Source organism: Variovorax sp. M-6 (genome assembly GCF_052114385.1).
Lineage (GTDB): Bacteria > Pseudomonadota > Gammaproteobacteria > Burkholderiales > Burkholderiaceae_C > Variovorax.
In genome coordinates this window covers 54847-110623 of record NZ_JBFREQ010000023.1, presented here as the reverse complement: position 1 = coordinate 110623, position 55777 = coordinate 54847, and the positions used below count along the sequence as shown (strand labels likewise).

Below are 55777 nucleotides of genomic sequence, written 5' to 3'. Positions count from 1 at the left end.
ATCGGCGCAAGGCCAGCGAACCGTCGGCTGCGGCGAGCACTTGCAAGGGGCCGCTGTAGTTGGCGTAGACGCCCACCAGCGCCGTGCGGTCCGGCGCCGGCGACGCCGGCGCCGGCACGACGGAGGCGATGGCCGCAGGCATCGTGCGGATCGCGCCGCGTTCGGCCGCCGAGCGCAGCAAAAGCCCTTCGGCCAACTCCAGCGGCCCGTAGTCGAGCCCGCTTCCGGTGATCATCATGGCCAGCCGGATCTCGGGCAGAACGAAGAACTGGGTCCCGAAGAACTCGAACGCGCCGCTCTTGTTCCAGGCCCGCAGACCGGCCGCATCCAGGCCCGGCTGTTGAACCGTGTCCCACCCCAATCCCCAGCGCCACAACGAAGAAGCGGGGTCGGCAATGATGCGTGTGCGGGCTCTCTGGTCCCTGCCCATTTCGCGCACCGCCTCGGCCGAGACGATGCGCCGGCCTTCGTAGACCCCTTCGTCGAGGAACAGGCGCGCCAGTTTCAGCAGGTCGGTGGGTGTGGAGACCATGCCCCCGGTCGCATAGTTCGCGGGCAACTCCTGCGGCATTCGCTGCCCCTTGTAGTAGGGGTGCACGATCGAGCCCTCGGCCGCGGGCGCGAGCGCATAGCCCGAGAGGTTCATGCCCAGAGGGGTGAAGATCTCGCGCTGGACGAACTCCGGATACGTCAGCCCGGTGAGTTGCTTCACCAGCGGCTCCACCAGCGTGAAGCCGTCGTTGCAGTACATCGCCATCTCGCCCGGCTCGTGCTTCAGGCGTGACTGCGTCACTGCCTGCAGGGTGTCCTGCGCGTAGTCCGGATAGGGGACGAAGTTGATGCCGTTGCGGTAGTTGTTCCCCGGCACGCCCGACGCATGCGAGAGCAGCTGGCGCACGGTGATGCGGGTGTAGCCCTCCGATCGCATGTGAAAGGCGGGCAGCAACTCGGCGAGGGGTTGGTCGAGCGCCAGCTGCCCACGGTCGCGCAGGATCATCACGGCCAGTGCCGCGACCACCTTGGAGACCGAGGCGATGTTGAAGCGTGTGTCCGGGGTGGCCAGCACACCGTTGTCGCGATCGGCATAGCCAAAGGCTTCGCGCCAGACCACGCGGTCGTCGGCCAGCAGCGCGACGGACACGGCGGTGGTGGCGATGTCGCTCCGCCTCAGCGTCGCTTGAATGGTCTCGCGGCACCAGCGCACCGATTCGGGATCTGGCACGACCGTGGCAAAGGCGGAAGTACCGGAGCTGCCTCCGCCGCAGGCCTGCAGCAGCGGTGCGGCCAGCCCCGCCGCGGCCAAGCTGAGGCAATGGCGACGCGAAAGAGGTGGTGAAGAGGGGGCGGGACGCGCGAGCGAGGTGTGCCTGGTGGTCATGGTGCTGGGTTTTCTGTGCGTTGGTGCATCGAGGTCGCTCGCCAGCCCATCCGACACGCCGGCGATCCGGATCGCGTTGCACCGCGCATGAAATCGACGTGCGGATTCGAGCCGCTGCACGCAGGGGCCGCTTGAGGCCCGATCACGAGCGTCTTGGCGTCAGAATGCTGTCTGGATTTGTTGCGCCCGTTGACATATTGTCGCAATATAATACGTATTATTAGCCCAATCAAGCCTGCAAGAACCCGCACTTCAACAGCGCTCGCGGGTCCCGCCGTCACGCCATGAACAAAATTGACCAGCGATCGAACTTCCGCACGAGCGGCCCGTGGGAATCCATGTCATCCGCCCTGACACGCCGGCGCCTTCTGGGTGCAGGCGCTGGTGCCGGATTGGGTTGGATGCTGCCCGCTTGCGGCGGAGGCGGAGGCAGCAGCGGCATCGGGAGTCCGCTGAATGGCGGCACCGGCTGCAGCCTGGCGGCCCGAGCGCCTGTCGCGTCCACCGACCCCGTGAAGGCCGAGGCGGTGCGTGCCATTGCACGCGCCACGATCCAGACCCGCTTTGCGCGCGCGGTGCTGGTACGCGTCACCGTGGATGGCAAGGAAATCATCACCGAGGCCTTCGGTGAGTCCGCCACCGGGGTGCCGGCGACCACGGACATGCATTTCCGCAATGGCGCGGTAGCCATCGCGCTGGTCGCCATGCTGCTGCTGCGGCTGGTGGACGAAGGGCAGGTGCGCCTGGACGACAAGATTGCCACCTGGCTGCCGAAGCTCCCGCATGGAGACCGCGTGACCCTCAGGCACCTGGCTCAGATGACCGCCGGCTATGCGGACTACGTGCAGGACCCGGATTTCGTGAACGCATTCCTGGCAGACCCGTTCCGACGCTGGACACCCGACGAACTTCTGGCCTACGCGATCCACAAGCCGCTCTTCTTCGAGCCAGGCACCAACTGGTCCTATGCCCACACGAACTACGTCCTCCTCGGCCTCGTCCTCGAGAAGATCACGGGCCGTCCGGTGAGAGACCTGATGCAGGACAAGGTGCTCGGGCCCCTGTGCATGACGCAGACCTCCGACCCGGATGGCGCCTCGATCCCCGAACCCGTGCTGCGCGCCTTCTCCTCCGAGCGCCGCGAATTTCTCGGCGTTGCTGCCGGGACGCCCTTCTACGAGGAATCCACGTTCTGGGACCCGTCGTGGACCATCACGCACGGTGCGGTGCAGGTGACCGATCTGTATGACCTGCACACCAGTGCGATCGCCTTCGGCAGCGGCGCCTTCCTGTCCCCCGAATCTCACGCAGCGCAAGTGTCCACCGCACTCCGCGGCAAGACCACCGCGCTCGCCGCGTGTCCGAACACCTGCTTTCCCCATTCGGAGCGCTACGCCTTCGGGCTCGGGGTGATCACGAGCGGCAACTGGGTGTTCCAGCCCCCCCAGTTCGGCGGGTACTCGGCGGTCGCGGCCTATCACGAAGGCAGCCGGGTGGCCATCGCCGTGGCGGTAACCTACGCACCCGAGGCTTTCAACGACGCGGGCGACTACAAGAACGGCAACGAAGCGGAGAAGCTGTTCGGCAGGATCGGCGCGGCGCTGTTGCCTGAAGACCCGCCGCCCATTGCGCGGACGCTGAAGGAAAGCGCCTAGCCAGTCCCGGTCGACGCCGCGTCCCGGCTTGCCGAGGACCGAGTGCCCGGTGAACTGCACGGCGAAATGAACGCCTTCACCAGAGCACCTTCATTCCCACGCTGGCGTTCAGTCCGCCCCGGGTGCGGGTGCTGCCGCCGCTGGCGCGCAGCTGCCCGATTTCTCCATACACGCTGGTGCGCTCGTTCAGCGCCAGCGTGGCGCCCGCGGCCACTTCGGTGCCCGTGCCCCCGGTGGGCGTGGCGATCACGGTGAGGGCAGCCGGCGTGCGGTAGCTGGCGCTGTCCTCGCCGCTCTGGCTCTCGTAGACGGGCAGGGCGATTTGTCATCGCATGGAAGCGCGTGCGCACTGACCGTCGGCAACCAACAATGGCGGCCAGCCGCTTCCGGCCACAAGGGACTTCGTCACGGCCGCTCACGTGGGATGGCCTCTGGTTCTCGGGCCTTTTCACACAGACCGGTGGAGGGGCGGCGCGAGCGACGCCGTCAGCCCGGGGCGACCCGATACCGAACAGCTTCACCCGCCCTGCGATGCCGGGCAGGTTCGCGCTCGAACGCGGCCATATGGCACGAAAGCGCCATCGGGCGCGGGTAAGCTTGCACCCCATGAAGCGCAACAGCACTCCCAGATCGGCCGGCGGCAAGGCTTCTTCGGCAGGCGGAAAGACCACCCCAGCGCCCGCAGTCGAGACACCCGGCGTCCGGGTTTTCGCCGTGCTGGCGCGCATCGAGACCCTGTGGTCGTCGCTGGGCCCCGTGGGCCAGCGCATCGCGGACTTCATCGTGAAGAACCCGCGCGAGGTGGTCCACATGTCGGTCAGCGAAGTCGCGGAACGCACCGGTTCGAGCGAAGGCAGCATCGTGGGCCTGTGCAAGAGCCTCGGCGCCACCGGCTTCCAGCAGATCAAGATCGCGCTGGCGCAGGAGATCGTGCGGCCGGTGCAGTTCATCCACGAAGACCTCGACCCGCAGGACAAAGCCGACGCGGTGATCCGCAAGATTTTCCAGAGCAACGTGCAGACGCTGCACGACACGCAGTCGATGCTCGACGCGAAGGCGATGGAGCGCGCGGTGCAGCTGTTTCGCAAGGCCGAGCGCATCGAGATCTACGGCATCGGCAGCTCGGCCACCATCGCCGAAGACGCGCACTACCGCATGCTGCGCATCGGCCTCAATGCCAAGGTGGTGGTCGATTCGCACGTGCAGGCCATCAGCGCCTCGCTCACCAATGCGAAGACGGCGGTGCTCACCATTTCGCACTCGGGCAGCACGCACGAGACGGTGACGGCCACGCGGCTGGCCAAGGAGGCCGGCGCGGCCACGGTGTGCATCACCAACTTCGGCAAGTCGCCGATCCAGGCCTTTGCCGACGTGCTGCTGTTCACCATGGCGCGCGAAACCAGCTTCCGCACCGAGGCGATGACGAGCCGGCTCGCGCAGTTGGCGATCATCGACGTGCTGATCGCCTGCCTCGCGCTGTCGGACTACGACACCTCGGTGCGCACGCTGCGCCAGACCTTCGACGTGCTCTCGCTCAAGCGGTACTGAGGCACGGCTTCTGCCGTTTCTGCGGCAGGCTGCGCGAGCAGCCCCGCCACCGTGGGCGCCACCGCGCCCGGCGATTCACCCACCAGCACACAGGCCAGGCCGAGCCGCGCGGCGCCTTCGCCGTCGGTCAGCGGGTTGTCGCCGATCACCACCGTGCCCTCGGCAGGCGCGCCCAGGCAGCGCAGGCCCTCCTCGAACAGCAGCGGCGCGGGCTTGCCGACCACGTGCCACGGCTGCACGCCGCTGGCCGCGACCACCGCCGCGAGCAGTGCGCCGGTCTCGGGCACCACGCGGCCCTGCGGGCCAGGGTGCGTGGCGTCGGCATTGGTCACCACCAACAGGGCGCCGCGCCGTAGTTCGTTCACGATGACCGACAGGCGTGCGTGGCTGAAGCGCATGTCGAGCGCGAGCAGCACGAAATCGGCCTCGGCTTGCACCAGCTGGCAACCCTGCGCGCGCGCATAGCGCTGCAGCGCGGGACTCGCGGCCAGCAGCACGCGGGCCTGCGGGTGCTTCTGCGCCAGTTGCCGCACCGCGAGCTCGCCGGCCAGCACGATGCGCCCGGGCGGCACGCGCAAGCCGAGCTTGCGCAGCCGCACCGACAGCCCTTGCGCCGTGTGCGTGGAGTTGTTGGAAACGATGGCGTAGCGGTCGTGGAAGTGGGCGAGCAACTGGGCCGCGCCGTCGATCGCCTCCTGCTGGCGCACCAGCGTGCCGTCGAGGTCGACCAGCAGGTGGCGGGCCTGGGCGAGCGCGTCGTCGCTCCTGGATGTCTTGTGGTTCGTCCGCATGGATCTCCGGTGGGGCCGTCGGGGGATCGGCCATGGCGGTGAATTCTATTGAATATTGTTCAGTTGTTTTTCACTTTCAGAATGAGCCAATTTCATTCTCCTGTCATCTGCGGCTCCTAAAGTCACTCGCATCCGAGGGCTGCACCCGCACGCCACATCGCTGACCCAACGAAGGAACCGATCATGAAAAAGCTCCTGGCCATCGCGGCCGCCGTCCTCTCGCTGTCCGCGGCGCTGCCGCTGGCAGCCCATGCGCAATCGGTGGGCGATGGCTCGCGCGAGCGGCCGCTTCGCGTGCTGCTGATTCCGGCCGACGGCGGCACCGAGTCGGGCACCAAGGCCGACTACGCGCCGGTGTTCAACGCCATCACGCGCAGCACCGGCCTGAACTTCGACCTCAAGGTCGGGCAGTCGTACGGCGCGGTGGTCGAAGGCATGTGCAACCAACTGGCCGACATCGCCTTCTTCGGCCCCGTGTCCTATGTGCAGGCGCACAAGCGCGGCTGCGCCCAGTTGCTGGCCGTGGGTGTCGAGAAGGGCGCCTCGGTGTACTACGCCGGCATGTTCGCCAAGGCCGCCGCGCCCATCGCGTCGGTCAAGGATCTCAAGGGCAAGCGCGTGGCCTTCGGCGACGTCAACTCGGCCTCGAGCTTCACCTTCCAGGTCGCGATGCTGCTGGACGCCGGCATCGACCCGGCCAAGGACCTCGGCGCCATCCGCATGACCGGCAGCCACGCGAGCAGCCTGGCCGCGCTGGTTCAGGACCAGGTCGACGTGGCCTCGCTGTCCTTCGATTCCTACGAGAAGGCCGTGAAGCAGGGCGTGGTCGACCCCAAGACGGTGAAGGTGGTGGCGCGCAGCATGGCCATTCCGTACCCGCCGCTGGCGCTGAACTCGAAGCTGCCCGAGCCGCTGAAGGCGAAGCTGAAAGACGCGTTTGGCACGGTGAACAAGGCGCCCGGCGTCACGCCCGACATGATTCGCGGCTACGGCGGCGGCAAGATCGACGGCTACGACACCAAGTTCTCGGAAGACGAGTTCAACGTGGCGGCCGAGAAGCTCGGCCTGCTGACCGACGAGCTCAAGGGCCGCATCCTGGCCAAGGCCGCCGAGCGTTGAGCGTCGCCATGCTGAATTTCGCATCGGTCGCCATGCACTACGCGGACGGCACGCGCGCCCTGGACGGCGTGTCGCTGCGGGTGCCGGCAGGGCAGTTCTGCGTGGTGCTGGGCGCCTCGGGCGCGGGCAAGTCGACGCTGCTGCGCATGGCCAACGGGCTGGTCAAGCCCACGCAGGGTACGGTGCAGGTCGAGGGCGTCCAGATTGCCGCGAATTCGCTGGCCCGCATCCGCCCGCGCATCGGCATGATCCACCAGCAGTTCAACCTGGTGCTGCGCTCCACCGTGGCGGACAACGTGCTGGCCGGCGCGTTGCCCGCGCTGGCGACGTGGCGCGCGCTGCTCGGCCTGTTCTCCGACGCGCAGCGCGCCAAGGCCTGCGCGCTGATCGAATCGGTCGGCCTGCAGGAGGCGCACCTGCTGCGCCGCGTGAGCGAGCTTTCGGGCGGACAGCAGCAGCGCGTGGGCATCGCGCGCGCCTTCATGCTCGATCCGCCGCTGGTGCTGGCCGACGAGCCGGTGGCCAGCCTCGATCCGCAGACCAGCCACGACGTGCTGTCGCTGCTGCGCACGCAGGCGCGCGAGCGCGCCACCACGGTGCTGTGCAGCCTGCACCAGATCGAGCTGGCCTGCGAGTTCGCCGACCGCATCGTCGCGCTGCGCCACGGCGCGGTGGTGTTCGACGGCGCGCCCGCGGCCTTCGATCCGAAGGTGTTCGATGCGATCTACGGGCGTGCCCCGGTGGCCGTGCGACCGGCGCCTGAAGCACGGCTGCCGCTGCACGTCGGCGCGCTGGAGCTCGTGCCATGAGCCGGCCCGCATCCGCCTGGGAACTGCCGCGCCCCTTCGGCGCCCGCACCCTCGCCCTTCTGTTGCTCGTGGTTGTCGTCGGCTGTTTTGCCGGCCAGCGCGTGGAGATGGGCCGCATGCTCTCGCTCACCGGCGAGGGTGTGCTGGCCGCCGTCGGGCTGCGTGACCAGTCGCAGGTGCTATCGGGTCTGGGCACCATCGCGCGCTCGCTGTTTCCGCCGCAGATCTCCGAGCGCACCGAGGTGGCGCGCATCGAAGGCTTCGACCGCGACCGACTGCCCTGGTTCTCCCATGTCGAGACGGTCGAGACGCGTGAGCCAAAGCTCAACCCGCAGACGCTCGCGATGGAAGAGGTGGTCGACCAGCGCGAAGTCCTGGTGGAGCCGCTGGGCTACCTGTGGCATGTGGCCGTGAAGATGCTCGAGACCTTCGAGATCGCCATCTGGGCCACGCTGCTGGCGATCGTGCTGAGCGCGCCGCTGGCCTGGTGCAGCGCGAAGAACTACACGCCGAACCGCGCCGTGTACACGCTGGCGCGCACCGTGGTCGGCATGTTCCGCGCGCTGCCCGAGCTGGTGAGCGCGCTGTTCCTCGTGCTGGCCTATGGCTTCGGCCCGATCGCCGGGGTGCTCGCGCTGGCGCTGCATTCGGCGGGTTTTCTCGGCAAGTTCTACGCGGAAGACATCGAAACCGCCGACGACAAGCCGCAGGAGGCGCTGCGCGCCATCGGCGCGAACAAGTTGAAGGTGATGCGCTTCGCGGTGCTGCCGCAGGTGATGCCGCAGTTCATTGCCTACACGCTGTACATCCTCGACCGCAACGTGCGCATGGCCACCGTGGTGGGCTTGGTGGGCGCGGGCGGCATCGGCCAGGAACTGAAGGGTCGATACGACATGTACAACTACGCGCACGTCGGCACGATCCTGATCGCGATCCTGCTCACCGTGCTGGTGCTCGACCGCCTCGCAGCGCACCTGCGCGGCCGCTTCGCCTGAGGCGGGATCGACCGCCCCGGACCTCTGCCCCCTCCCCTGGACATCTCTCAACCAAGGAATTCCGCAATGAAACCTGTCTTCTTGACCCGTGGCCTCTGCGCCGCCGCTCTTCTGCTCAGCCTCGCCGCGTGCGGCGGCGGTGGCTCGGGCACCGATGCCGGTGCAATGGGCGTGACGAAGGCCGACACCCCGGCGCCGACCGCACACAAGCCCGATGGCTCTCCGGTCGCTCCGTCGACGGCCGATACATCAGCAGACACGGCCTCTTCGCCATCCCTGAGCTGGGCCCCCTGACCTTTCGCCTCCCCCCTCGTCCTTCTCTTTTTTTTCGAGTTGCCATCATGACCATGAACAATTCCCAACGACGCGACTTCCTTCGCAAATCTGCCGGCTCTCTGGGCGCCGCGACCGCTCTCACGATGCTGCCGCCCTCCATCCGCCGCGCGCTGGCTGTCGAAGCGCACGTCAAGACCCGCACCATCGAGGACGTCCAGCACATCGTCATCCTGATGCAGGAGAACCGCAGCTTCGACCACTACTTCGGCACCATGAAGGGTGTGCGGGGCTTCGGCGACCGCTTCCCGATTCCGCTGGCGAGCGGCAAGTCGGTGTACTTCCAACCCAACCCCACCGGCGGCGCGGAGATCCCGCCCTTTCGCCGCGATTCCACGATCGGCAGGGCGCTGATCGGATCTGGCACGCCGCATAATTTTCCCGATCAGCAGGCGGCGTGGAACCAGGGGAAGATGGATCGCTGGATCCAGTTCAAGAACCAGGCGACGATGGGCTACTTCCTGCGCGAGGACATTCCGTTCCAGTTCGCGCTGGCCGATGCCTTCACGATCTGCGATGGCTATCACTGTTCCATCCTCACCGGCACCGACCCGAACCGCATCGTGTTCTGGTCGGGCTCCAACTACAACCCGGAACTGCGCAAGAAGGGCATCAACAGCACGGACGCTGATTCAGAGCCCGTCAACTCGCGCTGCTGGCCCAGCCCGTCCAACTGGGTCGCGGGCAGGGCGCAGCAAGCAGACGGGTCGGGTCAGGTCGACCCCGGAACGGGTGCCTACAACTACAAGTACAAGAACACCGCCTTCAAATGGGACACGTTGCCGGATGTCCTGCAACAGGCGGGCATCAGCTGGCACATCTACCAGAACATGAACAACAACTGGACGGGCGCCATGCACGGGGGCCTGGCTTTCCAGAGTTTCCGCACTGCGCAGCCGGGGTCGCCGCTCTATGAGCACGGCCTGACGGGCGGCCCCGCGTCGGCTGACGGCGCGGTCAATTTCCTTGCCCAGCTCAAGCAGGACGTGATCAACGACCGCCTGCCGCAGGTCTCGTGGGTGCTGCCCACGCAGGCCCTGGCCGAGCATCCTGGCAGCAGTGAAGGCACGGCCGGCGCCGCCAACTTCATCTCGGACGTGCTGGAGGCGCTGACGTCCAACCCGAAAGTCTGGAGCAAGACGGTCCTTTTCGTGACCTTCGACGAGAACGACGGCTTCTTCGACCATCTGCCGATGCCAGCGGTGCCGTCGTATGACGTCAATGGCAACCTGATGGGCAAGTCCACCGTGTCGCTGGACGGCGAGTATTTCGATGCCTCCGTGGGCAACTACCTGAACGTCAACGACACCACCAGCGGCAAGCTTCGCCCGTGGGGCCTGAGTTCGCGCGTGCCGATGTACGTGGTGTCACCGTGGAGCAAGGGCGGCTGGGTCGATTCGCAGGTGTTCGACCACACCTCCGTGGGCAGATTCCTCGAGAAGCGCTTCGGCATCACGGTGGACGCCATCAGCCCGTGGCACCGCGCAGTCTGCGGCGACCTCACCTCCTGCTTCGACTTCGTCAACCCGAACGACCCGGTCTTCCCCAGGCTGCCCGACACGAGCAACTTCGCCGCGATCAATGCGGCGCAGAGGCTTCTGCCCACGGCCCCCATCACCACTGCGCCCGCCACGCCGCAGCCGCTGTTCCAGGAGACCGGCGTGCGCCTGTCGCGTGCACTCCCCTACGAGTTGCACACCAGCGCACGGGTGGAGTCGCGCGGCATGTTGTCGCTGGTGTTCGCCAACAGCGGCAAGCAGGGCGCCGTCTTCCACGTCTACGACAAGCTGCACCTGGACCGCATTCCGCGCCGCTACACCGTAGAGGCCGGCAAGACGCTGAGCGACACCTGGAACACGGGCCTCTCCGACAGCGGCAAGTACGAGCTCTGGGTCTACGGGCCCAACGGCTTCGTGCGCAGCTTCAAGGGCGACGCGCTGTTCCACGACACCGCGTCGTTCCAGCCCGAGATCCAGGTCGGCTACCAAGCCCACAGTGGCGACCTCCATCTGAGGGTGCGCAACAGCGGCAAGGAAACCGGCAGCGTGACGATCACGTCCAATGCTTATCGCGACGATGGTCCGTGGACGATGAAAAAGATCAAACCCGGCGAGACCGAGAAGCAGCACTGGAACCTCAAGAAGAGCGGCGACTGGTATGACTTCACGGTCACGTCGGACAACTTCGAGCGCCGCTTCGCCGGCCGTGTCGAAACCGGCAAGCCGGGCGTCAGCGATCCCGCCATGGCGCTCCATCTGCAAGGCTGAAGCCAGGGGTGCCCCGCGCCCTTGTCGCACAGGCTCACCGGGTCATCGAACAGAGCGTCCCGGTGTAGCTCATGCCGACGCCGCGGATTCGGCCCCACTTGCTGTCTGGCAGAGGGAGCGTGTTGCACTTGTGACGGCTCTGGTGAAAATTTCTCGCGGGCCGATCGACCTCGTGCGCACGTTGCCGGCTGTCAGGCCGAAAGCACGGCGTTCCAAATTGCAGGCGCGGCTTGGCCTGCCATGCGCAGCCTGCCCAGATTGAGCTGGCCTTTGCGGAAGCGATGCTGCTCTGAGCAGGCAGTTCGCGCACCGCGCGATGCGAAGCGGCGTAGCCGCCCAGCGTGATACTCACCGGAGGTCGCCCCTGTGTCTGCGGCGCCTTGCGAAAGAATGCCTTGGCCGCCTTCACATCGCGGCTGGCGCTCAGGCGGAAGTCGACGGTCTGACCTTCTCTATCGACGGCCCGGTAGATGTAGCTCCATTTGCCGCGAATTTGCTGGGCGTCGGTCGGACTGGTCGTCTTGGCCGGTGCAGTGTTCGATGCTGTGGACACTGCAGAGCATGCCTGGAACTCGCCGATTAGCGCCAGCAGACCGACAGCGTTGGGCTTGCCAGTACCCCGTCGATTCCAACGCGTCTCCAACCTTGAATCTGGATGCGTCCGAGGCATCCGGCCTACCACTGACTGGTAGGCCTGTCCTCCTCATTCTTAGTGATATGACCATGTAGAGCATTTCTCTTGCAATGCATAGGATGTGGCCTTCCAACAAGCCTGGAGAGAAGTGATGAATCGCCTCGTGTCAATGACCACAGTCGCTTCCATCCTCACTATCGGATGTGCGAGCGGGCCGTCAACTGCGCCTTTGCCAGCTGACCTGGCAATCGTTGCCCCAGACTCGGCGGTGCCTGCTGACGTTCGAGCTCTTTCAGGCAAGTGGTCTGGGAAATGGCGGGGGCTTGCGGGGGGACAGCAGCAGGAAACATTGCTAGTCGTCGAGCGGATTGGCGGCAAGGAAGCCACAGTCGTGTACTCGCAAGGCGACCACAGTCGCTTCAGGTCGCTTTACCACCGCGCGACGGCGAAAGTGGAACCCGGCATGCTGACGTTCTCGATTGCACTGAGGGACGGCCCGGCTGTTTACACCTACCGCCTCCAACCGGACGGTTCTCTGGACGCCAAAATGGAGTACCGTGGGTTCAACGCCGTCTCGACATTGAAGCGGGCGACGTAGGTATTCATGGCCGATAGCGGCGTGAATGAGCATATGAGCATGCTCCGTTCAGGCACTGATGACAAGCGCGATCATTGCCAACGACACACTTCTCACAGCAGCTCCGCGTAGGCCTCGCGGTCGACGGCATAGCAGCCGCACGCCATCGACTCGAGTCCGCTGCGGTCAAGCACCGTCAGATCACCGCGGTGGTATTCGATCAGCCCGCTGCGCTGCAAGGCACTGGCGGCCGTCGTGATGCCGACCCGGCGCACACCGAGCATGAGGGCAAGAAACTCGTGCGTCACGCGGAAGCTGTCGGAGTGCGCACGGTCCTGGCTCATGAGTAGCCACCGCGCCAGGCGCGGACCGATCAGATGAAAGCGCAGGCACGCGGCCGAAGCGGCCAGTTGGGACATCAGGACATAGATGTAGCGGTTCAGGCTTTGCCGCAGCGCCGAACTGCGCGCAAGTTCGAGCCGGAAGTCAGCGGTGGCCATGCGCCATGCGGCTCCGGGGCCTTGCACCAGCGCGTGCAAGGGCGCAGTGACCACGTCCAGGGCCAGGTGTGCGCCCAGCATCCCTTCACGGCCCACCATGCCCACCTCGAGCCCCGGATGGCTGGCAGTCCGCGCCACCAGCGAGATGAAGCCTTCGATCGGGAAGTAGACATGCCGGGTCGGCTCGCCGGGCTCGCAGAGGACTTCGGCCAGCACCAGCTGGATCGGCTCGCAGAGTGCCAGCAGGCGCAGGCGATCATCACGCGGAAGCAGTTCGATGAGGTGGTTCTCGACGGTGGCCATTGGGATCTCCAATATTGCCGCCACCCTGGGGGACGGAAGATCGGGATGACCGCATTGCGGTTGCACGCAGGTGTTCGCGCTTTTCTAAAGTGCTTGCGAGGAGCATAGGCGACTGATATCGCCTTGTATGTGCGCCAGCGGACAGACGGCGGCCCTGGCCTGACTAGGATTGCGGACAGGGACTTTGTGACCATGTCCGAAATCATCGGACGTCGGCGCGCCGTTCTGCCGTGGACCTTGTGATGCAACTTAGCCTGCTCGATCTGCCCTGGTGGGGTCTTGTGCTGGTCACGCTGGGCTTGACCCACGTCACCATCGCCGCGGTCACCATCTTTCTTCATCGACATCAGGCCCATCGGGCACTGGAACTGCATCCCATCGCGAGCCACTGCTTCCGTTTCTGGCTGTGGCTCACCACCGGGATGGTGACGAGGGAGTGGGCGGCGATTCATCGCAAGCACCACGCCCACTGCGAAACGTCCAAAGACCCCCACAGCCCGCAGATCCATGGCATCAGGAAGGTGCTGTTCGAGGGCACCGAGCTCTATCGGCTGGAATCCAGGAACGCCGAAACGCTCGAAAGGTACGGCCGTGGTACCCCCGACGACTGGATTGAGCGCAACCTGTACGCGAGACACACCCGGCTCGGGATTGGCGTCATGCTGGTGATCGACGTCACCCTGTTCGGCCCGATCGGGCTCAGCATGTGGGCGGTGCAGATGCTTTGGATTCCGTTTTTCGCCGCCGGTGTCATCAACGGCGTCGGTCACTACTGGGGGTATCGCAATTTCGCGCCGAATGACAGCTCCAGCAATGTCGTGCCGTGGGGCATCCTGATCGGCGGCGAAGAACTTCACAACAACCACCATGCCTATGTCACCTCCGCCAGGCTGGCCAGCAAGTGGTGGGAGTTCGACATCGGCTGGATGTACATCCGCATTCTTGAAATGATCCACCTGGCCAAGGTGCGCAATGTGGCACCCAGGATTCGCTACAACGCATCCAAGACTCGTTGCGATGCGGGGACCCTGCAGGCCGTCATCACCCACCGGTACGAGGTGCTGGCCAAGTTCGCCAGATTCCTGCGCGCGACAGCCGTGGAGGAACTCCTCAGCCTGCGTTTCAACACGACCCCGAGCTCGGCCGACGCCAGAGCGCTGGATCCGGTCAAGTACTTGCTGCAAAGGGACGCGAAGGGATTGCCGGAAAAGGAACGTGCCGTCCTGGACCAGGCGCTGCATTCCAGCACGGTGCTGAGCACCATCTACTCGATGCGGCAAGAACTCATTGGCCTGTGGGGTCGATCCCCCGCCTCGAAGGAGCAGTTGGTGAAGCAGTTGGAGGACTGGTGCCGGCGCGCTGAGCAAAGCGGCGTCGGCGCACTGCGCGAATTTGCTCGAACGCTGCGCCGCTATGACTCACCGACGGGAGAAATGAGCGAATCTGCTTGCCTTCGTGGGCGTATCCCTGCGCTGCCTCAAGCGCGTCGCGCCTAGCTTGTTTCGCTTCTTCGGCAAGCTTATCCGTGGTTTTCCGGCGCATTCGTTTTCATCGGGCGAGGAAAGTAGCTAGCGGAGGTGTCCGGCGCGTGGGTTCGCATTTCCGATGCGGCCCTTCCTCTTTCCGTTACGCACATTACCGTGGCTTGCCCTGAGTACGTGATGCGCCCATGATGATGGATGACGGGAGGGATATCTGCCTCTATCAGCTTGGCAGCGCGTAGCACCTCGCATTTCTTTATCTCGTTGGCGTCATCGATGGTCTTTGGAAGTTGAGTGCAACAGAGCCGCATTAGTAGTTGCATGGGCATCGCTGATCTCCTTGGCTAAAACGGGTTCTAAAAAGGTTTGCGCCACCGGCGCAGGCTGACCTTGCGTCGACGGCGCCGGTCGAACCCGGTCGCGACAATCGTCAATGGAAAAAGAAGTAGGCGATGACCAAAACGAACACTGGAATACCGAGAACCCAGCCGATTACGTACTTGCCCATGATGATCTCCTGTTGACTGTACGTTGAAACATTAGGCCGGGTGCGCTTGCCCTTCGCTAGGACTACGACTCCGACAGGCGTAGGACACGTGCACTCTGCGTTGCACGCGCACCAGGCGGCGACGCGTGTGCTGTCGCCCGATAGCGGTGGGAAGCCCCCCGATGCAGATCTCAAGGCGAGGTGACGTATGCCCACACGGAAGCCATTGCCGATGCACGAGATCAACAAGTTCTGGGACTGTCGCGTCTGATCTCCAGCGCAGTGGACATCGAGTACCGAAGAACTCTTTGAGATCGCTGGACTCATCGAAGAGCGCGTCCATGGCGTGTTGATGCAAGCGCGTTCACCCAGAATGTCCTGCCTTTTTCCCGAGTAGAAGGAGTCTTCACGTTCTCGTGGTCGATCCTTCGCTCCCTGGTGCGCCAGTTTCGTCGAGCACTGGTCTCCTGCCATTGGTGAAGTCGCGCCGTGGCCACCCACACGACGGCGCCGTGCAGGGCGGGCGGAAGAGAGAGCGGCCGTTCAGGTAGGCGCGCGCAAGGGCTTCGGCAGCACGCTCGGACGGGTGATGCAACTGGCCATGGTTCCTCCCTGCGTTGAGGGCCGGAATCGACACCGTCGCACCGAAGATCCGCCTGCGGCGTGTGGGGCCGCATACAGGCGGCCACGAAAGACCATGGCTCGGTTGGTGCGATGGCGCACCGTGCCTTTTCGCAACAAAATGACGTGTGTTTCGAAGGCTGGCTCATGTCATCGACCGCTACGTCGCCGAGTTCTGCTGCGGCGCACAACGACCTCTTGGAGATGATGCCCACAGAGGTGCGGGCAAGTTTGACGCCGTTTCTCGAACTCGTCACGCTCATGCTGGGCGATGTACTGTACGAATCGGGCGCGGCCCAGCACCACGTGTACTTCCCGACCGATTCCATCGTCTCGCTGTTGTATGTGCTAGAGAACGGGCAGTCCGCCGAGATCGCGGTGGTGGGCTTCGAGGGCATGGTTGGCGTGTCGCTGCTCATGGGGGGTGGCAGTACGCCGAATCGCGCCGTCGTGCAAAGCGCAGGCCATGCGTTTCGCCTGAGCGCGGGCCACATCAAACAGTTGGTCGAGAACGGGGGCCCCTTGCTCCATCTTTTGCTGCGCTACACGCAGGCGCTTATCACGCAAATGTCGCAGACGGCGGTCTGCAACCGCCACCATTCGCTGGAGCAGCAGTTGTGTCGCTGGCTCTTGTTGAGTCTCGACAGGCTGCCGGGCAATGAGCTGACGATGACACAGGAACTCATTGCCAACATGCTCGGCGTGCGGCGAGAAGGCGTGACCGAGGCGGCCGGCAAGCTGCAGAAGCTGAACCTCATCAAATACTCCCGCGGGCACATCACTGTGGTGGACCGCCCGGGCCTCGAACGGCACGTGTGCGAATGCTACGCGGTGGTGAAGCGTGAGACCGATCGCCTGTTGCCGCACGAGATCGCGGTCTGATTGATCGGCCAAATGCGATTGGGTGTTCGCGATGCCAGGCGCCCCCTGGGTTTGGCCTGGCAAGTGGGACGGGAATCAGGCTGGAAGCTAGCGGTCGCGGACGCGGTCTCGTCTGACAGATTCGTTCTTCGGAGCGTGTCAAATATCTCCTCGGGCTGCCGCCGCCTCTTGTAGGGAGTTGCCTGTGTGGCCAATCCTCCATTGGCGGCAGCCCGCCAGGTATCCACGCCGGGCCGCTTGGTTCCGGCCGTTCGTTGCGCTGCCTCCTCCTCCACGCGCAACGAAATCTTGGCCCAGCGTGCGCAAACGCGCTGGGCCTTCTTTTGAGTGCAGCGGTCCCAGGGCGTCAGGACACGCTGGGCCAAGGCTTCGCCCTACAGCAGCCGCTTCAAGCGGACGACATTGGGCGTCGATTGCAATCGGGAGCATGAGGTTCACGACCCTGGGATGCAGTCCGTCTTCCCAGATTTACCTTCCGCCTCCCTTTTCAAGGGCAACTTCAAGGAGTCCACCATGGACAAGAATAGTTTGAACCTGGAAGAATCGAATCGCGATCCCATCAGCGGCACTCCTGGTGCACATCCGGTGGGGACCGGGCTGGGCGCCGCCGGCGGCGCTGTCGCAGGCGCTGCTGCCGGTGCGATGGCAGGACCCGTGGGGGCGGCGGTTGGCTTGGTCGCCGGCGCCGTGGCGGGCGGGCTCGGTGGCAAAGCGGTTGCGGAAAGGGTGAATCCGACGGCCGAGGACGCCTACTGGCGCAAGACCTACGAGCGCGAGTCATATTTCGAGCCGGGGCGGAGTTACGACGACTATCGCCCGGCGTACGAATTGGGGTGGTCCAGCCGGGCCACCCGCGAGGCGGATTTCAATTCAGTCGAGCCCGCGCTGGCCTCGGAGTGGGAGACACGCCGCGGCAACTCGAGCCTTGATTGGATGCAGGCTCGCAACGCAACACGTGCGGCCTGGGACCACGCTGACCAGACCTACTACGGTGTCGAGAGCGCGCCAGCCAACGTTGAAGCGGTCTCCGGCGAAGCTATGTCCAACGATGAAGTGGTCGATGTCTTGAACGACTTGCTCGAAACGTCGCGAGATGGAGAGTATGGCTTTCGCGACTGTGCCGAAAAAGTTGAGGCCTCCGCTGTCAAGCAGGTGTTCAACAGTCGGGCTGTGGACTGCCGCCGGGCCGCCGACGAATTGGTGCAACTGATTTCACGCTACGGCGGAACGCCCGTCAAGGGCGGCACAACCAGCGCGACGATGCACCGCGGATGGGTCAGCATCAAAGCGGCCATCGGCGTCAACAGCGAGCTGTCGATGCTCGAGGAATGCGAACGTGGCGAAGACACTGCCTTGGCACACTATCGCAAAGCGCTCAAGAAAAACTTGCCAGCAGATGTTCGCAGCTTGATCGAACGTCAGTCGCAAGGCGCGCAGCGCAATCACGATCAGATCCGCGATCTGCGCAACTCGGCCCGCGAGCGGGCCTGAAGTTTCCGTCTTCTGTCAGAGCCGCACTAGAGCGGCTCTTTTTGGTTCACCCAGGCCAGCAAACCAGCGCGGGTTGGCAACTCCGAGAGCGCCGCATCCGGATCTTCTACAAAAAACTTGAGAAGCGCTCGATTGGCGACGCGTCGGCCTGGTCTACTCGAGCAGGTCCGCGTAGCTTTTGCGGTCAGTCGCGCTGTTGCAATGTGGATTCACCGCGCCGCCGGGTTCCACGACATCTTGACGGCAATCCGGCCCCTTGTCAGAAGAAGTCCTACGCAGGGACAGATTGCGTGCCTACGGATTCATCACGAGTGTTTGCCTAGTTTGAGTTCCGGAGCGTCTTTGCTCCGAATACTCACGAGGTAATCACATGGCCAACCAACCAGGACAGAACACGCCGAATCAACCGGGTAATCAGCCAAGCAGCCCAGGGCAGCAACAGCAAACCAACCCCGGAAAGCAACAGCCCGGCCAAGGCAATCCGAGCACTCCACAGCAGCCTGGCCAAAAGCCGTGACGCTGCGTTTCCGCCCAGTCGGGCCAACATCAGACGGATGATCTGTGGCGCGACGAGCGCGCGCGAGAGGCAGCGCGGGCGCGGGCGCCATGGAGTGACTCATGGACAGCAGGCGCGAGGTCGCCATTTCATCGGGGGTCATCTTTTTCGCAGGTACTCGCGCACCTTCTCCGCTGAGTAGCCCACCGCAGCAACCGCCGCCCGGAGTTGCGTTTCGCTGATGCCGAAAGCTTCGGCCCAGCCTCGGGCCTCGTGCGGCCCGCATAGAGAGATCAGTTTCCGGTCCAAGCCGGACTTCCTTGGGTAGCCTGACATGTCAGCCTCCTTGTGTGAAGGGTTCCCTCCATTTCGACGACGCGAACCGGACCCTCGCGACGGCAGAGGCAAAGCGGCTCCAGTTAGAACAAATCCGATTCAGAGATTGCGATGCCGACTGAGGCAGTACTCGAAGAATTCCTCGAGTTCAGTGGACTTGTCGAACACGCGGTCCGCACCTGCATCCTTGAAAGCGATGCGTGTAGCTTCCGTCGCATAGTTGGTGAGCCCGACCACGCGCTGGTCGTCTTTCCGTCCGTTGCACCACTGGACAACGCCGAGGCCGGTGCCTTGCTTCAGGAAGAAATCGACTACAGCGAGGTCCCATTGCCCCTTGTGCTTTGCCAGCCAGTCGATGGCTTCGTCTTCAGATTCTGCCGTAGCCATGACGCTCGCCGAGCCAAGATCCGCGAGGGCAGGGATCAAATTCTCGCGAACCTCCCGGTTGTCCTCAACGAGGAAAACGGAGATGGACATGTCAGATTCCGATTGCATGGTTTCAGCCTAGCGGGCAGAGGAAAAAGGCCAGTGAGCGCCCAGGCTGCTTCGAAGTAGGAGGGGAGCGACGGTTACGCGAGCTCGAACAGGCCCTTCTTCAAGGATCGCTACGAACACGCGGCGCAGACGGTCCTCGACGCGGGGTGCGCCGACGCGGCTGGCGGCAACGCTCGATTCGACGCTCAGGGCGCTCCGGCGCGGTTCACGACACGGTCACCGCAGTCAGATGATCCGCTGGCGCGCGACGAGCTAGTGGGGCGAGTAGGCGGCCCGGCTATCGATAGGAGAAGTTGAGCCTTCAGCTAGGCGACTGGGATTTCCCAAACGTCGGGATAGTGATCGGGTGATCCTTTTCATAGAAGCAGTTGATCGCGCCCACGATCTCGCCTCGTGTACCTCGAAGCGGCCGTATGTTGACGATCACCGTCACTCGAGAACCATCGGCGCTCTCGATCACTACCGGGGCGTCGGTTACCGATGCGACTGCACCGCTCACCACTTGTGCCATCGGGCATTCGGCGTGCGGCAGCGGCGTGCCATCAAGGAGAAACATCTGATGGGAACCGCAGAATTTCTCGTCGGTGTCACCTAGCACCGGTTCTCTGCCCCATAGCCTTGCCGCGAGGTCATTGAACTTGACGATGACTCCGTCAGCGTCAATCAAGTATGTCGCGATCGGGCAAAGGTCGAACAGAACGCGAAATTCTTCAGCGCTCCGGTAGATCTCGTCTATGTTGCTCGAGCCCTGAAACTTGATAGGAGCGGGAGAGATCCTGACTCCGGGTGCCTTGGCGTCATTCATGGTCAGCCTCCTCTGTAAACATGGGCGTGGTAGCTGGGGGGCATCGTCGAGATCTGCGTCGACCACGACATTCGTGCGCCATTCGAATGATGCAAGGAGAGGGGCTGCCTCACCATCATCCTCGGCTTGTCGACGATACTCCAAGGAAAAACCCTATTGCAATAGTCCGCGGGCCCGAAATGGCGCAGGCGCTATCGCGTCCGACAGCCGGGGATAGCACTGTCCTACGTGACACGCACTTCCAAGCCCGCGCGACCCCTACGCTCACCGCCGGCGGGGATGGAATGAGTAGTACCGCCGACAGTTCGGCGTCATGAAAGCCCCTGCTTCGATCGGCATGGCTGCCAGCGTTGGCTGGTTCTTGCTGTGTGGAAGGCCAAAAGGCTCCGTTGGGCGGTCACGCAGCTCGAAGAGTTCGTCGAGGTCTGCCTGTACGCCCATCGCTTCCGAATTCATCACTGTGGGGGCCTGGCGTCACTGGATGAAGGCGGGTTGCCAACTCGATTCATCGCGCAATCTGCAATTGATCAAGGTCCAGCAGCAGATAACTGGAAGAGCGCTTCGCCTTGCGGTTTCCGTCATCGCTGACGATGATGATTCCCGCCCTTCCTTCGATGTCGGCTGGGCTCACTCCTTCGGCGCGTGCGAGCGACTCCAATCCTGGAACCGTTACGCTGCGGACCAGGCTTTGCTGCTGACCGTTCCAGAGCCAGAGCGCGAATTCGCAGGCCTCGCGTGACACTGGCCCACTGATGACCAGATACTCACCGATGGAGGGGAGGAAAGACATCCCACGAATTCCATGCCCGCCGAGATCCAGCTCGGACAGTTCAGCCGACACCCGAGGTGCCTCGCTCGCCTCGAAGATGCCAGCCGGATTGTCGACGCTCGCAATGATTGCGCGGCCATCATGCAGTGGGCTACGAAAGCCTACCAGCAGTCGTTGCTGATCCGGAGTGATTTCCAATGCTTCGATGTTGAGGCCGCCAGCGTCCTTGACATCCAGGATCTCGGCTGCCGAAGCCAATAGAGGATGCTGCGACGTCAGGGCGCGCTTCAATCCATCGACGACCTTGGGCTCCACAACCCGATCCCCCTCAACCCGGAACCGAACCAGGCGCTCCCGCGACCGTTTTTCGTGGCCCCCTTCATCTCGAGAATGCGAGGTGATGGCGTAGACGAATCCTGCCTGGTCCATAGCCAGCCCCTCGAGATCATCGAGCTTCCCGAAGTCACTGAAGATCTGCAGCAGCAATCCCAGCTTGAGTTCGGTGCTCTCGACCGTCCCGTCGGCGCCGATCGTGATCGAACTGAATGGGTGGCTCTTTTCATCCTCGACTACCAGGAAGCGCCCGTCCGGCAGTTGCTGGATCGCCGAAGGCTCGTAGATACCGGTGAGAGCTTGGAAAGAGGGGGGTGTTCTCAGTGCCACCCACAGATTGTGTGCCCATGCACATGGTTCATCAACATAGCCGTCGAACCGAAGTTGCGATGGCTTCGGATCACAATGTCACGATTGCGTCTAATTGGCACGAGGCGTCGTTAGCACCACAGCCCGAGGACAACTTGATGGAACGCCCGGGCCGGCCGGGGTCGAGCGCCTCGAAATTGGCGACTGTCCGTTTGACTTGCAGCGTGCTTCCTTTCGCAGTTGTGGATGGTGCCGCTGCGCTCGAACTGGCAGTAGCCTCCGTGCCGCCCTTACCGAGGCGGCGGCTTGCCTGGACATGCATCGCCGCCGCATCCTGACTAGGACCCGCTGTGTTTGGCCTCTCGCATTTGGAGGCGTTGTCCTATAGGCGCGCAGTGCTCGCCGCACGACGCTGCGTCCACCTCAACCAAGGAGCGCACCATGAATCTCATCATCTGGCTCGTCGTGGGCGGACTGATCGGCTGGGTCGCCAGCATGATCATGAGAACCGATGCTCAGCAAGGCATGGTCCTCAACGTGATCGTCGGCATTGTCGGATCGCTGCTCGGCGGCTGRCTCGTGGCGCCGCTGCTCGGGGCCGCGACGGTCAACCAGAACGACTTCAGCATCCGGGGCTTGCTGGCCTCGCTCATCGGCGCGGTGATCCTGCTGGCGATAGTCAACCTGGTGCGCCGCGGGCGCGTCCGCTGAGGGGAGATCGTCATGGGACTGCTTACCCAGATCCTCGGCGGCCTGGCCGGCAACGCGCTCGGCGACCGTGACGCCCAGCGGCGCGGCGGCGGCATGAGCCCGGTGCTGATGGCGCTGCTGCCAGTGCACAAGCCATCGACGAGGTCTTCGGCCACGCCCAGTTGCACCGCATCGCGCAGCAGGCGGGGATCGGCGACGACGAGGCGCGCAGGGGGCTGTCGGAACTGTTGCCGGATGTGGTCGACCATTTCACGCCCGGCGGCAGCATGTTCGAAGGCGACCAGCTCTCGGCGAGCGAGGACGACTATCTGCGCCGGCTCACGTAGCGGCGGTTGCGGGGCGGCGGATCGGTACATGGCGAGGATGTTCGACTGGCGGCGCGACGGCTTGTGCCGTAGCATTCGAATTCCACTGCCGGAGCCGGCCGCGGCCGTCATAGGCCCAATTTAGGAGCGAAGAATGGACGAAGCCACACAGCCTGAAACAGCATCTTCAACGATCGTGGAAGCGCTAGGCAAGAACAGAGATGCCACCGCGGAAGTCAAGAAGGTGGCCGACAATCTTTTGGTCGTGCAGGCGGTCCTCAAGGAGGAGATCGTTCAAGACACCCAAACGGAGCAAACGGAGCTCGTGGACCGCGCGGTCGAGCACGCGGGCGAACTTGAGAAGCGGCTGACGAAGTCGGCAGAACTGCTCGATGAGGTGAATGAATCCCTTGAGCAAGCTGCCCAAGACAGCGACGGGTCAGACGGGGGTTCGGACCGAAGTCCTCCGCCGAAAAATGGGCTGCCGCATTTGTCCAAGTCAGGGGCCTCGTAGCTCCCACTGGCAGTTGACGTAGATGGCGGCTCGCGGCGATCTGCGTAGTCGCTGGCGTAGGGTCGCCAGGGCGCAGTGCGCCACGGATCAGACCAGGAACAGCAATCGATGCTGAGTCTTCATCGGAGAGATCGGAGGTCTACTCTCTCTTGAGCCCCGTATTGGCCTGAACCGAGGCCAGCATGCGCTCATGATCCGCGGCGATTTGCTCATCCTTCTGTGCCTTGCTAGCCACCGCAGTTTCAAGCGCTTCATTCACCGCGCGGACGGTATCTTCGTTGACCACATGCTCCCCGTCGGATTGGACGCGAAGACACTGTCCATCCGCCTTCACACTGAAGCCGTCAACATTCACCGAAAGCAATGCATCGCGATCAATAGGGCCATCAACATTGAACGACACATCGTGCACGTTGTTCGTGCCCTTTTTGTTAACGGAAGTAATCTTCATATCGAGTCCTCCAGTCACGCGGTTTCGAGGTCACCATCCCGCCCCAATAGTACGGCGCCGGCACCGTGATCGTCTGGGACAACGGCACCTGGGAACCCGTCGGCGATCGTCATGATGGGCTGAAAAAGGGAAAGCTGGTCTTCCACATGCACGGCCAAAATCGGCACTCTAGACTGCACTGCCGCCGCTCGCGAGCGATTGGCCGGTGCTTGGATGCCTCTCGGAGATGAATTGGGGAAAGGCTCCTCGCGCGCCAGCGCTTGGATATGTTCGACCCATTCCTGATTCGTGGACACGAGTCCTCCTTCCTGAATGTCTGACAGACAACGCCTTGCCGCCTCGTCCACGGGTCTTCCCCCGCAGCGAAAATCCCCGCCGAGGCGGCCGGTGCGGCAGAACAGAACCTTCAAGTCGGAGCGATGGGTCCGCTGCCCGCCGGCACAGGCGTCAGGTTCTTTCGGCATGGTTGTCGCTGAGTCGTCAAGCAACCGGGCAAGTCCTTCGCATGCGCATAGGGCAAATATCCCAACACGATGCTGGAGAGTCGGAGCTTGTCATGCCAGACGGTGTTGATGGAAGGCGCATCCGCGATTCCGAACGCCCAGTATCCGGTCTGGGAGGGCGTATCGATGGTGACTCGGATGCTCGATCCCGCACGAAAGACGTGGGCGAACTTCTGCAGTGCCAGGCGAACCTGCGTGGGCTCGCCAGGTTTCATCGGCTTCACCGCTGCCTCCGTGAAGTCGCCCCAGGGCCGCAGCGCCGTGGACCTGCCGAGGTCCAGTTGTCGTTTTGAGGCCCGTAGCCAGCCGCGCTGCACATACATCTCCATGCCGTCGGATCGCACCTCCGACACTGTGACTTGCAGATCGGTATCGGCAGCCGTCGCGCTCAGCCACAGATCGGCCGAGCCTTCGCCATAGAAGCTCAGGTCTTGCGGCAAGGCACCTGTCGTGAAGCTCAGGTGTCCCTCCGGGGCATTCACGTCTTCCCATCCCTCGGATTGAGGGTTGTTGACGGCCGGGCTGCGCACGGGGTATTCATAGCTGGACGAAGCCGAGACGGCCGTCGGTGCCGCGTCGCTCAGGCCGCCACCTGCCTGCAGCCACAAGCGCATGGGCGTGACATGGACCGGCAGGCGATCGAACTCGGCGACGCTGGTCGGAACCAGTGCCAGCTTGTCGCCGGGCCCCTTGTTGATCTGCAGTTCCTGCAGAAGGCGCACGTGCGGCTCGCGCTCAAAGCCGTTGTCTTCGCCCTTGACGAAGCGGGCGTAGAAGCGCTTCATCACGTCAAACATGTAGTCCGAGTTGGCGCTCGTGTGGTGGTCGCCGTTGGAACTCATGAACCAGAGCTTCTCCGGGTCGACGGTGTCCTCGTAGTGGCCCATGCGCGTACCGACTTCCTCGTCCTGCCAGGCCTGCGTGCCCAGCGTGGGGATGTTGATCCGGTTCGTGACGAACATCGCGCTGCGCTTGGCATACAACGCGTCATAGTGCGGGTTCTCGTTGAGCCATTTGTTCCAGTCGAGCTGGGGCTGCCGGACCTTCGCGATGCTGTCGGCGACGGTTCTCTCGCACTCGGTGTCGCCGTCCACTTCCTTCGCTTTCTGGCCCACAAGGTTCCAGAGGATCGGGAAGTTGCCCCACCAGAGCGACGGAAAGCCGACGTTCTGGATGCCGCCCGGATAGCCGACGTCGCGGTAGATATCAGCGACGCTCTTGCCGGGCGATATGGCCAGCAATCCGGCGGGTTGCCGCGCGGCGACCCACAGCTGGGTGAAGCCCGCGTAGGAGTAGCCGACCATGCCGATCCTGCCGTTCGACCAGGGCTGCTTGCCCGCCCACTCGACCGCATATGCGCCCGCGGCACCGACCGAGGCATCGATCACTTGGTCGTCGCCAGTGGAACAGCCGGTCCCCGGAACGTTCAGTCCCATCACCGCGTAGCCTTCGGCAACCCATGGTTTTCCGATGTCGGGAGAAAAGCCCGAGCCATAGCCGTCGTATTCGATCAGCACCGGGAAGCTTCCCGTCGACCGGGGCAGCAACACCGAATAGCGCATCTTGTTTCCGTCGGGCAGTTCGATGTACCCCCATTTCTTGACGGGTCCGTCGTCGACGGGGACGTCGCTGGGCGGCTGAATGTCCGGTGGAACGGACGTGCCTCCACCCGTGACAGGGCCGTTCGCTGGCGGCGGCAGGTTCAGTGGAAGGGAGGAACTGCCGCCACCGCAGGCGGTCAAGGTCGCGGCAATGGTCACGAGGCACGCCGCAAGTTGCCAGCGCGGTCTTTGGCCAGGTTTCATCATTCGATTTGTCTCCATGGGAAGGTCAGCGGGGGAGCCGTCTCGCGGAGACGGCGGGACAGCGCATTCAAGTCCGTCACATGCGCTGGAATCGGTACACGAATGCCGGGGGGAGGTTGGCGACGGCGACGCCGATACGCACGGCATGCAGCCCCGCGCGTTCCAGCAGCGCGTGCGGTACCGGGCAACGCGGGAGGTAGGTGAATTGATAGAGCGCGCCATCCGCACGCAGATGGCGCAGGAACGCCCCTCTCAGAATCGCCAGCGCCTTCTCGACCGGCATGGCCAGCAGCGGAATGCCACTGACGACGGCGCTAGCCCTTTCGCCACCGAAGAAGACGCCGGTCTGCCCCAGGTGCGCAGCATCCATGTGCAGCACCCGGACGCCCGGGAAGCGCCTCCCCAGCGAATAGGCGAAGGCGCGGTCGGCTTCGACCAGCACCAGGCGTTTCCTGGGGACGCCGCGCGCGAGCAGGGCCTCGGTGAAGACGCCTGTTCCCGGCCCGAGTTCGATGATGGGGTCGTCCGCCGACTGGATGTCCGACGTGATCAGCGCTGCCAGCGAGCGGCCGGACGGTGCCACCGCGCCGACCAGGCGGGGATCGCGCAGCCACGAGCGCAGGAACATGGCCTTCTCGGCGACCGACGTGCGGATGCTTCCTCTTGCGGACATGATCGGATCAGTCATGACCTGCGGGGTGTTGTGGCCGGGCCAGGCGACGCCACGCCGCGAACCCAGCCATCTCCACGAGCAGCAGTCCAACCAGGGTGCCGAATGCAATCCATGAGGCATTGCCGGTGCCGCTCCACTGCGCTGCGATCCGACCGGCGCTGATGAACAGCGCATTCCAGAGCAGGATGCCCGCCGCGGAGCCGGCGACAAAGGCCAGCGGCTCGGCGCGCAGCATCCCTGCCACGGCGGGCGCGAGTTCACGTGCCACCGGCAGCAGTTGAGACGAGAGCGCGAACGCCATCTCGTGAGCGCGGCAGTGGGCCTTCAACCGMTCCAGTCGCACGGCAGGGACGGGCAGCAGCATCGAAAGGCGCCGCAGCCCTCCCAGCGAACGCCGCCCGCCGACGACGGTTCCGACCGCATAGATGAGGATGCAACCCGTCAAGCTGGCCATGGCGGTCGTGGCCACCGCCTCCGGCATCGACCAGTGTCCCTGCGCGCAGGCGATGCCGATCGCGACCGACAGTCCGTGAGCCGGGATGATCGGGACGAGACGCTCGAACAGCGTCAAGCCGACCAGGCCCAGCAAACCGTGCGAGGCGACCTGCGCCATCATCGTTCCAATAGGATCCATGGTCGATCGCCCTATCGGAGGCGGTTGCGGCTGGGAGAGGCGTGCCGGGTCGATGCAGGTGGGGAGTTCGGTGTCATGGTGTTCTCTGGCTGGCAAGTGGATGGGCGCCGTGAGCGCTTCTGCGCCCACGGCGCGATCCTGCGTTGCAGCCTTTAAGAACTTTTTAATTCCCTCGAGGCATCCTCGCGGGCATCCATTTCGATGAATGAGCGAGCCACGATGCATATTCTTTTGGTTGAAGACGACGCGATGCTGGCGCAGGCAGTGAGCGCAGGCCTGCGCCAGAACGGCTGGAGCGTCGATTGCGCCGCCGACGCGGCAGCGGCACGACTGGCGCTGGTCGATCATCACTACACGGCGGTCCTGCTCGACCTGCACCTGCCGGGCGCCTCGGGCTTGTCCGTGCTGCAGACCCTGCGCACCCGCTACGACAGCACGCCGGTATTGATCGTCACAGCGCGCGATCAGCTCAGCGACCGCGTGCGCGGGCTGGACGCCGGCGCCGACGATTACCTGGTCAAGCCGTTCCAGCTCGACGAGCTCTACGCGCGGCTGCGTGCGCTGGCGCGGCGCAGCCAAGGCCGTGTGACGGAAGTGCTGCGGGTCGGAAGCGTGACCTTGGACCCCGGCCGGCGCGTGGTCACGCGCGAGAACGAGCCGGTGGTGCTCAGCACGCACGAATACCGCACGCTGTTGGCCCTGATGGAGCGCCAGAGGCGGGTCGTCACCCGCGACCAGCTCGAAGAACTGGTCTACGGCGACACTGGAACGATCGAAAGCAACACGATCGCCGTCTACATCCATCAGCTGCGCCGCAAACTCGGCGAAGAACTGATCGCGACGGTCCACGGATTCGGCTACCGCATCGGCGAGGCGCACCCATGAGGTCGCTGCGCACACGCCTTCTGATGGCGCTGATGGCTTCGATCCTGCTGTTCTGGTGCGGCTGGGGCGTGTTCATGTCCTGGTGGATGTGGCGCGACCAGTCCGGCTTCGTCGACACCATGCTGAAGGAGACGGCGGAGCTGGTGCTTTTCTCGCTGCCGGAGAATGTCGGGTTGCTGTCGGCCGTGCCGCCGGCAGCGCCTGCCGTCGCCGCCCCTGCGTCATATCGCAAAAGCGGCGAGGTCTTTCAGGTCTGGGTCAATGGCCGCAACGTGATCCGGTCCCCGGATGCGCCCCTTGCGCCGATCAGGGCGAGCTTCACGGATGGCTATTCGCGCGAGCAGGTCAATGGCGCCTATTCCCGCGTCTATGCCGTCTCGGATGCGGGTCACCGCATCCAGGTGCAAGTCAGTCGGCCGCTCGCCCAATGGCGGCAGGACGTGTGGACCGGTGTCAGCTTCAGCCTGCTCAATACGCTGGCGATGCTTGTCCCGCTGAGCGCGACGATCTGGTTCGTCATCCGCTGGTCGTTCCGGCCGGTCACCGCGGTGCGCGTCGCCGTCCAGGAAAAGGAGGCGCTCGACTTCTCGCCGCTGCCGATCCGGGGGCTGCCCGAAGAAATGCGTTCACTCGTCGAGTCCTTCAATCGCCTGCTCGAGAGATTGCATCGAGCCGTCGAGGGCGAGCGTCGTTTCATCGCCGATGCGGCGCACGAACTGCGCACGCCGCTCGCGGCGCTCTCTGCGCAGGCCTTCGTTGCGCAACGGGCCGAAGGCATCGAGGAAAAGAACGCAGCGCTGGCGCTGCTGGCGACCGGCGTGGATCGCACGGCGCGACTGTCGGAGCAGTTGCTGGAGCTGGCACGGCTCGATGCCGCTGCCGACACGGCGCGGCACGTGCCACTCGAACTGTCGCGACTGGTGGAAATCGTGGTGCGTGATTTCCAGGGCCTCGCGCGCCACAGGAATCAACAGCTGTCGCTGGACATCGAGCCCTGCATGATCTGGGGCGATGTTGACGAGCTCGGCATTCTGTTGCGCAATCTCGTCGACAACGCACTGCGCTTCAGCGGCGAAGGCGGGCAGATCGCCATCTCCTGCCGGCTCGAGCGCATTGCGGGGGCGCGCGGAGTGTGCCTTCGGGTCACCGACGACGGGCCTGGCGTTCCTCCGCCCCTGCGCGATCGCATCTTCGAGCGCTTCTACCGCGTTGCGGGCAGCGGCCAGCCGGGCAGCGGTATCGGTCTTTCGCTGGTGTGGCGCATCGCTCAGTTGCACGAGGCCCGTATCGAGGTGGGCGAGGGACTCCACGGTCGCGGACTCTCGATTTGCGTTCGCTTTCCCGAATGGCTGGACCCGGCCGCCGCCCTGGTGCAGGGCTGACGCCGCGACCGTTGCCACTCGCATTGGAACTGCTGCTGGTCGGCGCGGCCGGCGCGCTGCAATCGGCGACCTTCGTGCACACCGGTGCGTGGTTCCTGCAGCTTGTCTGCTGCGGGCTGCTCGCCTGGCGCGCCGCGCGGGCCGGTGCGCGCCGCGCAGCGCTGCTCGGTGCGGCCTACGGTTCGGCCTGGCTGTGGAGCGGCGTCTGGTGGCTGTACATCGGCATGCACCACTACGCCGGCCTGCCGGCCTGGATGGCGGGCGCGGCGGTCGTTGCGCTCGGTGCCGTGCTGTCGATCTACCTGGCCGGCGCGCTGGTGCTGTTCGTGCGCTGTCGAACCGCGGTGCCTCTGCACGACGCGCTGCGATTCGGCGCCGTCTGGTCGCTTGCGGAACTCGCCCGGGGCTTGATCTTCACGGGCTTTCCCTGGCTGGCCTCCGGCTACGCCCACGTGGACAGCCCGCTCGCCGCGCTCGCGCCCTGGGTGGGTGTGTACGGCATTGGCGCCGCGGCGGCAACGCTCGCGGCCTGGAGCGTCTTCTCACTCCAGCAGCCGCAATGCCGCTGGCGTGGCGCGGCTGCCGTGGCGGTCATCCTCGCCGGGCTCGCGCTGATGGGAAATGTGGGCTTCACACGAGCGACCGGCGCGTTGAGTGTGACCCTGCTTCAAGGCAACGTTGCCCAGAACGAGAAGTTCGCCGCCGACCGGCAGCGTGGTGCACTCGCGTGGCACATGGAGGCGCTTTCGGCCGCCAGCACGGATCTCGTGATCGCGCCAGAAACCGCCATCCCGTACCTGCCCGGCGAACTGCCCGTCGATTTCTGGACCGCGATGGAAGCGCGATTTTCAGCCGGCGCCACGCACGCGATGTTCGGCATGCTGTCGCCGGGAGACGGTGGCGTCGGCTACGCCAACTCGGTCCTCGCCCTGGCGCCCGGACGGGCGCGCTACCGCTACGACAAGCATCATCTCGTGCCGTTCGGCGAGTTCGTTCCGGTCGCGCTGGGCTGGTTCACGCGCCTGATGAAGCTCCCGCTGGGCGAGCTCAGCGCCGGACCCGTGCGTCAGCCCGCCTTCATCGTTCGAGGCGAGCGCCTCGCGCCGACCATCTGCTACGAGATTCTGTTCGGTGAGGAACTGGCGCTCCGCTTCGCCGACGACGCGGATGAACCGACGCTGCTTGTCAATGTCAGCAACATCGCGTGGTTCGGAGAGTCGGAGGCCGTGCAACAGGATTTGCAGATCGCACGGATGCGCTCACTGGAATTCGAGCGGCCGATGCTGCGCGCAACGAACACTGGCGCGACCGTGGTCATCGACCATCACGGAACGGTCCGGCATTCGCTTCCTGCTCATGTGCGGGGCCAGCTTGAAGCGACGGTTCAGGGGCGGCAGGGACTGACGCCGTATGCGTGGTGGGCGCGGCGTGTCGGCCTCTGGCCCCTCTTCGCGATCGCCGTCGTGCTGCTGCTCGTGCCGGCGAGGCAACGCCGAGCAACGTGAAGTTCCGATCGGCATCCAGACATCAAGTCCTCCGGCACTGTCGCGAGGCCAGGTCATGAAGGATCAAGTAGTCGCAGCAGCTGTCGAAGGCGCCGGCGTGAGGGTCGAGTGTCGCCGAGCTCCCGTGTGCGTCCATTCCCGGAATCGCCCGGCGTCTGTTGAGACTTCAACTGTTCACGTTGGGCGCGCGGCGCACTGGCCAGATTGCCGAGTTCTGCAAAGGGCATGGTCGGCGCAGGAATCTCTCGCATCAGCAGGTTCCTCCCTTGGAGGCTTGAAGAGGTCTCTGCATACCCGCGATCGAGGTCGCCATCAGGCAGGCAGACGGAGCCAGGGCAGGGCTCCTCTTCATGCGCAAGGGCTTCACCGGCTCATCCCACGAGCCCGGCCACCAGCACGGCATTGGTTCCGCCGAATGCGAAGGAGTTGGACAACGCGTAGCGCAAGCCTTTCGCTTCGCGCGCCGTGCCCCGGATGAAGTCGAGGTCGAAGGCCGGGTCGGGAGAGACCAGGTTCGCCGTGGGCGGCAGTGCCTGCCGTTCGAGCGCGCGCAGGGCAAGGATCAGTTCCACGGCACCGCCGCCGCCCATCAGATGCCCATGGATCGCCTTTGTTGCGCTGACCGGCACCGTGTTGCCGAACACCGCATGAATCGAGCTCGCCTCGGCCGCGTCGCCCGCCTGGGTCGCCGTGCCATGCGCGTTGATGTGGCCCACCTGCCTGGGCTCGAGTCCCGCGTCCCGCAGGGCGGCGCGCATGGCGCGGGCCTGGCCTTCGGGATTTGGAATGGTGATGTGGCTGGCATCGCAGTTGGTGGCGTAGCCTGCAAGCACCGTGGACACCGCTGCACCGCGCGAACGCGCATGGGACTCGGACTCGAGCACCAGCGCGGCCGCGCCTTCGCCGAGCGCGAATCCGGCTCGATCGATGGAAAACGGACGGCAGGCTGTAGCAGGTGCGTCGGCCGGCGGCTGCGCAAGGACCCGCATTGCGTGCCAGCTCGCCATCAGACCCGGCGTCAGCATCGCCTCGTGACCGCCGACGATCGCCACGTCCAGCAAGCCACCGCGAATCGCGTGCATGGCCTCCCCGATCGCCACGGTGGACGAGGCGCAGGCGCAGGCATAGCCGATGGCAGAACCGCGCGCCGTGAAATGAAGCGCGATCTCCGCCACGGCGGCATTCGGCATCACGGTCAGCACAGTGGTCGGACGGATTCGCCGGTGGTCGACATACAGGGTTGAGGCTGCCGCGTCGAAGCTGGCACAACCGCCGATGCCGCTGCCCCAGAACACGCCGAGACGATCGGGGTCGAGTTCGGACGATGCGAAGCCTGCCTGGCCCATCGCTTCGCGTGCAACGGTCAGTGCCATCGCGGTCCCTCGGTCGAGCGGCAGGCGCGATGCGCTTCGCACAGCAGCCGCATCGAAATCGCAGGAGGCCACGGCCAGCGTCGCCGGGTCGAGCCCCTCGATCTCCAGCACTTGAGTGCGAACCATGGAGAGGCCCTCGAAGAGTGCGTCGTCGATGGCCTGCAAAGTGCGGCCGATCGGCGTCAGGAAGCCGACACCGGTCACCGCCACCGGGGTCGCGCGTGCCACGGGCTCCCCATGCCGAGCTGCCCGCGCATGGCTCAGGACCTGGCCCACTCTCATGCGATGTCCGCCGGGGCGTCGCGCGAGGCGATCGCCAGTTGCTCAATCAGCTCGCCAAGCTCCTGCAGCGTGTTGTTGACGCCGCGCCGAGCGAACTCCTCGTCAGGGATTCGAAGCCCGAAGGCATCCTCGACGGAAAACACGAAATCCATGATGTCGAGCGAATCAAGACCGAGATCGAGCAACTCGGCGTCGGGCGCTATCTTCGCGGCATCGACGCGAAAGTGGGTCACCAGGATCTTGGCGATCGTGTCGACGGTGTGGGATGTCATGATGGCTTCCTTTGAAGAGTGAGAGTGCGTGCCGCCGTCATGCGCGGCCTTGGGTCGGTGCGGCGGCGAACGCGACCACCTCGCGAACCACTTGCTCGCGGTCGTTGTCGATGGTGATCATGTGATAGCTGTTGCCCAGCACGACGGCACGCAACGCCGTGTGACGAAGCCCGCGCGCCAGCAAGCCGAGGTTGCCGATACTCGCGACCTCGTCGTCGCGGGCGTGCAGCGCCAGGACCTCGCGACAGGTCACGAGGTCGAGTCGTGCGCGTACGTGGCGAATCAAGCGATCATGTTGGCGCAGGTGCTCGATCCCGATCACCGAACTGCCCGCGCTGGAGATCCTTCGCGTGCGCATGTCGCGCTCGACCCAGGTGCGCACGCGTTCGTTCTTCACGCCGAAGGGCGGGCGCTCGCGATAGCTCCAGAAATGGCCCAGCGGCGTATGGAGTGCGAGTGGAAGAAGAAAGCGCCAGCGTGAGGCTCCCCAACCGTCGATGCGCAGCGTGGTCGACATCAGCACCATGCCGTCGATCCGGTCGCCGCAACGGATGGCGGCCCCAGCGCCAGCGATGCGCCGGCCGAGATGCCGACCAACAGCACACGGACATGCGTGGCGCGCAGCCGCTGGACCTCGCGCTCGATCGCGTCGAGCCATGCGACGAAGCACACCGCGCACCGGCGCCGGGTGTCGGCCTCGAACGAGTAGCCCTCGATCGACAGCGAATGGACAGAACAGTCCAGGGCGCGCAGCGCCGCTTCAACCGGCCCCAGTTCCCGGGGCGTGCTGCAGAGGCCGTGCAGCAGGACCACCGCGGTTCCACCGATCGTCGAGTGGACGGCCGGGCGGCCGACAAATGAATCTCTCGCGTTCACGGCACGCGCTCCTGTGGCAGGTAAGGAGTTCAGGGGCATGGTGTTCTCTGGCTGGCAAGGGGATGGGCGCGGTGAACACTTTTGCGCCCACGACGCGATCCTGCGTTGCAGTCTTTAAGAACTTTTTAATGCCTCTTCGGCACTGAGCATGCTGGCCAGCCCGGCTGTCGGTGAACTCGTAGTCCACCGCCTTCATGGCTTCGAAGGCGCCGGGCGTGTAAGCCCACAGGTAGGTGCGGTGCGTCTTGGCGGTGCGGGACTCGAGCATCGCTACCGGCGTCTCGTCGGCATGCAGCACGCGATGAGCGAGGATGGCTTCCTTGAGCGCGTCCACCAGTGGTGGCCGCAGGCTCAGACCCACGCACCGAGCGTAGAGCGCGGGATGGCCGGGCCCGCGCGGCGTAGTTAAAGTTCTCGGCCACGTCCTCGTCCCGTGCGCGGCCCGGTCTTGCCCGTGCTGAGCTATGTTCGAACAACCTTTGCTGACGCCAGTTCGGGCTCGCTAGGCGCTTCATAGAACTTCTCTGCGAATGCAAACATCTCTGGAGTGACCCCCAAGGCATAGGTGTGACCACGATGTTGGTTTCGCCGTTCGACGCGTTGCTGGCGAACAGCTTGTTCGGCGGTGACGTGGTGCCATTGAGCCTCAACGCCGGTGCTGGACGCATAGGCCCGTGCCGCGTCTCGGCGTGTTCTCCGGATGTAGCCCAGGTCAAGGATCACCACGCCACCGGCCGCCAGGATCTGAGAACCCGTTGTGTAGATCAGGGATTCACAGCGATCGACGCGATCTGAAAACCACACGGGGTTCATCGCCTTGAATTCAAATTCCGAACCCAGATCAGGCTGAAACAAGGTGGCCATCCAGCTGTCGATGGAAAACACGATGCCGCCTGATTGCTCGGCCAATTGGTTGGAATAGGTGGTCTTGCCTGCGCCAATGGGGCCACATACCAGGTGCAAACGGGGAGCATTCTTCATGTTTTTCTTCAGATTGATTGTTGGATATCGTTTTCATGAAAGGCCCATCAAGTCTGAGCCTAGATGAGAGTGAGTCAGAACACGGCCATGCACTAGGGAAGGGTGAATGCTGGCGCTGGCGCATGTGGCAGCATCTGCTGCGGCCCGTGGTGCATCAGGATACTTTTGATGTAGGTCAGCAGCGCTTGGTCCACGCCCAAACCCAGCCGAAGGTCGGGCTCTTGATCGAACGCATCGCGGACCTTGAGCTCTAGTTGTCTGTTCTGACCAAAGTGGGACGCTTGAAACAAGGCGCGCCACCTTGTAGCGAGATCTGCAACACCATCGCTGGCCGGGTCTGTGCCAGCGTGCAGGTGGAGGCGAGCCTGGGCGAGCAAAGGTGCCCATTCGTGAAGGTGCGCCAGCTGTCGCTCCCGAACGATTTCGAGCTCGTCGGGCGTCAGGTAGGGTGCCAACAAGGCTGTGCGTGCGTGAGCAAAGGCACTTACGATCCAGTCCATCATCGCCGTCGTGATGCCATTGATGGCTTGCGCCCTGGGCGACCCCGCCTGCAATGCCGTGAGTTTCGATACCAATCTGGCATCGCCATCCACGGCTTCATGTGCCAGCTGTTTCCATCTCCGGGCCAGGTCCTGAGCCAAGACGCCGTCGGGCTGCGCATCGTGATCCATGGCCGTACGAACCTCGGCGACCAAGGCACGCCATCGGCCGCCCATGTTGGATCTCTTTTCCTCCGCAACCCTCAGCACCGCCAATTCATCGGGAGTAAGGCGGGCCTCCTGCATGATCATCATTTCCAGAGCCTGGAGCCAATCCGTCATTTCCGTATCGATGCCATCCGCTAGCTTGTGTTGCAGACGCTGGAGCTGATCACGCAGGGCCTTGATTCGATTCGACTGCTCTTCCAGTGCGTGCAATTGGGCCGAAATCATGGCAATCGGCGATACGTCGGGGCCATGGAGCAGCGCCTGGATATCGGCCAGTGCGTATCCCATTTGCTTCAGCATCTGGATCTGCTGCAGGCGCATCACGTCGCTTTCGGTGTACAGACGGAACCCACTTGCCGATCTCGAGGAGGGCGACAAAAGGCCGATCGCTTCGTAGTGGTGCAAGGTGCGCACCGTCACCCCTGCCTGTTTGGCAAGAGCCCCAATCTTCAACATCTCAACGACCCTCCATTCTGGAAGGATAGACCCTAACGTAACGTCAGGGTCAAGCCTGTTCTGATGATTCGATGGGGCCTGAAACGAGCCACCTTGATGCCCAAGCACTAAAGAATGGTCAGCATATGTGCATCTCCTTCGCAAGCGCCTGGTCTTCCCACCTTGCCAGATGATCCGAGATCGGGGGCCGTTGACTTCATCGACAGTTTCACCGTCGTCGATCGATGATTCGATGTCTTTCATGGCGCTGTCGTTGCGGACTCTGGTGCATACCACCGATGCGGCAGCAACTCGTCAATGCGGTGGTTGGGGTGCAGCGGCAACCGCTCGAGCACGTCCTTGAGGTAGATCCGCGCGCGCGGAATTCCCTGCCAACTCGGTGAAGTAGTCAATGAGATCGACAACCCCGGTCACATCTCCCGAGCGGCGACGCGGAAGTGCGCAGCGCGCTGTACGTCGCCGCGCACTCGCTGCTCACGCGCAGTGCGCAGTGGTCATCGCTGAAAGCATGGGGGTGCGGCCGGGCCAAGACAGAGGGGGCATCGACGTGCCGCTATCGCGGTAGCCCGCAAGCTGGCCATCATCCTGCACCGCATGTGGGTGCGCGGCTCCGAGTTCCGATGGAGCGCGCCGGAGGCTGTCGCCGTGAAGGCATGACTGCAAGCGTACGAACGACAGCGAGCCGAAGTGAAAGGAATCGAGAATTGACCGTTGAGGTGTAGAAGATGGTCCGGATGAAGCCGTAAATGTCTGCTGCGCAGCACAGCGCGTCCAAGAAGGCGTCCGCGCGCAGCGGCAGCGAGGGCGGCGCCGCCCTGGCCGCGCATTCATGACTTCAGCCCAGGCGGAAGCCTCCAACGCCACGGCATTGCTCGTCGTTCACCGGAGCTACGGGCGCAATCCCTCGATCAGCCCCGCAATATTCGTCACCCCCAACTTCTGGTAGATGGACCGAATCTGGTTGCGCACGGTTGCCGGCGAGCGCTCCAAGGCTTTCGCGATCTCCTTGTATGTCTTGCCCATGGCCATCAACTCGGCAATCACGTGTTCACGCGGACTCAGTTCGTCCACCGGGCGACGCGGGCGCGCATGCAGAAACAGCAGCCCCTGCTGGGTGCGATGCGACAGGACCAGCGTTCTGCCCAGGTAGTGGCCGTTGCCCAGAAGGAAGTGTTCGAGCACCTCACGCGGAATCGCGCCTCCATTCCAGTCGCTCCATTCGCGGCGGAGCATCTCGTCGAAGCCTGCTTCCGAGTAGTAGGGTCGGCGTTCATCAGGGCCACCCAGAAGGTCAGAATCGAAGGAGCGTGTTGCGCGCGGAAGTCCAATCAACGATATCGCTGCGTCGTCGAGATCCTTCAACGGTTCGTACTCCGCCATCATCTCGGGGGACTTTCGATGCAGGTGCAGCGTGTGGATGTCAATGCCCTGATCGGTCAGGGTTGCCGTGCCCCACATCGAAGCATCAAAGGACACCAGCGGCCGGACGCAAGCCAACGCGGCGTCTTGGAACTCCTCCAAGGCCGTCTCGTGTGAGGCGCGGTACAGGCCCAGGAGCAGGGCGCCCCACTCTCCGAGTTCATGTTTCTTCATCCGTGCTGCCGATTATCCATTCCCAATGGCCCTCGAATCGTCGAGCACCAGACCTATGCAGTACCTCGGCAGGATGCAGCTACATCTCCAACCACACGCCGCAGTTCCACGCAGTATTCGTGAAGTAGTGCACGCCCACTAGTCCGTCTGGTGAGTGGTGTGGGCAACGGAATGAGCCTAACGTTGCCCCGTGGTGCGCACTTTCGGGCGCGGGCCAAAACTGACGGCGTGAACTCGACATTTCGCCCGTCAACCCCTTCTGGCTGGTTGAGAAAGGTGGAGGCGCTCATCGCGCGGCCCACCGCCAGCCAGCCTTTTACTGCCGCCTGCCGGGGATCCAGCCACTCAGGAAGACGCTCCGATGCCGTGTGGCCCACGTCCTGTTCTCGATCGTCTTTATCAGGACCGCGTTGCATTCGCGGGCGCCCTCCACTCGATTGATGAGCGGGCCGCACGATGAGCCAGGCCCAGGGCCGACGGGTTGAGAGCGCCTTCATACTGAGTACCTAAAACGATGGAGGATGACATGGGAACAATCGAGACCGCGCACTGCGGCACCTTCGGCCTGGCCCGGTTCGATCGCATGGCTCTGGTGCAAAGGTTTCCGCGTCGCTGCACGCCCTGTCGCCGAGCGTTGCGTCGATCCGGATGAACAGACTGCATCCCAAATCGCAGGCGCAGCTTGGCCCTGTGCATCAACGGCGGCAAGGACCCCACGACTCCCGCGCCGCCAGGTCGTACGGGATCGTGATCTTGCGCGGTGGCGACGTGAGCGCCACCGTTCCGGACAGCCGTTCGAGCAGCAAGGTCTTCGCGTGGGAGGCCACCACCTCCGTGTTGGTGCTCAGGACCGTGATGGCCGGGTCGTGGGTCTGGGCGAAGTCGCTATCGCCGATGCTCACCACCGAGAAGTCCTGCGGAATCCGCCGTCCGGTTTTGGCAACCGCGCGTAGCGCGCTGACCAATATGTGCGTGCCCTGGGCGATCAGGGCCGTGGGTGGGTTGGGGGCGTCGAGCAGCCGGAGCAAGTCGTCGAACACCGAACTCGTCGGGGTCGGCTGCCTCAGGATCAGATCGGGTGGTTCCATCCCGGCGGCGCGGTAGGCGGCCTTGTAGCCTTCGATGCGTCGCCGCACCGGCCGGCTGCCCGCGTTCCAGAGGGCAAGCGCGATCCGCGTGTGGCCGAATTCGAAAAGCCGCGCGCAAACATCCTTCACGCCGTTGGCGTGGTCGAAGAGCACCGCATCCGCCCGAGCGGCCGCCAGATCGCGGTCGTACAGAACAACGGGCATCGGCATCGAATCGACCAACTCGATGAGGGCCGGATCGCGCTCGTGACCCGGTGCGTAGATGACGCCGTCCATGCCGCGCAACTGGAAAGTGCGCAGGATGTCGAGTTCGCGCTGCACGTTGTTCAGGCCATTGGCGAGCAGCAGCATGTAGCCGTCGGCGCGGAAACCCTCTTCCAAGGCCCGGAACGCGCGCGCATACAGCGGGTTCGTCACGTCCGAGAACATGCAGCCGATGGTCATGCTGCTGCGCGAGCGCAGCGTGCGCGCGACGTGGCTGGGCTGGTAGTGCAGGGCCGCAATCGCCCGTTCGACTTTTTCGCGCACCTCCGTCGACACGTTGGCCGCCCGATTGAGGACCCGGGAAGCACTTCCGACGGACACGCCCGCCAGCGCGGCGACATCATGGATGCGGATTTTTCTGTCTTGCATGTGCGGGGAACGCGAAAACGATCCTGAAGGTGAGCGCCCACGGGGTCTCGAGGCGGGAATAAAGGAACCGATTTCAGCACATGTGGCGACCCGGGCCGGCGTTGGTGCCTTTAGGCGTTTTCCCTAGATCAATGAACCGATTCCTTCACTAGTATTTCGAGCCTTTGGTGAACCGATTCATTGAAAGCCATATTTACTCTTTGGAGACCCCCAGTGAATGATCAGCTTGTCAACGCCGCCGTCGTCGGCAGCGGTGCGTATCCGGACGATGGTGACGCAACTGTCTCGCGCCGCAGCCTCCTGGTGGCGGCGTTGGGAGTGGCTGGCGCGCGTGCCCACGCACAGCCGTCGAACTATCCCGAGCGGCCCATTCGCCTGGTGCTGGGTTTCCCGCCGGGCGGCGCCACGGACAACTCGGCGCGGCTGGTCGCATTGAAGATGGCCGCGGTCCTGGGGCAGCCGATCGTGGTCGAGAACCGTCCCGGCGCATCCGGGAACATTGCGGCTGAACACGTCTCCCGCAGCACGGCGGACGGCTATACGTTGTTCTATACGACCAGCACCATCCACGGCATCAACCCCAACGTCTACGCGAAGCTGCCCTACGACCCGGTCGCCGACTTCGAGCCCGTGCTGTACGTGAGCCGCACCGTGCTCGTGCTGCTGGTTCGCAATGACCTCGGCGCGACCTCGGTGAACGAACTCATCGCCCTGGCCAGATCGCGTCCCGGGGCGCTGAGCTACGCATCGGCCGGCCTCGGCAGCACGCAGCATCTGGCGGGGGCACTGTTCTGTCGCCAGGCGGGCATCGATGCGCTGCACGTGCCCTACAAGGGGAGTTCGCCGGCGCTGACGGATCTGATGTCCGGGCAAGTTGATTTCATGATCGACACGGTGTCGGCGTCGCTGCCCTTCGTCCAGGGCGGGAAGCTGCGGGGTCTCGCCGTGAGCGCGCTCGAACGTTCGCCGGCGCTGCCGCAACTGCCGACCATCGATGCATCGGGCGTTGGCGGCTATCAGGTGGCGGCCTGGGGCGGCTTCCTCGTGCCCAAGGGTACGCCGGCTGCCATCGTTCGCAAGCTCAACGCCGCCGGCAACGAAGCGATCCGTTCGCCTGACGTCGTGCAGCGCACCACCGAGACCGGCGGAGAGCTTCAAGGAGGAACGCCCGAACAGTTTGGCATCTGGATCCGTCAGGAGCTGGCGCGCTGGAAGCTGGCAGTGGCTGCCGCCGGGGTGACGCAGCAATGAGCGCAGCGACGGGGCCTTCGCTGGCCGAGGCTGCCCACGCGGGCGGCAGTATCGGCGACATGATCATCGCCGCCATCGGGCGCTTCCCGCAGCGCGTGGCCTTCATCGACGGTGACCGGACGATCGACTACGCGACCCTCGGTCGCCAGATCGGGCAGGCGATGGCCGCCTTTCGCTCGCTGGGACTGCGACAGGGCGACGGTGTGATGCAGCTCGCCGGCAACCGTGTCGAGGTCTTCGTCGTGATGGCCGCGGCCTACCTCATGGGGCTGCGCTCCGTGACGCTGCATGCGATGGGCGGCTACGACGACCACGCCTACATCGTGGCGGACGCCGAGCCTTCGTTGTTCATCACCGAGGCCCCGCACGGCGAGCGGGCCGCCGCGCTGCGCGGAGCTTGCGGTCGCGTCGCGCATTGGTTCTCGCACGGCGCATGCGACGACTTCAACGACTTCTGGCAATTGGCGCGGCGCATGTCGCCCGAGTCGTTGGTGTCTCATGCGCGGCCGGACGACATCATCCGGCTGGCCTACACCGGGGGGACCACCGGCAAGCCCAAGGGCGTGATGCTGGCCAATCGCTCGGTGTGGATGCAGGCCGTGCTGCTGATGGCCGCACGAGGCCTGCAGGCCGGGGCGCGGGTGCTTTGTCCGACCCCGATTTCGCACGGCGCGGGCGCCATGATCGTGCCCACGCTCGCTTCGGGCGGCACGTTCATCCTGCAGCGAGGCTTCGATCCCGGCCGCTTCATCGATGCCCTGGAGACGCATCGCGCCAACGCGGCCTTCCTGGTGCCGACCATGATCTACAAGCTGCTCGACCATCCGCGCTGTGCCACGGCGGATCTGTCGTCGCTGCAGATGCTTTCCTACGGTGCATCGCCGATGGTGCCGGCACGGATTCGCGAGGCGCTGGCGCGCTTCGGCCCGGTGCTGGCGCAAAGCTACGGTCAGACCGAGTGCCCGAGCAACATTCTCCACCTGACACCGGAGGACCACCAACGCACCGATGTCGACACGCTGTCGGCCGCGGGGATGCCCTATCCGGGAGTGACTGTCGCGCTGCTCGATGCCGAGGACCGGCCGGTCGCGCCCGGTGAGGTGGGCGAGCTGTGCGTGCGCAGCCCGCTCGTGATGAACGGCTACTGGAAGCAGCCCGAGCTGACGGCGCAGACGCTGCGCGACGGCTGGCTGCACACCGGCGACATGGCGCGTCGCGACGCGCACGGCTACTACTACCTCGTGGACCGCCGCAAGGACATGGTGATCTCCGGTGGCTTCAACGTGTATCCCAAGGAAGTGGAGGACGTGATCGCACAGCACCCGGCCGTCGCGGCGGTCGCGGTGATCGGCGTGCCCGACGAGCGCTGGGGCGAGGCGGTGAAGGCGGTCGTCGTGCCACGCCAGGGCGCCGCGGTCGGCGCCGCGGAGATCCAGGCCCTGGTGCGCCAGGCCAAGGGGGCCGTCAGCACACCGAAGACCGTGGACTTCGTCGATGCCCTGCCGCTGACGCCGCTGGGAAAGCCGGACAAGAAGCAGCTGCGCGAGCGCTACTGGCAGGGGCTGGCGAGGGCCATCCACTGAACCCATTGAAAGAAAAGCACATGAACCAGACTGAAAGAACATTCGAACGATCCCTGCAGGGGCGGGTGGCGGTCGTTACCGGCGCCGGCTCCCGGGCGGAAGGCATCGGCAACGGCCGCGCGGCGGCGATCCTGCTGGCGCGCGACGGTGCCCGCGTGACGCTGATCGATGCAGTGTCCGAATGGGTGGAGACGACCCGGCGAATGATTGCAGAGGAGGGCGGCGAGGCCGAGGTGGCCGTGTGCGATGTGGGCCGCGACGGCGACTGTCGCGAGGCCGTCGACCGAACCGTGCAGCGCTGGGGCCGCATCGACATCCTCGTGAACAACGTCGGCATTGGCGGGCCCACCGGCACGGCGGTCGACGTGGACTTGCAGGCCTGGGACGAGGCGCTGCGCATCAACGTCACGTCGATGATGCTGATGGCGCGCCACTGCATCCCGCATATGCAGACGCAGGGCAAGGGGGCGATCGTCAACGTCGCCTCGGTCGCGGGCCTGATCGGCGGGCATCCCGGCCTGCTGTACCCGACCTCCAAGGGCGCGGTCGTGAACATGACGCGCGCGATGGCGGCGCATCACGGCGCGCAGGGCATTCGCGTCAACTGCGTCGCCCCGGGCATGGTGCACACGCCGATGGTCTATGCGCGCGGCATGAGCGACGAGATCCGCGAAGTCCGCCGCAAGCGCTCCTTCCTGCAGACCGAAGGCAGCGGCTGGGACGTCGGACACGCGATCCGCTATTTGGCAAGCGACGAGTCTGGCTGGGTCACCGGCACGGTGCTGCCAGTGGATGCGGGCGCCACGGCGGGCCGGCATTCGTACTAGCAGGAGGTCCGACGAGCATGCAGACAACGAAAATGCAGAAGCGACTCGCCGGGCTGGTGGCCGGCGTCCTGCTGGCCGGCGGCGCGTGGGCGGCCGGCTATCCGCAGCGGCCCATCACGCTGGTCGTTCCCTTCGGAACTGGCAACATCGCGGACAACCAGGGGCGCCTCATCGCCCGGCAGCTCGCCGACGCGTTGGGCCAGCCTGTGGTGGTGGAGAACCGGCCCGGCGCCAGCGGGATGATCGGGGCCGAGTACGTTGCGCGCGCGCCGGCCGACGGCTACACGCTCATGTACGGCACGCACGGCACGCAGGCCGCCAACCTGGCGCTGCAGCCGCAGGCGCGCATCGATCCGTCGCGCGAACTGCGGGCGGTGCACTCGCTCTTTCGCCAGTCGACGGTGCTGGTGACGAACGCTGGCACGCCCTGGCAGAGCGTGGCCGACCTGGTCGGCGCGGCGCAGCGCGCGCCGGGGCGCATCTACTACGCCTCGTCGGGCACCGGAACGCAGACGCACCTGGCCGCCGCGCGCTTTCAGGATGTGGCCAAGGTGAACTTCACCCACGTGCCGTACAACAACCAGTCGTCCATGACGGACTTGCTGGCGGGCAACGTGGACATCACCTTCAGCTACACGGAAAGCGTGCTGCAGCACATCGCGTCCGGCCGGCTGCGCGCCCTGGCCATCAACGGCAGCACGCGGCTCGAGGTGCTCCCCGGCGTGCCGACCGTCGGCGAAGCAGGATTCCCCGGCGCGGCGCTCGAAGGATGGTCGGGTGTCTTCGTTCCCAAGGGCACGCCCGATGGCGTGGTCGAGCGCCTGGCACGCGAGATCGCGCGCGCCACGGAGGCTCCCGAGGTCAAGGCGGCGATGGCCAGAATCGGCAGCTATCCGATGGGCCTGTCCGATGCCGCGTTCCAGGCATTTGTCGAAGCCGAGGTGCCGCGCTGGCGTGACATCGTCAAAAGCGCAGGCGCAGATGCGCGCTGACGCGGTGAAAGGAAATTCGATGCTCAAGAGCTACATCGGCAGCGGAGACGCAGACCACATCCGCATCCGCGGCCACGACCTGGTCGACGATCTGCTGGACAAGCACGACTTCGTGGACGTCCTGTGCCTGGCCATCCTCGGGCACTTTCCCGACGAGCGGCTGCGGCGAATGATCAACAACTCGCTGGTGGCGTCGATCGATCACGGCCTGACGCCGAGTGCGCTGGCCACGCGGCTGACGCTGCATGGCGCGCCGGAGTCGATGCAGGGTGCGGTCGCCGCCGGACTGCTGGGCGCGGGCAGCCGCTTTCTGGGTACGGTCGAGGTCAGCGCCCGCTTCCTGCAGGAGGCGCTGCGGGGTCTGGAACACCCCGAGTCGTTGACCGACGAGCAGCTCGGGACTGTCGCCGATGCCGTTGTCGAGCGCTGCCGGCGGGAGAAAAGGAAGATCCCGGGCCTGGGTCATCCGATTCACGTCAACGGCGATCCGCGCACCGAGCGGTCGCTGCGGGAGGCACGACAGGAAGGATACTTCGGCGTGCATTGCCGCTTCGCGCTGCAACTGGCCGCGTCCCTGTCACGCGCAGCTGGCCGTCCGATGCCCTTGAACGCCACCGGCTGCAAGGGCGCCGTCCTGCTCGACCTGGGCTTGACGCCCGAATTCGGCAAGGGGCTCACGCTCATCGGACGCGTCGCCGGCCTGGTGGCGCATGTGATCGAAGAGCGCGACCGTCCGGTCGGGCAGGACCTGTGGGACATGGCTGCCGCAGCCTCGGAGGAGGGCGAGGATTGATGACGAATTCGTCCTCGCCGCGCTGGACACGGCGCCCGCCGCTGTCCAACTGGGGCGATTTTGGCAACGACGACCAGCTGGGGCGCCTCAACCTCATCACGCCAGAGTCGGTGCTGCGCGGCGTGCGCGAGGTGCGCTCGGGGCAAAGCTACTGCCTGAGCCTGCCGCTGACGCTGCCGGGCGGCAACGTGCTCAATCCTCGACGGCATCCGCCTCGACTGTCCCCGACCTTGCGTGACGCGCAGCCCGTCTTCAACCTGGCCATCGGCGATGCCGCCCTGGGGCAGACCGATGTGCTGTGCGACGACGCGGTCCTGCTGCATACGCAGTACTCCACCCAGTGGGACAGCTTCGCGCATGTGGGGCATCTGTTCGACGCGGCCGGCACCGGCGATCCGCAGGCCGTCTACTACAACGGTTTTCGTGCCGGTGAGGACATTGTCGGCCCCGACGATCCCCAGGGCCGGCCGGGCGGCGCGCATCGGCTGGGCATCGACACCTTTGCCGTCAAGGCGATCCAGAGTCGCGGCGTGTTGCTCGATCTCTTCGCACTGTGCGGAACCGAGAGGCGCGCCGTCGGCTACGACGGCTTGATGCAAGCGCTGGATGCCGCTGCCACGGAGTTGCTGCCCGGCGACATCCTGTGCCTGTACACGGGCTTTGCGGACCTGCTGCTGGAAATGGCGGGCAGGCCCGACCCGGCAATGCGCCAGGCGCGTTGTGCCGTGCTCGACGGACGCGACGAGCGTCTGCAGCAGTGGATCATCGACAGTGGCATCGCGGCGCTGTGCGCGGACAACTACGGTGTGGAGGACGTGCCTGCAGCCGGCGCCCACATCTGCGGTGCGCGGCTTCCCCTGCACGAGCTGTGTCTGTTCAAGCAGGGTATTCCGCTGGGCGAGTTGTGGTACTTCGGCGAACTGGCACAGGCGCTGAAGGACGAAAAGCGTGCAAGCTTCATGCTGACGGCTCCGCCGCTGCGACTGCCGGGAGCCGTAGGCTCGCCGGTCACACCGGTGGCAACGCTGTGAGCGCTATTCGTCACGATCGGAGCGACGCCTGTGCGGGCAATGCGCCTGTGATTGTCCGACCAAGCCGCGCGTGGCATGTGATTCAAGCGCGAGCAACGCCCACGCCGAGGCCGCCGTCAACCATCAGCGCGTGCGCGTTCACGTAGCTCGATTCGTTGGAGATCAGAAAAAGGCAGGTGTAGGCCACCTCCCAGCCGGTGCCCTGGCGACCGAAGGGCACGGCGGCTGCACGGCCCGGGCGGCGGCGTGTGGCATCGCGACCCATCGGCGTGTCCATCAGGCCCGGCAGCACCGAATTGCAACGGATGCCCTTGGGCTCGCCGGCCACCGCGATCGCACGTGCCAGCGACACCTGTGCGGCCTTCGACGATTCGTAGGCCGGGTTGCGCCCGGTGTTGCGCTGGCTCGCCAGAGAAGACATCAGAACGATTGACGAACCCGGCGCCATCACCTCCAGAGCCGCCTGGCTGAAGAGCATGTGACTGCGCACATTGACGGCATATTCCTCGTCCCAGTCCTCGGCGCTCTGTTTCGCGAGCGGCAGGGCGCGCGAGATGCCGACATTCAGCACCAACCCGTCGAGCCCGCCGAGCCGTTCGGCGCAGCGGTGCACCAGGGGTGCGATCGACGATGCATCGCGCACGTCGGCCACTTCGGCAAAGGCGCTGCCGCCCTCGCGGTCGATCTGTTCGCAAGTGGCCTCGACGGCCGGTGCCGACATGTCGACGCAGGCGAGGCTGGCGCCCTCGCGCGCGAACAGCAGCGAGATCGCGCGGCCGTTGCCCACTGGCGGGTTGACTTCGGGAATAGGGCGCTGGCCGGCGCCGATCACCAGTACACGGCGGCCTTGCAGCCGTCCGCGGCCGGGCGCGTGGCCCAGCGTTTCGGGGTACATCTGCAAGGAGGGTTCGAGGTCCTGAGGAGCGAGGTTCATGGCAGTTCGTGTAGTGAGTTGTTCTGAATGTAGGAAGGCCTATTCGATGGTTCTGGGAGGCTCGATGTCGACCTCGAAGTTCTCGAGAAACCGGCTCACCAGCATGTAGAAGCCGATGACCAGCACCAACTCCGCCACCTGGCCTTGCGACAGCCGCGCGCACAGCGCCTCGAACATGGCGTCGGGCGCCTTCACGTGCAACACAAGCTGGTCGGTGAACTCGAGCACCATCGTCTCGGTCTCGTCGAGCGCGGACCGGTCTGCGTTCTTCTCGAGCGCGGCAATCTTCTCGTCGGACAGGCCGACGCTCCGCGCCACGCGCTTGTGCTGGTGCACTTCGTAGCTGGCGCCACTCAGGATGCCTGTGCGAAGGATGGCGATCTCGCGCAGCTTCGCGTCGATCGTGTTCTCGCGCAGGATCGCACCGCCCAGCGCAAGAAAGCCTTCGGCCGCCTTGCCCGCATGCGGCAGCATGCGATAGAGGTTGAGCGGAGGCCGCGACGCGATCAGCCGTGTGTACGACTCGGGTGCCTTTTCAAGGTCGAAGTAGGGAATGCGTGCCATGGGTCTCTTTTGATGGGAATGGAGGAGAGTGGGAACGGCTCACTGTTCGAGCCACACACTGCGGGTGCGGATCACGCTGTTGAGCATGGGAGGAACGTTCTTGACCTTCGGGCTCGCGATGGCGTAGTAGGTGACCCGGATCGGAATCATCTGGTAGGCCTCGTCGGACACGATCTGCGCCACCTCGCAGTACATCGCCTTGCGCTTGGCCTTATCGGTCTCCGCGCGCGCCTTGCGCAGGATCGCGTCTACCTTGCTGCTGTCGTGGCGGCTCACCGGCGCGCCGTTCTCGCCGCCGAAGTAGTAGGCGAGCGCCACGTCCGGTTCGCCCACGATGTCGCTGAAACGCCAGACATCCATTTGGTAGTCGCCGCTCAGTCCGACGCGCACGTTCTGGCTTTGTTCGACCAGCCTGATGTCGGCTTCCATGCCGACTTCCTTGACGAATTGCTGCACCATGCCGGCCTGGCGGCGGCCGGCCGGCGTGTTGGTGGACACCAGCTGGAATCTGATCGGCTTGCCCACATCGGCGACCAATGCACGCGCCTTCGCGAGGTCGTAGCCGCGCCAGTTGAGCTTGGGACAGAACCACTCCGAGTTCGGGCCCAGCAGGTCGGTGGTGGCCACCGTGGTGCCGAGGAAGAAGGTGTCAAGCATCGCCTTGGTGTTGAACGAATGCACCACCGCCGCGCGCACCCGTGGGTCGTTGAAAGGCTCTTTCGAGGCATTGAAATTCCAGGAGATTGCACCCGAGCCTTGGTATTCGTGCACCTTGAGCTTCGGGTCCTTCTTGGCGTCGAGCACGTGGTTCGCGGTGTCCATGCGGCCGATGTCGACTTGGCCCGATTTGATGCTCTGGTAGCGCGTATTCCCGTCGGGCAGTACCCGGTAGATCAGGCGGTCGAGGTAGGGCAGCTTCGGGTCCCAGTAGTCGGGGTTGCGCTCCATCACGATGCGGTCCCCGGCCTGCCACTCCTTGAAGACAAAGGGCCCGGTGCCGACGGGCTTTCTGTGAAATCCTTCCGGGTCGTTCTTCAGCGCCGTCGGCGAGAGGATGAAGTTGACGAGGTGCTCGGACGCGAGCGCGGATTGCAGCGCGGCCCAAGGCTGTTTGAGCACGAAGCGCACGGTCATTTCGTCGACCTTCTCGACGGTCTTCACGGGCGCGATCACGGACAGATTGATGCCCGTTTCGGGTGCCAGAAGCCATGCGTAATGGGCCACCACGGCATCGGCGTCGAAGGGCGTGCCGTCGTGGAACTTCACGCCCGGCCGCAGCTTGACCGTGGCGCTCAGGCGGTCATCCCCTTGCGCAAAGCTCAGGCCCAGGCGCGGCACGATCTGCTTGCCTTCGAAAACGAACAGGGTCTCCATCACCGAGGAGGCCGGCGTGATGGTGTTCTGGTTGAAGATCTTGGCTTTTGCCGGATTGAACCCGCTGAACTCCGCTTCCATGCCGATGGAGAGCGTGCCGCCCTTCTTTTGGGCCTGGGCAGCGGGCGAGAGCAGGGCGAAGGTCAGCACACAGGTCACGGGGAGTGCGGCGAACAGGGGCGGGCGCGTTGTGTTCATGAAGCGATTTCCTCGGGTTCGAAGGACGCGGTGGCGTCGGCCGAAGGCACTGCCACCGAAAAGGGAAAGTGGCAGGCGACCTGGCGCCCGTCGGCAAGCGATGCCAATGGCGGCTCCGCCGCGGCGCAAGCCGCCTGCGCGCCCGGGCAGCGCGTGCGAAAGCGGCAGCCCGTGGGCAGCGACATGGGCGACGGCATCTCGCCCTGGAGCGCGATGCGCCGCGTTTGCGCGGCAGGGTCTGCACGCGGCACCGCGCTGAGCAGCGCCGCGGTGTAAGGGTGCGCCGGGCGGTCCAGAACGTCCCGCGCGGTGCCGATCTCGCAGATGCGCCCGAGGTACATCACGGCCACGCGGTCCGCCACGTTGCGCACCACCGCCAGGTCGTGCGAGATGAACAGCATGCTCAGGCCCAGCCGCCGGCGCAGGTCGTTGAGCACGTTGAGCACCTGTGCGCGTACCGAGACGTCCAGCGCCGAAACCGGCTCGTCGCAAACCAGCAGCACGGGTTCGAGGATGAGCGCCCGCGCAATCGAGATGCGCTGGCACTGGCCACCGGAGAACTCGTGCGGATAGCGCTCCAGCACGTTCTGGCTGTCGAGGCCCACGATGTCGAGGGTCTCGCGGATGCGGCGTGCGCTCCCGGTCTTGTCGAAACGGCCGTTCACCCGAAGCGGAAACTCCAGGATCTCGCGCACCGTGCGCTGCGGGTTGAGCGAGGAGATCGGATCCTGGAAGATCATCTGGAAGCGACGGCGCAGGCGCTTGAGCGCATTGGCCGTCAGGTTCGCGAACGCCTGCCCTTCGAGCCGAATCGCACCGCCTGCGGTGGGCGAGAGCTGCATCACCGCCTTGGCGACTGACGACTTGCCGCAGCCCGATTCGCCCACCAGCGCCAGCGTCTCGCCGCGCGCGATGTCGAAGCTCAGCCGATCCACGGCGCGCATCTGCTGCCCGCCTGCAAGGGCATAGAGCACGTCGAGGTCGCGTACCTCGAGCACGGGCGGCTCCTGTGCTTGTGTCGTGGGGTTCGTCATGCGACTTGCTCCATCGGGCGCCAGCAGCGAAAGGCATGCGCACCCACGGCCGACTCGAGCCCTGGCTGCGCCGCGTCGCACTGCGCCATGCGGCGATCGCAGCGCGGGGCATATCGGCAACCGCCGGTCAGCGCGTGCACCGCGGGCGGTCGCCCCGCGATCGTGTACAGCGTCGCATGCGGCGGATCGTCCACGCGCGGGATGGAACGCAGCAGGTCCCGCGTGTAGGGCATGCGCGGCTGCCGGAAAAGCGCTGCGGTCGGTGCCTTCTCGACGACCTGGCCGGCATACATCACGGCGATGTCGTCCGCATGGCCGGCCGCGACGCCAAGGTCGTGGGTGACGAGGATCATGGTCATTTGGCGTTGGCGCTGCAGGCTGCGCAGCAGGTCGAGAATCTCGGCCTGCACGGTCACGTCGAGTGCGGTCGTGGGCTCGTCTGCGATGAGCAACTCGGGCTCGCAGGCGATGGCCATCGCGATCACCACGCGCTGGCGCATGCCGCCGGAGAGTTCGTGCGGCAGCTGCGTCATGCGTCGCTCCGGTGAGGTGATGCCGACCTGGTCCAGCAAGCCGACGGCGCGGGTCTGCGCTGTATGGCGATCGAGCCGGAGGTGAAGTTGCATGCCTTCGGTGAGTTGCACGCCGATGGGCCGCACCGGATTCAGCGCCGTCATCGGGTCCTGAAAAACCATGGCGATGCGCCGGCCGCGCATGGCCTGCATTGCGCCACGGTCTAGCCGCAGCAGATCCTGCGCGCCGAAAAATATCTGTGCCTCGGGCGCGATCTTCGCCGCCGGCCCCAGAAGCCGCAGGATGGAGCGCGACAGCACCGATTTGCCCGACCCGGACTCGCCGACGATCGCCAGCGTGCGCGAGCGCGCCACGTCGAGCGAAACGTCGCTCAGCGCATGCAAAGGTCCCTGCGGCGTCTGAAACTGCACGCTCAGATGGCGCACGCACAGCAGCGCCCCGTCTTTTTTGTTGTCGAAGTCGCTCATGCCAGGCCTCCGCGTCCGCCGCCGCGGCGCTGCCGCAAGCTGTCGCCGAGCAGGTTCAGGCTCAGCACGGTGAGGAACATCACGGCCGCCGGAATCAGGCTGACATGCGGCACACGCTCGAGGGACTCGCGGCCATCGGCGATCATGCCGCCCCAACTCGGCGTTGGCGGTGGCACGCCCACACCGAGGAAACTCAGCGAGCCTTCGGCCACGATCATCACCGACGTGACGGACAGGCCGTAGGTCAATAGCGCCATCGTCATGTTGGGAAGAATCTCGCGCACCATGATCTGCAGATCGCTCGCGCCCGCCGTGCGTGCGGCCAGCACGAACTCCCGGCCGATCAGCGGCAGCGCATTGGCGCGGGCGATGCGCGCAAAGGCGGGAATGGACATCACGCCGAGTGCGAGCGTCACGTTCTGCACCGACGGCCCTAGCACCACGGTGAGGCCGAGCGCGAACACCAGACTCGGGAAGGCGAGCATGGCGTCGAGCAGCGCGAGGATGGCCGTGCGCACCGCGCCGCCGTAGTAGGCCGCGAACAGCCCGAGCGCAGATCCGAAGACCAGACCGATCAACGGCGCGATCAGGCTCACGGTCAGGGAGACCCGTGCGCCGTACGCCAGGCGCGAGAGGATGTCTCGACCGTCGAGGTCCGCGCCCAGCAGATGTGCGGCGCTCGGGCCTTGCTCGGCAGCTGCGAAGTCCATGTCCGTTGGCGAGGGCATCGGCAGCCAGTCGGCCGCGATCGCGAAGAACAGGACCACGAGCAGCCACGCGCACGGCAGCATGAGGCGCAACATGGTGCGTCCGTGCGGCCGCCAGCGTGGCCGAGGCGCGCTTTTCGGGCGGGGCAGAGATTCAGCGCGCATGGCGGTCAGACACGCGGGGATCGAGCAGCGCGTAGATCGCGTCTACGACCAGGTTGACGACCACAAAGGACACGCCGATGAACACCACCACACCCTGCAGCGTGACGAAGTCCCGCTTGGTGATGGCCTCGATAAGCAGGCGGCCGACGCCGGGCAATGCGAACAGTGTCTCGATGATCACCGCGCCGCCGATCAGGTGACCGACGTTGATGCCCATCACGGTGATGAGGCTGAACGACGAGGGCCGTAATGCGTGGCGAATGAGGATGTGGCGGTCCGACAGGCCCTTGGCTCGCGCGACGGTGATGAACTCCTCACGCAACGTGCTCGCGATGTCGCTTCGCAGCAAGCGCATGTAGATCGGCGCTTCCACCAGCGCCAGCGTCAGCGAGGGCAGGGCGAGCGAACGGATGCCACCGAGCGGATCGGTCCCGAACGGCACATAGCCGGTCGCCGGAAACCAGCGCAGCCAGATCGCGAACAGCAAAATCAGCAGAAGCCCCAGCACGAAGTGCGGCACCGCGAGGACCGCGAAGGCGCCGCCCGAGAGCCACCGGTCGATTGGGCTGCCCGCGCGGTAGCCGGCCCAGATGCCCAGCGGCAGAGCGATCATCAGCGCGATCACCTGCGCGAAGATCATCAGCTGGATCGACACCGGCAGCCGGTGCGCAATGGCGGCCGTCACCGGCTCGCCGCTCAACGGCGAGGTTCCCAGGTCGCCCTGCAACGCGTTGCCGAGCCAGCCGAGGAAGCGCATGTGCATCGGTTGGTCGAGGCCCAGTTCGCGTTGCAGGCGTGCAATCTCCTCGGGCCGGGCGTTGTCGCTCAGCATCGCGTCGACCACGTTGCCAGGCAGCAGTTCGAGCATGAGGAAGGTGGCCACGCTCAGCAGCGAGATCACGATCAGCACGTGACCTGCGCGCCGACCGATGCCCGAGAGCATGGTGCGAGATGGCAACGAAAGAGCGACGCTCATGGTTGAAGCTCCTGAAAGGTGAATCGTTTCATTGGCGCATCAAAAAAAGTGAGAACGGCGGCGACCATTCGTTCGGTTTCGCGAGTGCGTCGAGCTGCGCATCGAGTAGGAGCACTTTTGCGCCGCACCCCGCCAGCAGGAACGCGGCGGCACGACCGTTGCCTATGTCCGAGGTGCGCGAACCCGCGCCAGTCACGATCGCGACGCGGCCGGTGAGGCTGTTGCTGGCCGGTTCGGAGCGGGAGGCGGGCGCGCGTTCTGGATTCATCGATGGATGGCAAGCGGTTCGAAAGGCGGAAGGCGCGCACACGGCGCGTGATGGGGGCAAGCGTAGTCGGAGTCGGCGAACGCCTGCACAGTACTTTCCCCGATGAAACGTTTCATTGCAGGGAGAATCGCCCGGCCAAGACCGTGTACCGGCTTACTGTTTGCGAGTGGGTTTCTTGCGCGGCGTGACGGCTGGAACGGGGCCGCACGAACCCTGCAGCGAAAAGATCGTCGGCACCATCACTCGGCGTGGCGCACCGCCGGGACCTTCGCGCATCCGCGTTACCAGGAGGTCGATGCTTTCCTGCACCGCGAGGTTGAGGTCGACGGTCACGCTGCTGATTCGCGGGCGATGGCTGCGCGCGAAATCCGGGTCGCCCATCGAGACCACCGAGATGTCGCGCGGAATTCGAAGGCCCTGCGCCTCGATCGCGTTGAGCACGTCGGCCAGCACGCTGGTGCCGAGCGTGAGCAGTGCCGTAGGCCGCTCCTGCCGCTGCAGCAGTTCGGTCACAAGGTCGAACGCGGGCTCCGTGGAGCTGGGCAGCTTGACCAGGAGGTCGGCTCGGGCCTTGAGCCCGCGCGCCGCGAAGCCGGCCTTGTAGCCCTCGATGCGCCGCAGCATCGGCCGGGTATGCGTGCCGGAGACCACGAATGCGATCTCGCGATGTCCTTGGTCGATCAGGTTTAGCATGGCCTCCTTCACGGCCTGCGCGTGGTCGAACAGCACCTGGTCCTTTTTCGCGTTCATGTCGCGATCGAGAATCACGACAGGCAGGTCCATCTTCTCCACCGCCGCCAGCACGCTCGCGTCTCGCTCGTTGCCGGGCGCAATGATGATGCCGTCCATGCGCCGGCTCTGGAACATCGAGAGAATTTCGATTTCCCACTCGGGGTTGTTCAGGCTGTTGGCCAGCAGCACCATGTAGCCGTTCTCGCGAAACTTTTCTTCGTAGATGCGGTAGAGCTTCGCGTAGAGCGGGTTCGTCACGTCGGTGAACATGCAGCCGATCGTGCGAGAGGAACGGGAGCGAAGCGTCTGCGCTGCGTGATTCAACCGGTAGTCGAGCTCTGCCATGGCCTGCAGCACGCGCTTGCGCACCTCGGGGCTCACGTTCTCGATCTTGTTGATCACGCGCGACACGCTGCCCAGAGAGACGCCGGCTCGCGTTGCGACATCCTTGATGCTGGGGTTGCCTGCTTTCGATTTCATGTCGGACCGGTTCGCGAAAGGTCGAAATTCTAGGTCGAAGCACGTGCGCGTTGCGCCATTGTCGCCGACCCGTTGCCGCTCTGGCGTCGTGCTGCCGAGCGCGCGTCAGGCCCTATCCGATGCGGTGGAAACCACGTGATCGCGCAGAGGGTTGCCAACATAGTCGGCTTTGGCGTCGGTCGACGCCATCGCAACGCTCCCAGGAAAAACCGAAGTCATGGCAAGTTCTGCCAGGTCCTGCATCACCGGGGCACCATAGTGCTCCGAGAGGAAGGTGGAGGCCGCAGCGACCACGACACAGGCCAGCAGCCTGGAAACAGCAAGCGGCAAGCGCACGCGCCCGGGAAACGCGCCGATCGTGAGTGTGGTCATGGCGTCAGGCGGTCGGCAGCCGGTGGTCCTTGAACTGCTCGCGCAGGCGATGCTTGAGCATCTTGCCGGTCGCGCCGAGCGGGATCGAGTCACTGAAGACCACGTCGTCGGGTGTCCACCACTTGGCGATCTTGCCGTCGTAGAAGGCCAGCAGTTCCTCGCGCGTGACCTCGACGCCGGGCTTCTTCACCACCACCAGCAGCGGGCGCTCGTCCCACTTCGGATGGGATGCAGCAATGCAGGCGGCCATGCCCACGGCGGGGTGTGCCATCGCGATGTTCTCCAGGTCGATCGAGCCGATCCACTCGCCGCCGGACTTGATGACGTCCTTGGCGCGGTCGGTGATCTGCATGAAGCCATCGGCGTCGATGACGGCGACATCGCCAGTCGGGAACCAGCCGTCCACCAACGGGTTGCCGCCGGCACCCTTGAAATAGCTGGCGATGATCCAGGGGCCGCGCACCAGCAACTCGCCCGAGGTCTTGCCGTCCCAGGGCAACTCCTTGCCGTCGGCGTCCACGATCTTGAGGTCGACGCCGAACACGGCGCGTCCCTGCCTGGACTGGACCGCAAGCCGTTCTTCGCTGCCCAGCACCAGTTGCGCCGGCTTGAGCGTGCAGACGGTGCCCAGCGGGCTCACCTCGGTCATGCCCCAGGCATGCAGCACCTGCACGTCATGGCCTTCCTGGAAGGCGCGCATCATCGCCGGGGGGCAGGCCGAGCCGCCGATCACGGTGCGGCGCATGGTGCTGAATGTCAGGTCGTTGGACTCGACATGTGCCAGCAGGCCCTGCCAGACGGTGGGAACGCCCGCGGACATCGTCACGCCCTCGGCCTCGAACAATTCGTACAGGCTCTTGCCGTCGAGGTACGGGCCCGGGTAGACGAGCTTGGCGCCGACCGCGCACCCTACATACGGCAAGCCCCAGGCGTTGACGTGGAACATCGGCACCACGGGCAGGATGGCGTCGCGCGCCGAGCAGTTCAGCGCGTCGGGCAGCGCCGCGGCGTAGGTATGCAGCAATGTCGAGCGATGGCTGTACAGCACGCCCTTCGGATCGCCGGTGGTGCCCGAGGTGTAGCACAGCGACGAGGCGGTGTTCTCGTCGAAGCTCGGCCAGTCGAAGCGATCGCTCGCGCCGGCCAGCAGTTCCTCGTAGCACAGGAGGCCGGGAACCTTGGTCGAGGCCGGCATGTGGGCACGGTCGGTCATCGCGACGAAGGCCTTGATCGTCTTCACGCGTGAAGCGATTGCTTCGACGATCGGCAGGAAGCTCAGGTCGAAGAACAGCATCTGGTCTTCGGCGTGGTCGGCGATCCACACCACCTGGTCGGGGTGCAGGCGCGGATTGAGCGTATGCAACACTGCGCCCGAGCCGGAGACGCCGTAGTACAGCTCCATGTGGCGGTACCCGTTCCACGCCAGCGTGGCGACGCGGTCCCCGAACGCGA

Annotated in this window: 55 protein-coding genes and 4 pseudogenes (2 of these 59 running past the window's edge); 24 read left to right on the top strand and 35 right to left on the bottom strand. The window is 65.0% G+C overall.

Features of this window, described 5'->3' with window-relative positions; genetic code table 11:
• On the bottom strand, window positions 1–1378 hold the 5' portion of the coding sequence (locus tag AB4Z46_RS23595) for a serine hydrolase domain-containing protein (RefSeq protein ID WP_442285972.1). It extends 530 nt beyond the left edge of the window; 1378 of the gene's 1908 nt are visible here — the first part of the coding sequence; its start codon is at window positions 1376–1378; its stop codon lies off the left edge, out of view.
• 401 nt (window positions 1379–1779) lie between these two features.
• Between AB4Z46_RS23595 and AB4Z46_RS23590 the strand changes: the two genes are divergently transcribed.
• Window positions 1780–3033, top strand: coding sequence for a serine hydrolase domain-containing protein (locus AB4Z46_RS23590; protein WP_442285971.1), 1254 nt, complete (start codon window positions 1780–1782; stop codon window positions 3031–3033).
• Between the two features lie 76 nt (window positions 3034–3109).
• On the opposite strand, the gene AB4Z46_RS23585 is transcribed toward AB4Z46_RS23590, so the two are convergent.
• Complete coding sequence (locus tag AB4Z46_RS23585) at window positions 3110–3283, bottom strand: hypothetical protein (RefSeq protein ID WP_442285970.1); 174 nt, start codon at window positions 3281–3283, stop codon at window positions 3110–3112.
• A gap of 356 nt (window positions 3284–3639) precedes the next feature.
• Here AB4Z46_RS23585 and AB4Z46_RS23580 point away from each other — a divergent pair, with 356 nt between their 5' ends.
• On the top strand, window positions 3640–4581 hold the full coding sequence (locus AB4Z46_RS23580; RefSeq protein WP_442285969.1) for a MurR/RpiR family transcriptional regulator: 942 nt from the start codon (window positions 3640–3642) through the stop codon (window positions 4579–4581).
• Here the strand turns inward: AB4Z46_RS23580 and AB4Z46_RS23575 are convergent.
• Entirely contained in the window at window positions 4518–5372 is an 855-nt protein-coding gene (locus tag AB4Z46_RS23575; RefSeq protein ID WP_442285968.1) for an HAD-IIA family hydrolase, read from the bottom strand. The two genes, AB4Z46_RS23580 and AB4Z46_RS23575, sit on opposite strands and share 64 nt — an antisense overlap.
• A gap of 183 nt (window positions 5373–5555) precedes the next feature.
• Between AB4Z46_RS23575 and AB4Z46_RS23570 the strand changes: the two genes are divergently transcribed.
• The 5 genes from AB4Z46_RS23570 (at window position 5556) to AB4Z46_RS23550 (ending at window position 10895) form a co-directional block, all read left to right on the top strand.
• On the top strand, window positions 5556–6491 hold the full coding sequence (locus tag AB4Z46_RS23570; RefSeq protein WP_442285967.1) for a phosphate/phosphite/phosphonate ABC transporter substrate-binding protein: 936 nt from the start codon (window positions 5556–5558) through the stop codon (window positions 6489–6491).
• 8 nt (window positions 6492–6499) lie between these two features.
• On the top strand, window positions 6500–7300 hold the full coding sequence (phnC, locus tag AB4Z46_RS23565; protein WP_442285966.1) for a phosphonate ABC transporter ATP-binding protein: 801 nt from the start codon (window positions 6500–6502) through the stop codon (window positions 7298–7300).
• Window positions 7297–8295 (top strand): phosphonate ABC transporter, permease protein PhnE, encoded by a 999-nt coding sequence (phnE, locus tag AB4Z46_RS23560; RefSeq protein WP_442285965.1) that lies wholly within the window; start codon window positions 7297–7299, stop codon window positions 8293–8295. The genes phnC and phnE overlap by 4 nt, the downstream gene beginning before the upstream one ends.
• A 66-nt stretch (window positions 8296–8361) precedes the next feature.
• Window positions 8362–8589: a hypothetical protein gene (locus tag AB4Z46_RS23555; protein WP_442285964.1), complete on the top strand. Its 228-nt coding sequence runs from the start codon at window positions 8362–8364 to the stop codon at window positions 8587–8589.
• 53 nt (window positions 8590–8642) lie between these two features.
• Window positions 8643–10895 (top strand): phosphocholine-specific phospholipase C, encoded by a 2253-nt coding sequence (locus AB4Z46_RS23550; RefSeq protein ID WP_442285963.1) that lies wholly within the window; start codon window positions 8643–8645, stop codon window positions 10893–10895.
• A 191-nt stretch (window positions 10896–11086) separates the two neighbouring features.
• Here the strand turns inward: AB4Z46_RS23550 and AB4Z46_RS23545 are convergent.
• A pseudogene (locus tag AB4Z46_RS23545) lies at window positions 11087–11382 on the bottom strand (DDE-type integrase/transposase/recombinase); the annotation flags it as partial.
• Window positions 11383–11680: 298 nt separating this feature from the next.
• On the opposite strand from AB4Z46_RS23545, the gene AB4Z46_RS23540 reads away from it, so the two are divergent.
• A complete protein-coding gene (locus AB4Z46_RS23540; RefSeq protein WP_442285962.1) occupies window positions 11681–12127 on the top strand; it encodes a hypothetical protein in 447 nt (148 codons plus the stop codon).
• A gap of 92 nt (window positions 12128–12219) precedes the next feature.
• Here AB4Z46_RS23540 and AB4Z46_RS23535 read toward each other — a convergent pair whose 3' ends face one another.
• Window positions 12220–12909 (bottom strand): Crp/Fnr family transcriptional regulator, encoded by a 690-nt coding sequence (locus AB4Z46_RS23535; protein ID WP_442285961.1) that lies wholly within the window; start codon window positions 12907–12909, stop codon window positions 12220–12222.
• A 242-nt stretch (window positions 12910–13151) separates the two neighbouring features.
• Here AB4Z46_RS23535 and AB4Z46_RS23530 point away from each other — a divergent pair, with 242 nt between their 5' ends.
• From AB4Z46_RS23530 to AB4Z46_RS23520, 3 genes are all read left to right on the top strand, one after another.
• Window positions 13152–14405, top strand: coding sequence for a DesA family fatty acid desaturase (locus AB4Z46_RS23530; RefSeq protein WP_442285960.1), 1254 nt, complete (start codon window positions 13152–13154; stop codon window positions 14403–14405).
• Window positions 14406–15645: 1240 nt separating this feature from the next.
• Window positions 15646–16380 carry a Crp/Fnr family transcriptional regulator gene (locus tag AB4Z46_RS23525; RefSeq protein WP_442285959.1) on the top strand — a complete coding sequence of 245 codons (735 nt, stop codon included), beginning with the start codon at window positions 15646–15648 and terminating at the stop codon, window positions 16378–16380.
• A 513-nt stretch (window positions 16381–16893) separates the two neighbouring features.
• On the top strand, window positions 16894–17871 hold the full coding sequence (locus AB4Z46_RS23520) for a ferritin-like domain-containing protein (protein WP_442285958.1): 978 nt from the start codon (window positions 16894–16896) through the stop codon (window positions 17869–17871).
• Window positions 17872–18526: 655 nt separating this feature from the next.
• Here AB4Z46_RS23520 and AB4Z46_RS23515 read toward each other — a convergent pair.
• The 4 genes from AB4Z46_RS23515 to AB4Z46_RS23500 form a co-directional block, all read right to left on the bottom strand.
• Window positions 18527–18703 (bottom strand): DUF3606 domain-containing protein, encoded by a 177-nt coding sequence (locus tag AB4Z46_RS23515; RefSeq protein WP_442285957.1) that lies wholly within the window; start codon window positions 18701–18703, stop codon window positions 18527–18529.
• Between the two features lie 99 nt (window positions 18704–18802).
• Window positions 18803–19180, bottom strand: coding sequence for a response regulator (locus AB4Z46_RS23510; RefSeq protein WP_442285956.1), 378 nt, complete (start codon window positions 19178–19180; stop codon window positions 18803–18805).
• A gap of 319 nt (window positions 19181–19499) precedes the next feature.
• Window positions 19500–20003, bottom strand: coding sequence for a PAS domain S-box protein (locus AB4Z46_RS23505; protein WP_442285955.1), 504 nt, complete (start codon window positions 20001–20003; stop codon window positions 19500–19502).
• A gap of 505 nt (window positions 20004–20508) precedes the next feature.
• A complete protein-coding gene (locus tag AB4Z46_RS23500; protein ID WP_442285954.1) occupies window positions 20509–21435 on the bottom strand; it encodes a DUF3616 domain-containing protein in 927 nt (308 codons plus the stop codon).
• A gap of 420 nt (window positions 21436–21855) precedes the next feature.
• Between AB4Z46_RS23500 and AB4Z46_RS23495 the strand changes: the two genes are divergently transcribed.
• The 3 genes and pseudogenes from AB4Z46_RS23495 to AB4Z46_RS23485 all read left to right on the top strand — a co-directional run bounded on the left by AB4Z46_RS23495 (window position 21856) and on the right by AB4Z46_RS23485 (window position 22944).
• Window positions 21856–22125, top strand: coding sequence for a GlsB/YeaQ/YmgE family stress response membrane protein (locus AB4Z46_RS23495; RefSeq protein WP_442285953.1), 270 nt, complete (start codon window positions 21856–21858; stop codon window positions 22123–22125).
• A 128-nt stretch (window positions 22126–22253) separates the two neighbouring features.
• Window positions 22254–22451, top strand: a pseudogene (locus AB4Z46_RS23490) (YidB family protein); the annotation flags it as partial.
• Between the two features lie 133 nt (window positions 22452–22584).
• The gene (locus AB4Z46_RS23485; RefSeq protein WP_442285952.1) at window positions 22585–22944 is read left to right on the top strand and encodes a hypothetical protein; all 360 of its coding nucleotides are present in this window, start codon (window positions 22585–22587) and stop codon (window positions 22942–22944) included.
• Window positions 22945–23083: 139 nt separating this feature from the next.
• Here AB4Z46_RS23485 and AB4Z46_RS23480 read toward each other — a convergent pair whose 3' ends face one another.
• From AB4Z46_RS23480 to AB4Z46_RS23460, 5 genes are all read right to left on the bottom strand, one after another.
• Window positions 23084–23395, bottom strand: a complete 312-nt coding sequence (locus AB4Z46_RS23480; RefSeq protein WP_442285951.1) for a hypothetical protein — start codon at window positions 23393–23395, stop codon at window positions 23084–23086.
• 14 nt (window positions 23396–23409) lie between these two features.
• Window positions 23410–23691, bottom strand: coding sequence for a hypothetical protein (locus AB4Z46_RS23475; protein ID WP_442285950.1), 282 nt, complete (start codon window positions 23689–23691; stop codon window positions 23410–23412).
• Window positions 23692–23801: 110 nt separating this feature from the next.
• The gene (locus AB4Z46_RS23470; protein ID WP_442285949.1) at window positions 23802–25658 is read right to left on the bottom strand and encodes a CocE/NonD family hydrolase; all 1857 of its coding nucleotides are present in this window, start codon (window positions 25656–25658) and stop codon (window positions 23802–23804) included.
• A 121-nt stretch (window positions 25659–25779) separates the two neighbouring features.
• A complete protein-coding gene (locus AB4Z46_RS23465) occupies window positions 25780–26391 on the bottom strand; it encodes a class I SAM-dependent methyltransferase (RefSeq protein WP_442285948.1) in 612 nt (203 codons plus the stop codon).
• Window positions 26384–26992 (bottom strand): DedA family protein, encoded by a 609-nt coding sequence (locus tag AB4Z46_RS23460; RefSeq protein ID WP_442285947.1) that lies wholly within the window; start codon window positions 26990–26992, stop codon window positions 26384–26386. Before AB4Z46_RS23460 ends, AB4Z46_RS23465 begins: the two co-directional genes overlap by 8 nt.
• Window positions 26993–27229: 237 nt before the next feature.
• On the opposite strand from AB4Z46_RS23460, the gene AB4Z46_RS23455 reads away from it, so the two are divergent.
• The 3 genes from AB4Z46_RS23455 to lnt all read left to right on the top strand — a co-directional run bounded on the left by AB4Z46_RS23455 (window position 27230) and on the right by lnt (window position 30782).
• Window positions 27230–27895 (top strand): response regulator transcription factor, encoded by a 666-nt coding sequence (locus tag AB4Z46_RS23455; RefSeq protein WP_442285946.1) that lies wholly within the window; start codon window positions 27230–27232, stop codon window positions 27893–27895.
• Between the two features lie 119 nt (window positions 27896–28014).
• On the top strand, window positions 28015–29277 hold the full coding sequence (locus AB4Z46_RS23450; protein ID WP_442285945.1) for a sensor histidine kinase: 1263 nt from the start codon (window positions 28015–28017) through the stop codon (window positions 29275–29277).
• A 23-nt stretch (window positions 29278–29300) separates the two neighbouring features.
• Window positions 29301–30782: an apolipoprotein N-acyltransferase gene (gene lnt, locus AB4Z46_RS23445; protein WP_442285944.1), complete on the top strand. Its 1482-nt coding sequence runs from the start codon at window positions 29301–29303 to the stop codon at window positions 30780–30782.
• Between the two features lie 371 nt (window positions 30783–31153).
• Here the strand turns inward: lnt and AB4Z46_RS23440 are convergent, their stop codons facing one another.
• The 8 genes and pseudogenes from AB4Z46_RS23440 to AB4Z46_RS23405 form a co-directional block, all read right to left on the bottom strand.
• Window positions 31154–32383 (bottom strand): beta-ketoacyl-[acyl-carrier-protein] synthase family protein, encoded by a 1230-nt coding sequence (locus AB4Z46_RS23440; RefSeq protein WP_442285943.1) that lies wholly within the window; start codon window positions 32381–32383, stop codon window positions 31154–31156.
• A 50-nt stretch (window positions 32384–32433) separates the two neighbouring features.
• A complete protein-coding gene (locus AB4Z46_RS23435) occupies window positions 32434–32709 on the bottom strand; it encodes a phosphopantetheine-binding protein (protein ID WP_442285942.1) in 276 nt (91 codons plus the stop codon).
• Window positions 32710–32746: 37 nt separating this feature from the next.
• Complete coding sequence (locus tag AB4Z46_RS23430; protein ID WP_442285941.1) at window positions 32747–33235, bottom strand: alpha/beta hydrolase; 489 nt, start codon at window positions 33233–33235, stop codon at window positions 32747–32749.
• On the bottom strand, window positions 33226–33585 hold the full coding sequence (locus AB4Z46_RS23425) for a hypothetical protein (protein WP_442285940.1): 360 nt from the start codon (window positions 33583–33585) through the stop codon (window positions 33226–33228). Before AB4Z46_RS23425 ends, AB4Z46_RS23430 begins: the two co-directional genes overlap by 10 nt.
• A gap of 142 nt (window positions 33586–33727) precedes the next feature.
• Window positions 33728–33984, bottom strand: a pseudogene (locus AB4Z46_RS23420) (IS66 family transposase); the annotation flags it as partial.
• A 63-nt stretch (window positions 33985–34047) separates the two neighbouring features.
• Window positions 34048–34566, bottom strand: a complete 519-nt coding sequence (locus AB4Z46_RS23415) for an AAA family ATPase (protein WP_442285939.1) — start codon at window positions 34564–34566, stop codon at window positions 34048–34050.
• A gap of 92 nt (window positions 34567–34658) precedes the next feature.
• The gene (locus AB4Z46_RS23410) at window positions 34659–35972 is read right to left on the bottom strand and encodes a MerR family transcriptional regulator (protein ID WP_442285938.1); all 1314 of its coding nucleotides are present in this window, start codon (window positions 35970–35972) and stop codon (window positions 34659–34661) included.
• The gene (locus AB4Z46_RS23405) at window positions 35969–36121 is read right to left on the bottom strand and encodes a transposase domain-containing protein (protein ID WP_442286052.1); all 153 of its coding nucleotides are present in this window, start codon (window positions 36119–36121) and stop codon (window positions 35969–35971) included. The genes AB4Z46_RS23410 and AB4Z46_RS23405 overlap by 4 nt, the downstream gene beginning before the upstream one ends.
• A 1-nt stretch (window position 36122) precedes the next feature.
• Between AB4Z46_RS23405 and AB4Z46_RS23400 the strand changes: the two are divergent.
• A pseudogene (locus tag AB4Z46_RS23400) lies at window positions 36123–36386 on the top strand (IS110 family transposase); the annotation flags it as partial.
• A gap of 231 nt (window positions 36387–36617) precedes the next feature.
• Here AB4Z46_RS23400 and AB4Z46_RS23395 read toward each other — a convergent pair.
• Together AB4Z46_RS23395 and AB4Z46_RS23390 are read right to left on the bottom strand one after the other, a co-directional pair.
• Window positions 36618–37322 carry a helix-turn-helix transcriptional regulator gene (locus AB4Z46_RS23395; protein WP_442285937.1) on the bottom strand — a complete coding sequence of 235 codons (705 nt, stop codon included), beginning with the start codon at window positions 37320–37322 and terminating at the stop codon, window positions 36618–36620.
• A gap of 695 nt (window positions 37323–38017) precedes the next feature.
• Window positions 38018–39043, bottom strand: a complete 1026-nt coding sequence (locus tag AB4Z46_RS23390) for a LacI family DNA-binding transcriptional regulator (protein ID WP_442285936.1) — start codon at window positions 39041–39043, stop codon at window positions 38018–38020.
• A gap of 213 nt (window positions 39044–39256) precedes the next feature.
• Between AB4Z46_RS23390 and AB4Z46_RS23385 the strand changes: the two genes are divergently transcribed.
• From AB4Z46_RS23385 to AB4Z46_RS23360, 6 genes are read left to right on the top strand one after another with little or no spacing between them, the layout of a single operon-like run.
• The gene (locus tag AB4Z46_RS23385; RefSeq protein ID WP_442285935.1) at window positions 39257–40294 is read left to right on the top strand and encodes a Bug family tripartite tricarboxylate transporter substrate binding protein; all 1038 of its coding nucleotides are present in this window, start codon (window positions 39257–39259) and stop codon (window positions 40292–40294) included.
• Window positions 40291–41877 (top strand): AMP-binding protein, encoded by a 1587-nt coding sequence (locus tag AB4Z46_RS23380; RefSeq protein WP_442285934.1) that lies wholly within the window; start codon window positions 40291–40293, stop codon window positions 41875–41877. The genes AB4Z46_RS23385 and AB4Z46_RS23380 overlap by 4 nt, the downstream gene beginning before the upstream one ends.
• 20 nt (window positions 41878–41897) lie before the next feature.
• Window positions 41898–42704: an SDR family NAD(P)-dependent oxidoreductase gene (locus tag AB4Z46_RS23375; RefSeq protein ID WP_442285933.1), complete on the top strand. Its 807-nt coding sequence runs from the start codon at window positions 41898–41900 to the stop codon at window positions 42702–42704.
• Between the two features lie 17 nt (window positions 42705–42721).
• A complete protein-coding gene (locus tag AB4Z46_RS23370) occupies window positions 42722–43696 on the top strand; it encodes a Bug family tripartite tricarboxylate transporter substrate binding protein (RefSeq protein ID WP_442285932.1) in 975 nt (324 codons plus the stop codon).
• Window positions 43697–43715: 19 nt separating this feature from the next.
• Window positions 43716–44489 carry a citryl-CoA lyase gene (locus AB4Z46_RS23365; RefSeq protein ID WP_442285931.1) on the top strand — a complete coding sequence of 258 codons (774 nt, stop codon included), beginning with the start codon at window positions 43716–43718 and terminating at the stop codon, window positions 44487–44489.
• On the top strand, window positions 44489–45520 hold the full coding sequence (locus tag AB4Z46_RS23360) for a cyclase family protein (RefSeq protein WP_442286051.1): 1032 nt from the start codon (window positions 44489–44491) through the stop codon (window positions 45518–45520). The genes AB4Z46_RS23365 and AB4Z46_RS23360 overlap by 1 nt, the downstream gene beginning before the upstream one ends.
• Window positions 45521–45602: 82 nt before the next feature.
• On the opposite strand, the gene AB4Z46_RS23355 is transcribed toward AB4Z46_RS23360, so the two are convergent.
• From AB4Z46_RS23355 to AB4Z46_RS23305, 11 genes are all read right to left on the bottom strand, one after another.
• The gene (locus tag AB4Z46_RS23355; protein WP_442285930.1) at window positions 45603–46454 is read right to left on the bottom strand and encodes an SDR family NAD(P)-dependent oxidoreductase; all 852 of its coding nucleotides are present in this window, start codon (window positions 46452–46454) and stop codon (window positions 45603–45605) included.
• A gap of 39 nt (window positions 46455–46493) precedes the next feature.
• Window positions 46494–47018: a carboxymuconolactone decarboxylase family protein gene (locus AB4Z46_RS23350; RefSeq protein WP_442285929.1), complete on the bottom strand. Its 525-nt coding sequence runs from the start codon at window positions 47016–47018 to the stop codon at window positions 46494–46496.
• A gap of 39 nt (window positions 47019–47057) precedes the next feature.
• Entirely contained in the window at window positions 47058–48590 is a 1533-nt protein-coding gene (locus AB4Z46_RS23345) for an ABC transporter substrate-binding protein (RefSeq protein ID WP_442285928.1), read from the bottom strand.
• Window positions 48587–49624: an ABC transporter ATP-binding protein gene (locus AB4Z46_RS23340; protein WP_442285927.1), complete on the bottom strand. Its 1038-nt coding sequence runs from the start codon at window positions 49622–49624 to the stop codon at window positions 48587–48589. The genes AB4Z46_RS23345 and AB4Z46_RS23340 overlap by 4 nt, the downstream gene beginning before the upstream one ends.
• On the bottom strand, window positions 49621–50625 hold the full coding sequence (locus tag AB4Z46_RS23335; protein ID WP_442285926.1) for an ABC transporter ATP-binding protein: 1005 nt from the start codon (window positions 50623–50625) through the stop codon (window positions 49621–49623). The genes AB4Z46_RS23340 and AB4Z46_RS23335 overlap by 4 nt, the downstream gene beginning before the upstream one ends.
• Window positions 50622–51428 (bottom strand): ABC transporter permease, encoded by an 807-nt coding sequence (locus AB4Z46_RS23330; protein ID WP_442285925.1) that lies wholly within the window; start codon window positions 51426–51428, stop codon window positions 50622–50624. The genes AB4Z46_RS23335 and AB4Z46_RS23330 overlap by 4 nt, the downstream gene beginning before the upstream one ends.
• A gap of 58 nt (window positions 51429–51486) precedes the next feature.
• Window positions 51487–52473 (bottom strand): ABC transporter permease, encoded by a 987-nt coding sequence (locus AB4Z46_RS23325; RefSeq protein WP_442285924.1) that lies wholly within the window; start codon window positions 52471–52473, stop codon window positions 51487–51489.
• 28 nt (window positions 52474–52501) lie between these two features.
• Window positions 52502–52741: a hypothetical protein gene (locus AB4Z46_RS23320; RefSeq protein ID WP_442285923.1), complete on the bottom strand. Its 240-nt coding sequence runs from the start codon at window positions 52739–52741 to the stop codon at window positions 52502–52504.
• A 153-nt stretch (window positions 52742–52894) separates the two neighbouring features.
• Window positions 52895–53953: a LacI family DNA-binding transcriptional regulator gene (locus tag AB4Z46_RS23315; RefSeq protein ID WP_442285922.1), complete on the bottom strand. Its 1059-nt coding sequence runs from the start codon at window positions 53951–53953 to the stop codon at window positions 52895–52897.
• A gap of 105 nt (window positions 53954–54058) precedes the next feature.
• Window positions 54059–54325, bottom strand: a complete 267-nt coding sequence (locus tag AB4Z46_RS23310; RefSeq protein WP_442285921.1) for a hypothetical protein — start codon at window positions 54323–54325, stop codon at window positions 54059–54061.
• Between the two features lie 4 nt (window positions 54326–54329).
• Window positions 54330–55777: the 3' portion of a 3-(methylthio)propionyl-CoA ligase gene (locus AB4Z46_RS23305; RefSeq protein ID WP_442285920.1), read on the bottom strand. 181 nt of this gene lie beyond the right edge of the window; the window shows 1448 of its 1629 coding nt (coding positions 182–1629); its start codon lies beyond the right edge, outside the window; it ends in the stop codon at window positions 54330–54332.

Coding starts and splice junctions, on each gene's coding strand:
- AB4Z46_RS23535 (WP_442285961.1), bottom strand. CDS start 12,909: ATGGCCACCGTCGAGAACCACCTCATCGAACTGCTTCCGCGTGATGAT.
- AB4Z46_RS23505 (WP_442285955.1), bottom strand. CDS start 20,003: ATGAATGACGCCAAGGCACCCGGAGTCAGGATCTCTCCCGCTCCTATC.
- AB4Z46_RS23310 (WP_442285921.1), bottom strand. CDS start 54,325: ATGACCACACTCACGATCGGCGCGTTTCCCGGGCGCGTGCGCTTGCCG.
- AB4Z46_RS23540 (WP_442285962.1), top strand. CDS start 11,681: ATGAATCGCCTCGTGTCAATGACCACAGTCGCTTCCATCCTCACTATC.
- AB4Z46_RS23525 (WP_442285959.1), top strand. CDS start 15,646: ATGTCATCGACCGCTACGTCGCCGAGTTCTGCTGCGGCGCACAACGAC.
- AB4Z46_RS23575 (WP_442285968.1), bottom strand. CDS start 5,372: ATGCGGACGAACCACAAGACATCCAGGAGCGACGACGCGCTCGCCCAG.
- AB4Z46_RS23550 (WP_442285963.1), top strand. CDS start 8,643: ATGAACAATTCCCAACGACGCGACTTCCTTCGCAAATCTGCCGGCTCT.
- AB4Z46_RS23355 (WP_442285930.1), bottom strand. CDS start 46,454: ATGAACCTCGCTCCTCAGGACCTCGAACCCTCCTTGCAGATGTACCCC.
- AB4Z46_RS23520 (WP_442285958.1), top strand. CDS start 16,894: ATGGACAAGAATAGTTTGAACCTGGAAGAATCGAATCGCGATCCCATC.
- AB4Z46_RS23485 (WP_442285952.1), top strand. CDS start 22,585: ATGGACGAAGCCACACAGCCTGAAACAGCATCTTCAACGATCGTGGAA.
- AB4Z46_RS23455 (WP_442285946.1), top strand. CDS start 27,230: ATGCATATTCTTTTGGTTGAAGACGACGCGATGCTGGCGCAGGCAGTG.
- AB4Z46_RS23410 (WP_442285938.1), bottom strand. CDS start 35,972: ATGAAAGACATCGAATCATCGATCGACGACGGTGAAACTGTCGATGAA.
- AB4Z46_RS23510 (WP_442285956.1), bottom strand. CDS start 19,180: ATGTCCATCTCCGTTTTCCTCGTTGAGGACAACCGGGAGGTTCGCGAG.
- AB4Z46_RS23480 (WP_442285951.1), bottom strand. CDS start 23,395: ATGAAGATTACTTCCGTTAACAAAAAGGGCACGAACAACGTGCACGAT.
- AB4Z46_RS23330 (WP_442285925.1), bottom strand. CDS start 51,428: ATGTTGCGCCTCATGCTGCCGTGCGCGTGGCTGCTCGTGGTCCTGTTC.
- AB4Z46_RS23450 (WP_442285945.1), top strand. CDS start 28,015: ATGCTGAAGGAGACGGCGGAGCTGGTGCTTTTCTCGCTGCCGGAGAAT.
- AB4Z46_RS23325 (WP_442285924.1), bottom strand. CDS start 52,473: ATGAGCGTCGCTCTTTCGTTGCCATCTCGCACCATGCTCTCGGGCATC.
- AB4Z46_RS23320 (WP_442285923.1), bottom strand. CDS start 52,741: ATGAATCCAGAACGCGCGCCCGCCTCCCGCTCCGAACCGGCCAGCAAC.
- AB4Z46_RS23340 (WP_442285927.1), bottom strand. CDS start 49,624: ATGACGAACCCCACGACACAAGCACAGGAGCCGCCCGTGCTCGAGGTA.
- AB4Z46_RS23350 (WP_442285929.1), bottom strand. CDS start 47,018: ATGGCACGCATTCCCTACTTCGACCTTGAAAAGGCACCCGAGTCGTAC.
- AB4Z46_RS23315 (WP_442285922.1), bottom strand. CDS start 53,953: ATGAAATCGAAAGCAGGCAACCCCAGCATCAAGGATGTCGCAACGCGA.
- AB4Z46_RS23580 (WP_442285969.1), top strand. CDS start 3,640: ATGAAGCGCAACAGCACTCCCAGATCGGCCGGCGGCAAGGCTTCTTCG.
- AB4Z46_RS23530 (WP_442285960.1), top strand. CDS start 13,152: ATGCAACTTAGCCTGCTCGATCTGCCCTGGTGGGGTCTTGTGCTGGTC.
- AB4Z46_RS23395 (WP_442285937.1), bottom strand. CDS start 37,322: ATGAAGAAACATGAACTCGGAGAGTGGGGCGCCCTGCTCCTGGGCCTG.
- AB4Z46_RS23370 (WP_442285932.1), top strand. CDS start 42,722: ATGCAGACAACGAAAATGCAGAAGCGACTCGCCGGGCTGGTGGCCGGC.
- AB4Z46_RS23430 (WP_442285941.1), bottom strand. CDS start 33,235: ATGGTGCTGATGTCGACCACGCTGCGCATCGACGGTTGGGGAGCCTCA.
- AB4Z46_RS23365 (WP_442285931.1), top strand. CDS start 43,716: ATGCTCAAGAGCTACATCGGCAGCGGAGACGCAGACCACATCCGCATC.
- AB4Z46_RS23335 (WP_442285926.1), bottom strand. CDS start 50,625: ATGAGCGACTTCGACAACAAAAAAGACGGGGCGCTGCTGTGCGTGCGC.
- AB4Z46_RS23345 (WP_442285928.1), bottom strand. CDS start 48,590: ATGAACACAACGCGCCCGCCCCTGTTCGCCGCACTCCCCGTGACCTGT.
- AB4Z46_RS23435 (WP_442285942.1), bottom strand. CDS start 32,709: ATGACATCCCACACCGTCGACACGATCGCCAAGATCCTGGTGACCCAC.
- AB4Z46_RS23360 (WP_442286051.1), top strand. CDS start 44,489: ATGACGAATTCGTCCTCGCCGCGCTGGACACGGCGCCCGCCGCTGTCC.
- AB4Z46_RS23570 (WP_442285967.1), top strand. CDS start 5,556: ATGAAAAAGCTCCTGGCCATCGCGGCCGCCGTCCTCTCGCTGTCCGCG.
- AB4Z46_RS23380 (WP_442285934.1), top strand. CDS start 40,291: ATGAGCGCAGCGACGGGGCCTTCGCTGGCCGAGGCTGCCCACGCGGGC.
- AB4Z46_RS23390 (WP_442285936.1), bottom strand. CDS start 39,043: ATGCAAGACAGAAAAATCCGCATCCATGATGTCGCCGCGCTGGCGGGC.
- AB4Z46_RS23375 (WP_442285933.1), top strand. CDS start 41,898: ATGAACCAGACTGAAAGAACATTCGAACGATCCCTGCAGGGGCGGGTG.
- AB4Z46_RS23515 (WP_442285957.1), bottom strand. CDS start 18,703: ATGTCAGGCTACCCAAGGAAGTCCGGCTTGGACCGGAAACTGATCTCT.
- phnE (WP_442285965.1), top strand. CDS start 7,297: ATGAGCCGGCCCGCATCCGCCTGGGAACTGCCGCGCCCCTTCGGCGCC.
- AB4Z46_RS23555 (WP_442285964.1), top strand. CDS start 8,362: ATGAAACCTGTCTTCTTGACCCGTGGCCTCTGCGCCGCCGCTCTTCTG.
- AB4Z46_RS23590 (WP_442285971.1), top strand. CDS start 1,780: ATGCTGCCCGCTTGCGGCGGAGGCGGAGGCAGCAGCGGCATCGGGAGT.
- AB4Z46_RS23465 (WP_442285948.1), bottom strand. CDS start 26,391: ATGACTGATCCGATCATGTCCGCAAGAGGAAGCATCCGCACGTCGGTC.
- AB4Z46_RS23415 (WP_442285939.1), bottom strand. CDS start 34,566: ATGAAGAATGCTCCCCGTTTGCACCTGGTATGTGGCCCCATTGGCGCA.
- phnC (WP_442285966.1), top strand. CDS start 6,500: ATGCTGAATTTCGCATCGGTCGCCATGCACTACGCGGACGGCACGCGC.